Source organism: Flavobacterium ammoniigenes, assembly GCF_020886055.1.
Lineage (GTDB): Bacteria > Bacteroidota > Bacteroidia > Flavobacteriales > Flavobacteriaceae > Flavobacterium > Flavobacterium ammoniigenes.
Map to the genome: position 1 here is coordinate 1,441,784 of NZ_AP025184.1, position 57,671 is coordinate 1,499,454.

At 34.5% G+C, this 57,671-nt stretch carries 50 protein-coding genes and 1 tRNA gene (1 of these 51 cut by a window edge); 16 read left to right on the forward strand and 35 right to left on the reverse strand.

Going from position 1 to position 57,671, the window contains the following annotated elements:
- On the reverse strand, nucleotides 1-1,022 hold the 5' portion of the coding sequence (locus LPC21_RS06650; protein ID WP_229316381.1) for a KUP/HAK/KT family potassium transporter. Its footprint begins 940 nt before the window's first position; the window shows 1,022 of its 1,962 coding nt (coding positions 1-1,022); it begins with the start codon at nucleotides 1,020-1,022; the stop codon falls past the left edge of the window.
- A 208-nt stretch (nucleotides 1,023-1,230) separates the two neighbouring features.
- Between LPC21_RS06650 and LPC21_RS06655 the strand changes: the two genes are divergently transcribed.
- A complete protein-coding gene (locus LPC21_RS06655) occupies nucleotides 1,231-2,274 on the forward strand; it encodes a WD40/YVTN/BNR-like repeat-containing protein (RefSeq protein ID WP_229316382.1) in 1,044 nt (347 codons plus the stop codon).
- Nucleotides 2,275-2,321: 47 nt separating this feature from the next.
- On the opposite strand, the gene LPC21_RS06660 is transcribed toward LPC21_RS06655, so the two are convergent.
- The 5 genes from LPC21_RS06660 to LPC21_RS06680 all read right to left on the reverse strand — a co-directional run bounded on the left by LPC21_RS06660 (nucleotide 2,322) and on the right by LPC21_RS06680 (nucleotide 5,200).
- Nucleotides 2,322-2,777 carry a sensor of ECF-type sigma factor gene (locus LPC21_RS06660; RefSeq protein ID WP_229316383.1) on the reverse strand — a complete coding sequence of 152 codons (456 nt, stop codon included), beginning with the start codon at nucleotides 2,775-2,777 and terminating at the stop codon, nucleotides 2,322-2,324.
- Between the two features lie 22 nt (nucleotides 2,778-2,799).
- The gene (locus tag LPC21_RS06665) at nucleotides 2,800-3,213 is read right to left on the reverse strand and encodes a hypothetical protein (RefSeq protein WP_229316384.1); all 414 of its coding nucleotides are present in this window, start codon (nucleotides 3,211-3,213) and stop codon (nucleotides 2,800-2,802) included.
- Between the two features lie 33 nt (nucleotides 3,214-3,246).
- Nucleotides 3,247-3,789: an RNA polymerase sigma factor gene (locus LPC21_RS06670; RefSeq protein WP_229316385.1), complete on the reverse strand. Its 543-nt coding sequence runs from the start codon at nucleotides 3,787-3,789 to the stop codon at nucleotides 3,247-3,249.
- A gap of 54 nt (nucleotides 3,790-3,843) precedes the next feature.
- The gene (locus tag LPC21_RS06675; RefSeq protein WP_229316386.1) at nucleotides 3,844-4,938 is read right to left on the reverse strand and encodes an SRPBCC family protein; all 1,095 of its coding nucleotides are present in this window, start codon (nucleotides 4,936-4,938) and stop codon (nucleotides 3,844-3,846) included.
- A gap of 73 nt (nucleotides 4,939-5,011) precedes the next feature.
- Nucleotides 5,012-5,200, reverse strand: a complete 189-nt coding sequence (locus tag LPC21_RS06680) for a hypothetical protein (protein WP_229316387.1) — start codon at nucleotides 5,198-5,200, stop codon at nucleotides 5,012-5,014.
- A gap of 81 nt (nucleotides 5,201-5,281) precedes the next feature.
- Here LPC21_RS06680 and LPC21_RS06685 point away from each other — a divergent pair, with 81 nt between their 5' ends.
- On the forward strand, nucleotides 5,282-5,668 hold the full coding sequence (locus tag LPC21_RS06685) for a nucleoside triphosphate pyrophosphohydrolase family protein (RefSeq protein ID WP_229316388.1): 387 nt from the start codon (nucleotides 5,282-5,284) through the stop codon (nucleotides 5,666-5,668).
- Between the two features lie 71 nt (nucleotides 5,669-5,739).
- Here LPC21_RS06685 and LPC21_RS06690 read toward each other — a convergent pair whose 3' ends face one another.
- Complete coding sequence (locus LPC21_RS06690; protein WP_229316389.1) at nucleotides 5,740-6,807, reverse strand: branched-chain amino acid aminotransferase; 1,068 nt, start codon at nucleotides 6,805-6,807, stop codon at nucleotides 5,740-5,742.
- Between the two features lie 279 nt (nucleotides 6,808-7,086).
- On the opposite strand from LPC21_RS06690, the gene mnmC2 reads away from it, so the two are divergent.
- Together mnmC2 and LPC21_RS06700 are read left to right on the forward strand one after the other, a co-directional pair.
- A complete protein-coding gene (mnmC2, locus tag LPC21_RS06695; protein ID WP_229316390.1) occupies nucleotides 7,087-7,761 on the forward strand; it encodes a tRNA (5-methylaminomethyl-2-thiouridine)(34)-methyltransferase MnmC2 in 675 nt (224 codons plus the stop codon).
- A gap of 114 nt (nucleotides 7,762-7,875) precedes the next feature.
- Nucleotides 7,876-8,073, forward strand: coding sequence for a hypothetical protein (locus LPC21_RS06700; protein WP_229316391.1), 198 nt, complete (start codon nucleotides 7,876-7,878; stop codon nucleotides 8,071-8,073).
- 29 nt (nucleotides 8,074-8,102) lie between these two features.
- Here LPC21_RS06700 and LPC21_RS06705 read toward each other — a convergent pair whose 3' ends face one another.
- The 6 genes from LPC21_RS06705 to LPC21_RS06730 form a co-directional block, all read right to left on the reverse strand.
- Complete coding sequence (locus tag LPC21_RS06705; RefSeq protein ID WP_229316392.1) at nucleotides 8,103-9,044, reverse strand: LysR substrate-binding domain-containing protein; 942 nt, start codon at nucleotides 9,042-9,044, stop codon at nucleotides 8,103-8,105.
- Between the two features lie 110 nt (nucleotides 9,045-9,154).
- Nucleotides 9,155-10,120, reverse strand: a complete 966-nt coding sequence (locus tag LPC21_RS06710) for a sodium-dependent bicarbonate transport family permease (protein ID WP_229316393.1) — start codon at nucleotides 10,118-10,120, stop codon at nucleotides 9,155-9,157.
- 27 nt (nucleotides 10,121-10,147) lie between these two features.
- Entirely contained in the window at nucleotides 10,148-11,500 is a 1,353-nt protein-coding gene (locus LPC21_RS06715; RefSeq protein ID WP_229316394.1) for a dihydroorotase, read from the reverse strand.
- On the reverse strand, nucleotides 11,497-12,459 hold the full coding sequence (locus LPC21_RS06720; protein ID WP_229316395.1) for an L-threonylcarbamoyladenylate synthase: 963 nt from the start codon (nucleotides 12,457-12,459) through the stop codon (nucleotides 11,497-11,499). Before LPC21_RS06720 ends, LPC21_RS06715 begins: the two co-directional genes overlap by 4 nt.
- Nucleotides 12,460-12,467: 8 nt before the next feature.
- Complete coding sequence (locus tag LPC21_RS06725) at nucleotides 12,468-13,304, reverse strand: DUF6671 family protein (protein ID WP_229316396.1); 837 nt, start codon at nucleotides 13,302-13,304, stop codon at nucleotides 12,468-12,470.
- A 2-nt stretch (nucleotides 13,305-13,306) separates the two neighbouring features.
- The gene (locus LPC21_RS06730; protein ID WP_229316397.1) at nucleotides 13,307-13,582 is read right to left on the reverse strand and encodes a hypothetical protein; all 276 of its coding nucleotides are present in this window, start codon (nucleotides 13,580-13,582) and stop codon (nucleotides 13,307-13,309) included.
- Between the two features lie 285 nt (nucleotides 13,583-13,867).
- On the opposite strand from LPC21_RS06730, the gene LPC21_RS06735 reads away from it, so the two are divergent.
- Entirely contained in the window at nucleotides 13,868-14,791 is a 924-nt protein-coding gene (locus tag LPC21_RS06735) for a LysR family transcriptional regulator (protein WP_229316398.1), read from the forward strand.
- Here LPC21_RS06735 and LPC21_RS06740 read toward each other — a convergent pair.
- The 7 genes from LPC21_RS06740 to LPC21_RS06770 form a co-directional block, all read right to left on the reverse strand.
- A complete protein-coding gene (locus LPC21_RS06740; protein WP_229316399.1) occupies nucleotides 14,788-15,984 on the reverse strand; it encodes an LETM1-related biofilm-associated protein in 1,197 nt (398 codons plus the stop codon). The genes LPC21_RS06735 and LPC21_RS06740 overlap by 4 nt on opposite strands.
- Nucleotides 15,985-16,100: 116 nt before the next feature.
- Nucleotides 16,101-16,625 (reverse strand): superoxide dismutase family protein, encoded by a 525-nt coding sequence (locus LPC21_RS06745; RefSeq protein ID WP_229316400.1) that lies wholly within the window; start codon nucleotides 16,623-16,625, stop codon nucleotides 16,101-16,103.
- A gap of 142 nt (nucleotides 16,626-16,767) precedes the next feature.
- Nucleotides 16,768-18,558 carry an acyl-CoA dehydrogenase family protein gene (locus LPC21_RS06750; protein ID WP_229316401.1) on the reverse strand — a complete coding sequence of 597 codons (1,791 nt, stop codon included), beginning with the start codon at nucleotides 18,556-18,558 and terminating at the stop codon, nucleotides 16,768-16,770.
- A 48-nt stretch (nucleotides 18,559-18,606) separates the two neighbouring features.
- Complete coding sequence (locus LPC21_RS06755; protein WP_229316402.1) at nucleotides 18,607-19,788, reverse strand: acetyl-CoA C-acyltransferase; 1,182 nt, start codon at nucleotides 19,786-19,788, stop codon at nucleotides 18,607-18,609.
- Between the two features lie 52 nt (nucleotides 19,789-19,840).
- A complete protein-coding gene (locus LPC21_RS06760; protein ID WP_229316403.1) occupies nucleotides 19,841-22,231 on the reverse strand; it encodes a 3-hydroxyacyl-CoA dehydrogenase/enoyl-CoA hydratase family protein in 2,391 nt (796 codons plus the stop codon).
- Nucleotides 22,215-22,682, reverse strand: a complete 468-nt coding sequence (locus LPC21_RS06765; RefSeq protein ID WP_229316404.1) for a MarR family winged helix-turn-helix transcriptional regulator — start codon at nucleotides 22,680-22,682, stop codon at nucleotides 22,215-22,217. The genes LPC21_RS06760 and LPC21_RS06765 overlap by 17 nt, the downstream gene beginning before the upstream one ends.
- A 126-nt stretch (nucleotides 22,683-22,808) precedes the next feature.
- On the reverse strand, nucleotides 22,809-24,581 hold the full coding sequence (locus LPC21_RS06770) for an AMP-dependent synthetase/ligase (RefSeq protein WP_229316405.1): 1,773 nt from the start codon (nucleotides 24,579-24,581) through the stop codon (nucleotides 22,809-22,811).
- A 116-nt stretch (nucleotides 24,582-24,697) separates the two neighbouring features.
- On the opposite strand from LPC21_RS06770, the gene LPC21_RS06775 reads away from it, so the two are divergent.
- Nucleotides 24,698-26,620, forward strand: coding sequence for an LTA synthase family protein (locus LPC21_RS06775; RefSeq protein ID WP_229316406.1), 1,923 nt, complete (start codon nucleotides 24,698-24,700; stop codon nucleotides 26,618-26,620).
- 39 nt (nucleotides 26,621-26,659) lie between these two features.
- Here LPC21_RS06775 and purL read toward each other — a convergent pair whose 3' ends face one another.
- Together purL and LPC21_RS06785 are read right to left on the reverse strand one after the other, a co-directional pair.
- Nucleotides 26,660-30,313: a phosphoribosylformylglycinamidine synthase gene (purL, locus tag LPC21_RS06780; protein ID WP_229316407.1), complete on the reverse strand. Its 3,654-nt coding sequence runs from the start codon at nucleotides 30,311-30,313 to the stop codon at nucleotides 26,660-26,662.
- 84 nt (nucleotides 30,314-30,397) lie between these two features.
- Nucleotides 30,398-31,897, reverse strand: a complete 1,500-nt coding sequence (locus tag LPC21_RS06785; protein ID WP_229316408.1) for a right-handed parallel beta-helix repeat-containing protein — start codon at nucleotides 31,895-31,897, stop codon at nucleotides 30,398-30,400.
- A 147-nt stretch (nucleotides 31,898-32,044) separates the two neighbouring features.
- Between LPC21_RS06785 and LPC21_RS06790 the strand changes: the two genes are divergently transcribed.
- From LPC21_RS06790 to LPC21_RS06810, 5 genes are all read left to right on the forward strand, one after another.
- Complete coding sequence (locus tag LPC21_RS06790; protein ID WP_229316409.1) at nucleotides 32,045-32,476, forward strand: PaaI family thioesterase; 432 nt, start codon at nucleotides 32,045-32,047, stop codon at nucleotides 32,474-32,476.
- A 14-nt stretch (nucleotides 32,477-32,490) separates the two neighbouring features.
- Nucleotides 32,491-33,537 (forward strand): isochorismate synthase, encoded by a 1,047-nt coding sequence (locus LPC21_RS06795; protein ID WP_229316410.1) that lies wholly within the window; start codon nucleotides 32,491-32,493, stop codon nucleotides 33,535-33,537.
- A 22-nt stretch (nucleotides 33,538-33,559) separates the two neighbouring features.
- Nucleotides 33,560-34,276, forward strand: a complete 717-nt coding sequence (gene bshB1 / locus LPC21_RS06800) for a bacillithiol biosynthesis deacetylase BshB1 (protein ID WP_229316411.1) — start codon at nucleotides 33,560-33,562, stop codon at nucleotides 34,274-34,276.
- A gap of 75 nt (nucleotides 34,277-34,351) precedes the next feature.
- Nucleotides 34,352-34,425: transfer RNA gene (locus tag LPC21_RS06805), tRNA-His, on the forward strand.
- Between the two features lie 92 nt (nucleotides 34,426-34,517).
- On the forward strand, nucleotides 34,518-35,357 hold the full coding sequence (locus tag LPC21_RS06810; RefSeq protein WP_229316412.1) for a sulfurtransferase: 840 nt from the start codon (nucleotides 34,518-34,520) through the stop codon (nucleotides 35,355-35,357).
- Nucleotides 35,358-35,409: 52 nt separating this feature from the next.
- On the opposite strand, the gene LPC21_RS06815 is transcribed toward LPC21_RS06810, so the two are convergent.
- From LPC21_RS06815 to LPC21_RS06835, 5 genes are read right to left on the reverse strand one after another with little or no spacing between them, the layout of a single operon-like run.
- Nucleotides 35,410-36,429, reverse strand: coding sequence for a M28 family peptidase (locus LPC21_RS06815; protein WP_229316413.1), 1,020 nt, complete (start codon nucleotides 36,427-36,429; stop codon nucleotides 35,410-35,412).
- A 24-nt stretch (nucleotides 36,430-36,453) separates the two neighbouring features.
- On the reverse strand, nucleotides 36,454-37,227 hold the full coding sequence (locus tag LPC21_RS06820; protein WP_229316414.1) for a dienelactone hydrolase family protein: 774 nt from the start codon (nucleotides 37,225-37,227) through the stop codon (nucleotides 36,454-36,456).
- A gap of 47 nt (nucleotides 37,228-37,274) precedes the next feature.
- Entirely contained in the window at nucleotides 37,275-39,470 is a 2,196-nt protein-coding gene (locus LPC21_RS06825; RefSeq protein ID WP_229316415.1) for a penicillin acylase family protein, read from the reverse strand.
- The gene (locus tag LPC21_RS06830; protein WP_229316416.1) at nucleotides 39,470-40,342 is read right to left on the reverse strand and encodes a cyanophycinase; all 873 of its coding nucleotides are present in this window, start codon (nucleotides 40,340-40,342) and stop codon (nucleotides 39,470-39,472) included. Before LPC21_RS06830 ends, LPC21_RS06825 begins: the two co-directional genes overlap by 1 nt.
- A gap of 11 nt (nucleotides 40,343-40,353) precedes the next feature.
- Nucleotides 40,354-40,806: an Lrp/AsnC family transcriptional regulator gene (locus tag LPC21_RS06835; protein ID WP_229316417.1), complete on the reverse strand. Its 453-nt coding sequence runs from the start codon at nucleotides 40,804-40,806 to the stop codon at nucleotides 40,354-40,356.
- 235 nt (nucleotides 40,807-41,041) lie between these two features.
- On the opposite strand from LPC21_RS06835, the gene rocD reads away from it, so the two are divergent.
- On the forward strand, nucleotides 41,042-42,325 hold the full coding sequence (rocD, locus tag LPC21_RS06840; protein ID WP_229316418.1) for an ornithine--oxo-acid transaminase: 1,284 nt from the start codon (nucleotides 41,042-41,044) through the stop codon (nucleotides 42,323-42,325).
- 58 nt (nucleotides 42,326-42,383) lie between these two features.
- On the opposite strand, the gene LPC21_RS06845 is transcribed toward rocD, so the two are convergent.
- Together LPC21_RS06845 and LPC21_RS06850 are read right to left on the reverse strand one after the other, a co-directional pair.
- On the reverse strand, nucleotides 42,384-43,286 hold the full coding sequence (locus tag LPC21_RS06845) for a hypothetical protein (protein WP_229316419.1): 903 nt from the start codon (nucleotides 43,284-43,286) through the stop codon (nucleotides 42,384-42,386).
- Between the two features lie 114 nt (nucleotides 43,287-43,400).
- Nucleotides 43,401-44,177: an NIPSNAP family protein gene (locus tag LPC21_RS06850; RefSeq protein WP_229316420.1), complete on the reverse strand. Its 777-nt coding sequence runs from the start codon at nucleotides 44,175-44,177 to the stop codon at nucleotides 43,401-43,403.
- A gap of 380 nt (nucleotides 44,178-44,557) precedes the next feature.
- Here LPC21_RS06850 and dnaK point away from each other — a divergent pair, with 380 nt between their 5' ends.
- The gene (gene dnaK, locus LPC21_RS06855) at nucleotides 44,558-46,444 is read left to right on the forward strand and encodes a molecular chaperone DnaK (protein WP_229316421.1); all 1,887 of its coding nucleotides are present in this window, start codon (nucleotides 44,558-44,560) and stop codon (nucleotides 46,442-46,444) included.
- A gap of 91 nt (nucleotides 46,445-46,535) precedes the next feature.
- On the opposite strand, the gene LPC21_RS06860 is transcribed toward dnaK, so the two are convergent.
- Nucleotides 46,536-49,097 (reverse strand): zinc-dependent metalloprotease, encoded by a 2,562-nt coding sequence (locus tag LPC21_RS06860; protein WP_229316422.1) that lies wholly within the window; start codon nucleotides 49,095-49,097, stop codon nucleotides 46,536-46,538.
- A gap of 272 nt (nucleotides 49,098-49,369) precedes the next feature.
- Here LPC21_RS06860 and corA point away from each other — a divergent pair, with 272 nt between their 5' ends.
- The 3 genes from corA (at nucleotide 49,370) to LPC21_RS06875 (ending at nucleotide 54,070) form a co-directional block, all read left to right on the forward strand.
- Nucleotides 49,370-50,440 (forward strand): magnesium/cobalt transporter CorA, encoded by a 1,071-nt coding sequence (corA, locus tag LPC21_RS06865; protein WP_229316423.1) that lies wholly within the window; start codon nucleotides 49,370-49,372, stop codon nucleotides 50,438-50,440.
- Nucleotides 50,441-50,493: 53 nt separating this feature from the next.
- Nucleotides 50,494-52,593: a glycoside hydrolase family 97 protein gene (locus LPC21_RS06870; RefSeq protein ID WP_229316424.1), complete on the forward strand. Its 2,100-nt coding sequence runs from the start codon at nucleotides 50,494-50,496 to the stop codon at nucleotides 52,591-52,593.
- A gap of 100 nt (nucleotides 52,594-52,693) precedes the next feature.
- The gene (locus LPC21_RS06875) at nucleotides 52,694-54,070 is read left to right on the forward strand and encodes a M20/M25/M40 family metallo-hydrolase (protein ID WP_229316425.1); all 1,377 of its coding nucleotides are present in this window, start codon (nucleotides 52,694-52,696) and stop codon (nucleotides 54,068-54,070) included.
- A gap of 50 nt (nucleotides 54,071-54,120) precedes the next feature.
- Here LPC21_RS06875 and LPC21_RS06880 read toward each other — a convergent pair whose 3' ends face one another.
- The 5 genes from LPC21_RS06880 to LPC21_RS06900 all read right to left on the reverse strand — a co-directional run bounded on the left by LPC21_RS06880 (nucleotide 54,121) and on the right by LPC21_RS06900 (nucleotide 57,628).
- On the reverse strand, nucleotides 54,121-54,960 hold the full coding sequence (locus tag LPC21_RS06880) for a hypothetical protein (RefSeq protein ID WP_229316426.1): 840 nt from the start codon (nucleotides 54,958-54,960) through the stop codon (nucleotides 54,121-54,123).
- A 17-nt stretch (nucleotides 54,961-54,977) separates the two neighbouring features.
- Entirely contained in the window at nucleotides 54,978-55,796 is an 819-nt protein-coding gene (gene kdsA, locus LPC21_RS06885; RefSeq protein ID WP_229316427.1) for a 3-deoxy-8-phosphooctulonate synthase, read from the reverse strand.
- 136 nt (nucleotides 55,797-55,932) lie between these two features.
- Nucleotides 55,933-56,499 carry a YceI family protein gene (locus LPC21_RS06890; RefSeq protein ID WP_229316428.1) on the reverse strand — a complete coding sequence of 189 codons (567 nt, stop codon included), beginning with the start codon at nucleotides 56,497-56,499 and terminating at the stop codon, nucleotides 55,933-55,935.
- Between the two features lie 25 nt (nucleotides 56,500-56,524).
- Entirely contained in the window at nucleotides 56,525-57,157 is a 633-nt protein-coding gene (locus LPC21_RS06895) for an NAD(P)H-dependent oxidoreductase (RefSeq protein WP_229316429.1), read from the reverse strand.
- Between the two features lie 15 nt (nucleotides 57,158-57,172).
- Entirely contained in the window at nucleotides 57,173-57,628 is a 456-nt protein-coding gene (locus LPC21_RS06900) for a MarR family winged helix-turn-helix transcriptional regulator (protein WP_229316430.1), read from the reverse strand.
- Nucleotides 57,629-57,671 lie beyond the last annotated feature (43 nt).

Consider the following 57,671-nt stretch of genomic DNA (forward strand, 5'->3'; position numbering starts at 1 on the left):
GAAGAAATGTATAATTGTCCTTTCAATTCAGTTGGGTATTTTATTTTGGCTTTAGGCCAAAAGTTCAAACGCATCGCTTCATTAATTAATGTAAATGAACCGCTTATCAACGCTTGCGATGCAATTACGGCAGCCAAAGTTGCCACTACGATTCCAATTGGTTGAAACCAGTCAGCCATAATTAAATAGAAAGGGTTTCCGTTTTTTCCACCCAAATCAGCTAAAGTTTTTCCTTCGTGATGAATTAGGTATGCACCTTGCCCAAAGTAGTTGAGTAGTAATGCTATTTTTACGAAAATCCAACTGATTCGAATATTTTTTCGTCCACAATGACCCATGTCTGAATACAAGGCTTCAGCTCCAGTCGTACATAGAAACACAAAACCAAGAACAAAGAAACCATCAGGGTGAATTGAAAGTAATTTGTAGGCATAATAAGGGTTGATAGCCTGAAGTACTTCGGTATGTTTTGCTATTTGAATTCCCCCCAACACGGCTAACATAGTAAACCAAATTAACATCATAGGAGCAAAAAATTTTCCTACTAATTTGGTTCCAAATTGCTGAATTGTAAACAATATAAACAAAATTCCAATTACGATCGGAATGGTGTTAATTTCAGGATAAAAAGTTCTAACTCCTTCTACAGCAGAAGATACCGATATAGGCGGGGTTATGATGCCATCGGCTAATAAAGCACTACCACCAATAATGGCAGGTACAATAAGCCATCGTATTTTTGTTTTTTTAACCAAAGCATATAAAGCAAAAATTCCGCCTTCACCATGGTTATCAGCACTTAAAGTGATAAGTACGTATTTAATTGTAGTTTGTAGAGTTAATGTCCAAAAAACACAGGATATTCCTCCTAGAACAATATCGGCATTAATAATATGGTCTCCCAAAATGGCTTTCATTACGTACAAAGGAGAAGTTCCAATGTCACCATATATAATACCTAAAGAAACTAATAGACCGCCAAGAGTTAATTTACTATGCAGATCTTTGTGCGCTACGCTCATGATATTTGATTAAAAAGTGGGCAAATTTACTCTTTTTAAATATATTAGGATTAAAAATTGAAAAAAATCACATTGTAGATTGTTATTTAGTAATTCATTTTTTCTAGTAGTTTTCCTTCTAAAATTTTGATATCGAATTTTGGTTACGTTTTAACAGATCAATTGCATTTTAAAATAATTGTATTTTAGCATTCTAAATGAATATTTTATGAAAAAACTAGTGCTTATTGTAATCGGAATTCTGTTATTTTCTTGTAAATCCACAAATTCAGTTAATAGAGGGGATGCAGTAAAAATTGCTCTAGACACTTTATTACAAGATAAAATTAGTATTCGTGCTTTGGTATTGGATCATGATAAGGTTTGGTATGCAGCAGATCAGTCTAGATTTGGTTGTATCGATTTGAATTCAAATCAAAAAAAAGAAATTAAAATAATCTCTGAAAAAAATGTTGAGTTTAGAAGTATTGCTCAAACCAAAAAGTATGTTTTTATTCTAAACGTTGGTAATCCAGCTTTACTATACAAAATTTCAAAAATAGATTTGAGTTATGAATTAGTTTACCAAGAAAATCACGACAAAGTGTTTTACGATAGTATGCAATTTTGGAATGATAAGGAAGGGATAGCGATTGGTGACCCAATTGAAGGTAGTTTTTCGGTGATAACAACTAGAGATGGAGGAGCTTCTTGGCAAAAAACACCTTCGATTCAATGGCCTCAATTGGTAGAAGGTGAGGCTGCTTTTGCGGCGAGTAATACTAATATTGTTATCAAGGGCAATGCTACTTGGGTGGTATCTGGCGGAAAAAAAGCAAGAGTATTTTACTCAAGTGATAAAGGTAAAAGTTGGTCAGTAGTGGAGACGCCAATTGTTCAAGGAAAGCAAATGACAGGAATTTTTACAGCCGATTTTTATAATTCAAAAACAGGATTTATTTCCGGTGGGAATTATGAAGTATTGAATCAAAACTTTGATAACAAAGCAGTGACTTATGATGGTGGAAAATCCTGGAAATTAGTAGCACAGAATCAGGGTTTTGGATATGCATCTTGCATACAATATATTCCCAATAGTCATGGAAAAGGATTGATTAGTGTCGGTGCTTCAGGGATTAATTACTCTAATGATGGTGGTACTAGTTGGAAACAATGTAGTACAGATTCAGGTTTGTTTACCATCAGATTATTGAATAAAAATACAGCTATTGCAGCAGGAAAAAATAAAGTGATCCGTATCCGATTTAAATAATAAAGCCACTCCGGATGGGAATGGCTTTTGGGGGTATTAATTTGAATTTATTCTTTTCTTTGTCCTCTGTTTCGATACTGTAATAACAATTTTCTATTGAAGTCTTCTTCTGATTTTTTAAGTTTTATAATTTTTGAGGCTGGAAGAATTCCTTTTAAATTAAGTATGAATTTTTTACGAAGTAGATAAAATTCTTCTTCATTAGTTTCCATTTGATTTAAAAGGAAACCGGCTTCTTTCTCTGTTATTTTATCTTTTCCTTCACGGTATCGTTTTATAAACGATCTCATTTTTAAATGTTTTAATTCAAATTCCTTTTCTTCGAAGGAATTGTAAATGGGCCAAAATTTTTCTGCTTCAGAACTATTTAAATCTAATTCGTTAGTTAAAAATGCAACTTTCATGGATTTAATTTGTTCTCTTTTTTCTTTCATTTCGTTTTGTGCAAAAGTGCTCAACGAGCTAAAAAAAAGTAATGCAATAAATACGTTAAGAAGTTTCATAGTTGTATAAATTATTGAATTATTATTCGGATAAAAGTCTCTCTAAATCTGAATTGGAAGTTAAATGGTCTTCAATGATTTCATCATTTAAGGGTGTTGTAGTGCTCATTTTTTTTAAATCTTCCTTATCCAACTCACTAATAAGATCATATTGATTGATATTCGTTTGATAACTTAAATGGTTTTCTAAGGTTATTGTGTCTAATTCCTCCGAAGGTTGAACTAGTTGATTATAAACAGGGAGAAATAATCCAAAAACTAAAACAGCTGCAACTGCTATAAAGAGTTTCTTTTTTTGATTATAAAGAGGAATAACCTTTTTAGTGTCTGTGGGTAATTGACCCATTACCTTTTCAGAAAAATTATCAAAGTATTGTTCGGGAACTTTAAATCCGGAGGTAATTTTCGGGTCTTTTTCTAAATTAAATTTTTTCATAACTTGTTTTTGACTTCTTAGTGTTTAAAAGGTTTAATTGGAAGTAACATAAGCTTCTATTTTTTTTACCGCATGATGATAAGAAGCCTTTAGCGCTCCAACAGAAGTGTTCAAAATTGCAGCTATTTCTTCGTATTTTAATTCTTCAAAATATTTCATTTTAAAAACTAATTGTTGTTTAGTCGGTAAAAGTGCAATTGCTTTTTGTAATTTTAATTGAATTTCATCACCTTCAAAATAGACATCAGAAACAAGGTTGTCAATAGATTTTGTGTTTAATTCTTCAGTTGAAACCTTTAATTTTCTTGCTTTCTGTTTTATAAATGTAAGCGACTCATTGGTGGCTATTCGATACATCCAAGAGAAGAGTTTGCTTTCGCCTTTAAAATTTTTTAGATTTTGAAAAATTTTTATAAACGTATTTTGAAGTACATCATCAGTATCATCATGATTTAGTACAATATTTCTAATATGATGATACAAAGGTCTTTGATAGGTATGCAAGAGTTTTTGAAACGCTTCATTTTGCGTTTTAGGATCCAATAATTCTTGAATAAATTCTTTTTCTTCTTGCAAGATTTTTGTTTAACAGATTAGAATGTAAGCAATCCAAAAGGTTTAATTAAACGATTAAATTTCCGTTGGATTGGTTTCTGTTTCTGAATCTGAATTTTTTTTAGTTTCTGGAATTATTATAGGAGTTGTTTTTTTGGGTTTAATAGGAAAGTACAATTCGGTTTTCCATTTGGAAGGATTTTTTATTTCGGTTTTACTAATAGTAAATACTTCCAAATGGGAAAAAGGAGAGTCAGGTGTAATTACTTTTTGATTAATGTACGATTTGGATTTTTTAAGTGCTTCTTTGGTATGCGAATAATCGCCATAAAGCGAAGTTTTAATGGCAGTAAACGATATTAACTCGTCGGCTAAAATATCGCTACCCTCACTTGTAATTATGGCTTCTTTGATAGGAATGCACAGAGAGATTTTTGCTAAGTCATTTGTAGCATCATAAGTATGGTAAATAATGAAGGGTTTACCAGTACGTTCAATGTTGTTCTGTTCGCAAAAAGCAATTATTTTGGGAAAAACAATTCTTGAATTTTTTACCACCTTACTAATTTTACTAGTAAAACTTTGATAAAGATATGGGGTTCCCAATTTTTTAACTAATCCATTTACTTTGATTTTGTAGGTATTGATTTCATATACCAAACTATGATCTAAGTTTACCAAACTTTTTTCAAAAAGACTACCAATAATTTTTTTGGCACCACCATGCAATGCAGTGTAAATTTTGTAAGAAAAACTCATTTCCCCTTCAGATTTTAGGGTAACTTTCGTACCTCCTAGAGTGTCTTTGAATATCCAAGTGATTTTAAATTTGGAATCATCCCAATCCATTTTCTGATGAATACTATCGTTGTTTTTTACAGAAAAAGTTTGAATAGTGCCAGCAGCTTCTGAACCCTCCCATGAGAATTTGGCACCTTTTCCGATAGTATTTTTGTTGAATTTGCCTTTTAGGTTTGTTTCTTCTGAAATATGATTCATGAAATCTTGCCAGTTTTCAGCATCATTCACATAATTAAAAACATTAGATTTTGAACTGTGTATAATTTTACTTTTTTCAATTGAAAAATTGCCTTTTTGTGTTGCTATAAAAACAGAAAAAGATATTAAACTTAGTAAAAGTAAAAGGAAGATATATTTTAAGATTTTCATAGTGACAATAAATAGGTTGCTTACGTAAAGTTACGTTTTTTTTATCTCTTTTTTACGGCTATGAAATAAAATACTAGCGTTTGAAAAAAATCTTTATTGCAAAAAGTAATCCAATAAATAGTAAGAAACCAACTAATATTTTATAGTTTCCTTTGTAAAAAAGTTGGTGTAACTGTGCGTCTTTTTTATAAGCAAAAAACATTGCGATTACAAAAGCTATAAAAAAAAGGAGTCCGAAGATTAATTGTCCTGTACTAAACATCTGTTGATAATTTTTATAGCAAATTTAGACATTTATTCAAGAATAGTTGTTAATTTCCCAATCCATTTAACGAATCGTATTATGCAAAAACAAATTAAAGCGGTTAAGGAATTTCATACCGCATTCCGAATAGGACACAGCGAGTTTCCAATTGCTGATTTAGGAGAAACTAAAAAACAGCTTCGCTATAATTTAATGAAAGAAGAGAACGAAGAATATCTTGAAGCTGTTCTTAATAATGATTTAGTTGAAATTGCAGATGCTCTAGGGGATATGATGTACATTTTATGCGGTACTATTATTGAACATGGATTACAACATAAAATAGAGGAGGTATTTGACGAGATTCAACGATCTAATATGAGTAAATTAGGAGAAGATGGAAATCCGATCTATCGTGAAGACGGGAAAGTAATGAAAGGTCCAAATTATTTCAAACCTGATTTTTCAAAAATTTTAGGAGAATAAGTTGACTAGTACTAAATAAAAAAAAGCGATTTTCATTTGAGAATCGCTTTTTTGTTTGGGATTGATTTTGGTTAAACTTTAACAGTCCATCCAAAGGTGTCTTCGGCAAGTTTGTTTTGAATATTTGTCAATTTTAATTTTAAATCGGCTGCTACTGAATTCTCTAATTTAGGTAATTCATAGTAGTGGTCTTTATAAGAGAATCCCTTAATAGGGCTAATAACAGCAGCTGTACCTGCACCAAAAATTTCTTTTAGACTTCCATTATTAGCAGCTTCAACTAATTCATCTATTAATACAGATCGAACTTCAACTTGTATACCTTCACTTTTAGCTAAATCTATTAGTGTTTTTCTTGTAACTCCATCTAAAATACGTTCACTTGTTGGCGCTGTATATAAAGTATCATTAATTCTAAAGAAAACGTTCATAGTCCCCGCTTCTTCTAATTTCGTATGGGTTGCATCATCGGTCCAAATAATTTGTTGGAATCCTTCTTTGTTAGCTAAATTAGTTGGGTAAAATTGACCTGCATAATTTCCTGCAGCTTTTGCAGCTCCAATTCCTCCATTTGCAGCTCTACTGTAATGTTCTGCTACAATTACTTTTACTTCACCTGCATAGTAGGATTTAACAGGGGATAAGATGATCATGAATTTGTAATTATCTGAAGGATTTGCAATTACTCCAGTTCCAGTTCCAATCATGAAGGGTCTAATATACATGGAATTTCCATTACCTTTTTTAACCCAAGCCTGATCTATTTTTAGTAATTCTTTTAATCCGTCCATAAAAATAGCTTCTGGAACTTCTGGCATTGCCATTCTAACGGCTGATTTATTAAAACGCTTGTAGTTTTCATCTGGTCGAAATAACCAAATGGCATCTTGCTCGTCTTTATAGGCTTTCATTCCTTCAAAAATAGCTTGACCATAATGAAAAACTCGAGTAGAAGGATCTACCAAAAAAGGAGCGTAGGGTTTGACAGTAGGAGTTTGCCATTCGCCATCAATAAAATCACACTCAAATAAATGATCTGTAAAAACGGCTCCAAAACTTAAGTTCTCAAAATCTACTTCATTAATTTTTGAAGTAGTTGATGGTATTATTTCGATTTTTTTGGTTTGAGTTGCACTCATAATAAAGAATAATTTTTATTGTATAAATAATAAGCAATAGCTTCTATATTTTAATGATTACAAAATTAAATAAAAATCGGCAAAAAACTTATGAAAACACTATTAATTAAAGCAATTATCTGCGATTTATGTATATTTAAAAATAATCATTCAATTAGGGTTGATTTATAGGAATTATATAAAAAATTTAGTTTTTTTTCGAACGAAACGTTTTTGTTTTAACTAATTTTGAGCATAAAATCAAACGATTTGGTTTGAATTAATTTAAAGAAATAGACATTGGAAAGAGAAATTATCCAAACTCTAGACGGTTCAACTACAATTCATCTCAAAGAATGGGATGAATGTTATCATTCAAAACACGGCGCCATTCAAGAAGCGCAACATGTTTTTATTCAAAATGGACTTTCCTTATTTCCAAATCAAACTATTTCTATTTTGGAAATAGGTTTTGGTACGGGTTTGAATGCATTTATTACTTATTTAGAATCTCAAAAACTAATTCAAACTATTAATTATGTTGGAGTAGAAGCTTATCCAGTCCATCCGACGGAGGTTCTTGCAATGAATTATGTGGCAGAATTGAAAGCGATATCGGATGAAGCCATATTTATAAAAATGCATGAAAGCAGTTGGGGTGATAAAGTAGAATTAAATTCTGTATTTTCTTTAACCAAACGAAAGCAGTTTTTTGATAAAATTGATGACATCGAAGAATTTGATTTGATTTATTTTGATGCTTTTGGTTATCGAGTTCAGCCTGAACTGTGGAGTACGTCTATATTTAAAAAAATGTATGAGGCACTAAAACCAGGAGGAAAATTAGTTACTTATGCCGCTCGTGGCGTAGTTAAACGAAGTATGATTGAGGTTGGATTTACAGTAGAAAAGTTAGCTGGCCCACCTGGAAAAAGGGAAATGTTTCGCGCAAGTAAAGCATCGGTTACCAAATAAAATTTTAGATAAAATAATTTACTTAAAACTTCGTTAATTTAGTATTAGGGTTTTTAGAATTGAAGTAATTTTATACGACTTGAAATGAAATTTTAATCCAAAATAGAAATCGTTATGACAAAAGTAATGCTTGACTACACAAAATCTATTCTAGAAAGAGTTAGTTTTAATCCTGAACTTTTTAAAAGAGAATTGCAAAAAGCAATTAAAACTTTGCTACCCTACGAAATGGAGTATTTAAAAAAATGGTTATTGAGATTTACCTGTAAAAAACCAGAATTAAAGTCCTGTTTAGTGGTAATTAATACATAACAAAAAAGAAACCTTTCACGGTTCCTTTTTTATTTCTTTTGTAGTGGGCTAATAATTTCTACATTTTGAAAAACAATTGCTCCTTTAATTACTCCTGCAATAGTAGCTCGCAAAGCATCTATAATATGAATTTTCAATTCGCTTTTTGGATAAATCAAACTGACTTCTCGAGCAGGTTTAGGTTCTTTAAAATGGCGTAATTTATTTTTATCCGATTCTTTCAAATCCAAAGTGTGTAAAAACGGGAGTAATGTAGTTCCCAGACCTTCATTAGCTAATTTGATCAAGGTTTCGAAACTTCCACTTTCAATTTGAAAATGATTGATTTCGTTTCGGGTGTTATTTCTACACAAATTAAGGATACCATCTCTAAAACAGTGTCCGTCTTGTAACAAGAGTATTTCGTCTAAATTCAAATCAGCTACTTCAATTTCTTTTTTCTGAAAATGTTGATGACCTTCAGGAATATAGGCCATAAAGGGTTCGAAGTAAAGGACAATCTCTTTGATTTTTTCTTCATGCAATGGAGTAGCTGCAATAGCGGCATCCAAATGACCATTATTTAATTTTGTAATTATTTCAGCAGTGTTAAGCTCTTCAATAATCAACTTTACCTTTGGATATTTTTTAATAAAATTATTTAAAAACATTGGAAGTAATGTAGGCATAATTGTAGGGATTATTCCTAACCTAAATTCGCCACCTATAAATCCTTTTTGTTGCTCAACAATATCTTGGATTCGATCTGCCTCATTGACAATATTTTTAGCTTGCGTCACAATTTTTTGACCTATATCCGTCAGTTGAATCGGTTTTTTGGTACGGTCAAAAATTTGAATACTGAGTTCGTCTTCAATTTTTTGAATTTGCATACTCAAAGTAGGTTGAGTTACAAAACACTTGTCTGCTGCTAAAGTAAAATTTTTGTACTCAGCAACTGCAAGTACATATTTAAGTTGAGTAATTGTCATAAGTATAGTTTGTATTGATGCAAATATAAAAACAATAAGTTTAACTTATAGACTCTAACCAACATTTAAAGCATAAAAAAAGAAAATAAAGATTTCAACGATTTTGTTAATTATGTTGTGCAATTTATAATTGACAAATATATTGGCATACCTATAGTAATGTTTACTGGAAATGTTACTGCTAAAGCCATAGGTAAATAAAGCCCAGGATTGGCTTTTGGAACTGTTATTTTCATAGTAGCCGGAACTGCAATATAAGAAGCACTAGCAGCTAATACTGAAAATATAAATCGGTTTGAAATATCATCAGTTACTATAGAACTTATGATGGCAAATAAACATCCATTTACAATTGGGATTAAAACAGCAAAGACTAAAGGAAACCATCCACTATTGAAGAATGACTTTAATTTTTTACCACTCGTAATTCCCATATCCAATAAAAATATAGCTAGAAAACCTTTGAACAAATCATTTGTGAATGGTTTGATCCCTTGGGCCTGCTCTGCATTGGCAAGATATCCAATAACCAAACTTCCCAGGATTAGTAGCACACTACCATTGGTTAACGAATGTTTTACAATTGATTTTTTTTGGAATTTAGTATTATCTCCTTTATAGAATATTGAAATGAGCATTAAACCAATTATTATTGATGGAGATTCCATCATTGCCATAACTGCTACCATATGACCATGAAGTTGCAACTGATTGGCTTCCAAATAGGATACTGCTGTGACAAATGTTACCGCACTTACGGATCCATAGGCTGCAGCAATAGCTCCTGAATCAAAAAGGTTTAATTTTCTTTTCAGAATAAAAAAGGTGTATATAGGAATTACAGCAGATATTCCAATTCCAAATAGTAAAGACCATATTATTTCAGTTGAAAATGTTTCATGAGATAATTCTTGTCCTCCTTTAAATCCGATTGCAAATAAAAGATATAAAGAAATGAATTTTGATGAGTTTTCAGGGATTTCCAAATCACTTTTTAAATAAACTGCTAAGATTCCAAGGACAAAAAAGAGAAGCGCTGGATTTGTTAAGTTTTCAATGAGTAAGTTTACATTCATAATATTAATATCTAGTTAAGTGTTTGTTTATCTAATTTTTGAAAATTGTAATCTCATACCTTTTGGGGTATAATCAAATACTCCGTTACAATATACTATATTTCCGTTTACAATTGTTGTCATAATTTTGCTTTGAAAAACTTGCTCTTCAAAAGGTGACCAATTGCATTTGTATAAAATATTTTCTTTAGTTACTTTCCAAGGTTGGTTTAGATCAACCAAAACTAGATCAGCAAAATAACCTTCTCTAATATAGCCACGTTCTTTAAGTTTATAAATTTCGGCAACATTGTGAGCTGTTTTCTCAGCAATCATTTCTAACGACATTTTATTTTGATGATGCATTTCAAGTAAAGCAGGAAGAGCATGTTGTACCAAAGGACCACCAGATAAAGCTTTGAAATAATTACCCGTTTTTTCTTTAATTGAGTGGGGAGCATGATCAGTAGCGATGATATCTAATTTCCCGTTATGCAAAGCATCAAATAATCCTTTTTGATTGACTTCTGATTTTATTGCTGGATTCCATTTAATTTTAGCGCCTAATTTTTTGTAATCTTGGTCTGAAAACCACAAATGATGAACGCAGGCTTCAGCTGTTATTCGTTTTTTATTTAAAGCTGTTTTATTGTCAAATAATTCAGCTTCAGCGAGAGTGGAAATATGAAATAAATGCAATCTATTACCGTATTTTTTGGCAATGTTAATTAATTCTTTAGTGGTTGAGTAGCAGGCTTCTTCATTTCGAATTAAAGGATGGTATTCAAATGGAATGTTTTCATTGAATTCTTGTTTTAGTTTTTCAGTATTTCTTTTGATTATGGCATCATTTTCACTGTGCAATGCAATCAAGGTATTTGAATTGGCAAAAATTTTCTCAATATATTCTGGGTAATTGGCAATGATGCCATCCTCTTTAGAAAAGTACAATCCATCATCTGTAACACCACATACATTTTCAGTATCGGTATTTAATGTTTCCTGCCAGTTATCTTTGGTTAAACCCATAAAAAAAGAATAATTTGCCAAGGATTTTCCAGCTGCTAACGAATATTTTTGTTCTAGTAATTCATTAGTAAGTGTATTGGGTAACGTATTAGGCATATCCATGAACGAGGTTATACCTCCGGCTACAGCTGCTTTGGATTCGGTGAATAGGTCAGCCTTGTGTGTCAATCCAGGTTCTCTAAAATGAACTTGATCGTCAATAAATCCGGGAAGCAGGTATAAGCCTTCTGCATTGATTTCATTACAAACTAGTTCTTTATTTATCGTTATTGAATGATCAATTTTCTCGATTCTATTTTTGTTAATTAAGACATCTTTGGTAACAATTCTCCCTTCGTTAACAATCTGTGCATTTCGTATTATTAATCTCATAATTCAGCTACTGCTCTGTTTAATCTATCGTTTATAGATTTTCCTAGGTTTATATTGGGTAATTTTTCAATTAAGAGTATGTCTAGACTTAGAGCATCCAATTCATGTAAATAAGAATATAAATTCTTTGAAGCTTCCTTAAAATCTCCTGTTGGAGATAAAATGTACTGTACAATTGGCTTCGATGTTTTTACCTTATTTTGAAATAGAAGTACTCCAATTTTTTCAGATGAGATAGATTTTAATTTTTTTTCAATATCCTCAACAAGAAAAGATTTTGTTTTTGGCGCATAATGTTTAGTAAACATTCCAGGTGCACTTGGGGCAATAGAATCTTTATTGTGGACCTTTATTGGGCCTACAATTTTTTCAATTTCTTCGATCGGAATAGCACCAAATCTATAAAGCACTGGTTGTTCTCCTTCAAATCCGATAATGGTTGATTCAATTCCATTAGGACAATTCCCCCCATCTAAAATGACATCTATTTTATTTTGGAAGTAATCAAATACATGTTTTGCATTTGTCGGACTTATTGATCCAAACGGGTTGGCGCTTGGAGCTGCTAAAGGGAAATTTAAATGATGTAATAGCTCCAAAGTCAATGGATGATTTGGAACTCTCACCGCAACTGTAGTTTTTCCGGAGGTGACCCAATCAGAAATACAATCTTGTTTATTCAGAACAAGGGTAAGTGCACCTGGCCAAAATTGAGTTGCTAATTGAGTTGCTAAAGGAGGTATTTCTTTGGCGACTTCTTTCAGTTGTTCAGTTGACTTAAGATGAACGATTAGCGGATTATTATTGGGTCTGTTTTTGATTTCGAATATTTGCTTAACTGCAGTTTCGTCAAAAATATTGGCAGCCAAACCATAAACTGTTTCAGTGGGAATAGCTGCCACATTACCTTTGTTTAGTGTTTTGATTGCGTAAGAAATATCATTAGTTATTAATGTCATAATTTATTTTAAGGATTACAATAGTCGCAGTACATTGGATCTTCATACTGTTTAGTGTTGGGAAATAGTTTTGTCTCTTTGTGCAAACACTTTTTGCAGTGATAATTAACGCTTAAAACTGATTGTGTAGGGGAGTTGCATAAATTACATGGTAATCCTCGAGTCACTTCTTTAATTTCAAATCCAGGGGTTTTACAAAGGGGGCATTTGTTTTTTATTTTTTCAACTAATTGGTAAGTTGTTTGTTCTATAACCTTCATCCTAGTTGGATTATAACAGGCTCTCATATCAGTCTCAACAAACACTTTTCCAAATGAATTTAGGATTTCATTAAATTTTAATTTCAATTCTTCTTTATTGGTTATTCCTTTGTAACATTTTGAAAAATTAGTTTCATTTGATTTTAGAATTAGTCCGTGAGACGGGAATTGGGCGGTAGATGAAAACTCTATAAGTTCCTCTTCGGAGTTGATATAGGTTCCGTTAAAATTGGTTGAAGTACTTAATACATTGGCTACAATTTCCAAATTATTTTCCAAGTCCAATAGCATTAAGTGTTCTTCATTTGCAGGAATAAAAAATACCGAAGGGTGTGCACCAAAAGATCCCTCACTTGCAATCACTAAATCACATTGGTAATACTGTAAAGCGGATAAGCATTTTTTGCGAAGGGTTGTAATTACATCATTTTTTCTTTCCATTTCCCCACTAAATGTTCCTAATGAATCGGTATCAAATTCTTGATTTACAATACAGGTGACTCCAAATTCTTTTTCCAATACCGGAGCAATTATTTTTTCTTTTCCATGTTGAGTAGCAATCAGTAATTTCCTTCCTTCAAACATTATTAACGGACTGTTATTTTGATGATGCATTCAATTTCCAAAGTATGTTTTTCTGTCTCTGCTTGAATGATTACATCATTTATCAAAGTATTCATTTTATTTAATTCTTCAATCCTTTTTTTGGAATGATCAGTGTCCTTGTTGAAACGAATTTGACTGCTAAAATCTTCTAGACTATGAAAACTAATTTTGTTGTCAATAAGAGAGTTTAATAGAGTTTTGGCTTCATTTGGTTCAAAAATGCCCTCTATTAATTTATGTTGTGATACGTTTCCCATAGTTATAATTTTACATTAGTTATTTTTAATAAATAAGCTGAGAGGAATATTGATATTCCAAGAATAATTGTTGACAAAAATGAATATTCTGAGAGTATATTATATAGCATTGCCGAACACAATAAAATAATTATTGTTTTATAAACTGTATTATGTGATTTACAGTAAATTTGAATTCTCCTTCTCAATAGTAATTTTATATTTAGCATCTTTTTTTTGCAAAGTTCAAATTTATAAATCATATATTTTTATTTATATTTGTTATCATTTACATAAATATATTTTATGAATTATACATTTCATCAATTAAAAGTCTTTTTGAAAGTTTCTCAAACAAAAAGTATTACAAAGGCTGCAAATGAGCTTCATCTTACACAACCAGCGGTTTCTATACAATTAAAAAACTTTCAAGATCAATTTGATATTCCGCTTACAGAGGTCATTGGACGGCAATTGTATGTAACTGAATTTGGAAAAGAAATTGCAGCTACCGCAGAACAAATTTTAAATGAGGTTGAAAAAATCAATTTCAAAACTCTTGCATATAAAGGAATTTTATCTGGAGTTTTAAAATTATCGGTTGTATCTACAGGTAAATATGTAATGCCATATTTTTTGAGTGATTTTTTGAATTTAAACAATGGAATCGAGCTAGATATGGATGTTACTAATAAAACAAAAGTGATTAAAGCTTTGAGAAATAATGAAATAGATTTTGCATTAGTTTCTAGTCTGCCAAGTGAAATCAATGTAGAATCAGAAACATTAATGCAAAATAAATTGTTCCTGGTCAGTAATAAAGAGTATTTGATTGATTCAAAAATACCTAGTAATGTTTCTTTAATTGATGTGCCTTTAATCTATAGAGAAGAAGGTTCTGCTACAAGATTACATATGGAAAATTATTTTTCTAAAAAAGGATATATAATTAAAAGTAAATTGCAATTAACTTCTAATGAAGCAGTTAAACAGGCTGTTATATCAGGAATTGGCATGTCCATCATGCCGTTAATTGGTTTGAAAAACGAATTGGAAAAGGGTGATATTAAAATAATTCCTGCTAAAGGACTACCCATTGTGACTAATTGGAAATTGGTTTGGTTAAAAGGAAAGAAAATGAGTCCAGCTGCAGCCGCTTATTTAGAGTACATACAAAAACAAAAAATAATTATTAATGAAAATCAATTTTCATGGATTAATAATTATTAATCATTCAAGTTTTCATTGAAAGCCGAAGGGAGTAGGGTAGGAATGAACTTGATTAAAATGGGTAACAATAAACTACCGCCTGGTAATAGAAAAATTGCCAAGGAGGGAATTGATTTGCAAATATCTAAGAGTTGTTTTTTTATTTTTTTCTTTTCTTTTTCATCCAAGTCTCTACTAGTTGAATAGGCTAGTAGTACCATAAGTTCTTTACTTTGAACAATTTCTTTTACCAAACGAGTTCGGTTACGTGCTATAAGAGTTACGACACTCTGCGTTGTTTGATCGTAAAAATGTTTAACAGGATTGGAATAATTAAAATAAGGGATTTCCTTTTTATGTTTGGAAATAAAGAGATTGGTATCTTGAATACTTTGATTTACAAACGCGTCTGAAACTGTAAGAGCTTCGGCTAATTGGTATAAATAATACGATTCATTAGTTTCTAAAACACCATCGTTCCATAGCGCCATACCTGCCATATCAATTAGGTAATTCTTTTCTAATTCATGGGTAAAAAAATCTAATTCTAGTGTTTCTATGCTTAAATTAGAGTTTTTTGAAAATTTACTATAGCGTATTGATGCTTCAAAAAGTTTAATCAACAAATCGTCATATTGGGATTTATTGGTTTTCACCTTCAAGGCTAAAGTGACAATATTGACAATCGTCTCTTCTATTTTTTTAAGGTATTTTTCAGGAATTGTTCCATGAATTAAATATTGGCGAAAAGCCAAAACATCAATAAACAAAAGCGCATTAGTAACTAGATGAGAAAAGTTTTTACTAATAATATTTTCATTGGTTTGAACCCGCTCATCTATAAATTTCTCTAGGGTTAGCGAAGGACTGTTTTTGGGCAGTAGTTTTTTAAATAAGTTAAACTCTTCGGGATGCATTTCATTATAAAAAGAAACTGATTCTGTGATGAATTCTTTCCAGTTTAAGTCCTTTTTGGTTACTGTATAAACTTCTAGAAGACTATTGAATAAGGCAACTTTAGATACTTCTTCTTTGAACCATCCTTTGATAGGAATTGGTAATTTTGTATTAAGAGAAATAATATGCCCATAAACAAACCCCGTGTTTCTTAACGCTTCATAGAACGAGTCACTTTCAATGACCAATTTCTGTTCTGAAATTTTTTGTTCACTGAAAAATTTATCTATCCAACCAGGTACCGAAGGGTTTATCATTAACTTGAATTAAAGTTACAAAGCTAGTTTTTTTTCTTATTCTAAAGATGAAATTAAAATTAAAAAACCGTTTTGTAAATGCCTACAAAACGGTTTTAATTGAAATTGAATTAATGCTATTTAATAATGGCGGAACAGGCTAAACGAGCACCAGAATTCCCTGTAGGTTGCGTTACAAAATCATCGGCACCTTGATGTACTATCAAACCTTTTCCCAAAACATCTTTAGCAGGATCTCCACATCCAATGCACCATTCTTGAGTAGTTAAAGTGATTGTTCCATTTCCATTTTCGTCTGCTGTGAAGTTTCCAATATCGCCTTTATGGTATTCACCTTCTCCCCATTTACCGTGTTTTTTAAAGGTAGGGTTCCAATGGCCACCTGCTGAACTTCCATCAGCGGATGAACAATCTGATTTTTCATGGATATGAATGGCATGAACACCAGGTTTTAACCCGGATAATTTGGCTTCAAAAATAACCTTCCCATTTTTTTCAATAAAAGTGGCAGTTCCTGAAACAGTACTGTTACTTTTGGGTTCAAAATTCAAAGCTAATTTTTTTTCATTATTTGAATTAGCTGTTTTGCAGCCAATAATAACAGCTACAATAACAAGAATGGATACTACTATTTTTTTCATTTTTATGTTTTTTTATTAGGATAAAGTTACATCTATTAGTAGAAATATATTCAATATAATCTTAAAATATAAAAACCGCTCTGAAAAAAATCAGAACGGTTTTTAAAACAAATTAAATTCAAACTAAAAACTATCTTTCTGCTTAAAAGCAATATTTGTTTTCGGCAACTAATTTTGCCGTAATGATTTCTCTTAAACCAACTACATTAGGCATGTTGGTATATTTTGTAAATCGGCGTAATCCCATTAACATCATGCGTTGTTCATCGCCTTCAGCAAAAGAAACAATACCTTCTTTTCCTTTTTGAGTTACAATATCAACTGCTTGATACAAGTACAATTTTGCCATTGCAATTTGTTCTTGAACATTCGTTTCACCTTGTTTTTTGGCTAATTTCTCTGTACGTAATACTGTACTTTCCGCCATATAAATTTCAATCAACATATCTGCAGCAGCCATTAATAATTGTTGGTGTGCTTCTAAATCGGTTCCGAATTTCTGAATAGCACCACCCGCAACCATCAAAAAGGCTTTTTTCAATTTGCCAATCATTTCTTTTTCCTCCGAAAATAATTCGGAATAATCGGGTGAATCAAAAGAAGGAATACCCATTAATTCTTCTTGTACTTTCATGGCAGGACCTAATAAATCTACTTGGCCTTTCATGGCTTTTTTGATTAACATTCCAACAGAAAGCATTCTGTTAATTTCGTTTGTTCCTTCGTAAATACGCGCAATACGAGCATCTCTCCAGGCTGATTCCATTGGGGTATCTTCAGAAAATCCCATTCCACCATACACCTGAATTCCTTCATCGGCACAATGTTGAACATCTTCGGATACGGCTACTTTAAGAATGGAACATTCGATAGCAAATTCTTCCACACCTTTCAATTCCGCTTCTTGATGCGAAACTCCTTCTGCTTCACGAATTTTAATTCGGGTTTCAATATCTTGAGCAGCACGGTAGGTAGCACTTTCACCTGCATAGGTTGAGGTGGCCATTTCGGCTAATTTGGCACGAATAGCACCAAAACTTGCGATAGGCGTATTGAATTGTACTCTATCATTTGCGTAACTGATAGCGTTAGAGGTAACACGACGTTGTGCATCTAAACAAGCTGCAGCTAGTTTTATACGTCCAACATTTAAGGCATTCATGGCTATTTTAAAACCGTTACCTCTTTCTGACAACATATTTTCAACTGGAATTTTGGTCTCGTTAAAAAATACTTGACGCGTAGAGGAAGCTCTAATTCCTAGTTTATGTTCTTCTTCTCCGAAAGAGATTCCGTTGTCTTGAGTGTTTTCTAAGATGAATCCTGTAATGTTTTTGTCATCTTCAATTCGGGCAAAAACGATGAATAGCGAACAAAATCCAGCATTGGAAATCCACATTTTTTGTCCTGTAATTTTGTAATGCGTTCCGTCTTCAGACAAGACTGCTTTGGTTTTTCCAGAATTGGCATCACTTCCTGCACCAGGTTCTGTCAAACAATAAGCGCCAAACCATTCGCCAGAAGCTAATTTTGGCACGTATTTTTGTTTTTGTTCTTCAGTTCCATATAAAGTTATTGGCATGGTTCCAATTCCGGTGTGAGCTCCAAAAGCAGTTGAAAATGAACCTGTAGCTCCGGAAATATAATCGCAAACCAAACAGGTGTCTACAAATCCCATTCCCATCCCGCCATAGGCTTCTGGAACAGCAATGCTCAAGAAACCCATTTCACCGGCTTTACGCATGGTTTCTTCGGTTAAAGCGTAATCTTTCTTTTCAAAACGGTCTTTGTGTGGCCAAATTTCTTTATCAACGAATTCTTTTACAGAATCTCGCATCATGATTTGTTCTTCTGAAAAATCTTCGGGTGTGAAAATGTTCTCACATTTTGTTTCTTTTACTAAAAACTGTCCACCTCTGGTAATATCTTCCATTGTTTTATGTTTTTTATTGTTGATGATTTATAATCTTGATAGTTTATTTTATAATAGCTCGTAAATACCAGCTGAACCTTGACCTGTTCCTACACACATACTCACGATTCCATATTTGCTGCCACGACGTTTCATTTCGTCAAATAATTGCACCGATAATTTGGCTCCTGTACAACCCAGCGGATGGCCTAGTGCAATAGCACCTCCATTCACATTGACGATGTCAGGATTCAAATCCAATTCGCGAACAACAGCTAAAGATTGGGAAGCAAAGGCTTCATTTAATTCAATTAAATCTATGTCGTTTAATGTTAATCCGGCTTGTTTTAAGGCTTTCGGAATGGCTTTTACTGGACCGATTCCCATAATTCTAGGTTCTACACCAGCTGAGGCATAATTCACTAATCGTGCGATTGGTGTTACTCCTAATTCTTTAACCATTTCTTCGCTCATGATCAGGACGAAGGCGGCTCCGTCACTCATTTGCGAAGAGTTTCCAGCGGTTACACTACCATCTGCTGAAAAAACGGGTTTTAAATTACCTAGGGCAGCTATATTAGTATCTGCTCTTGGGCCTTCATCTTTAGTAACTGTATACGATTTGGTTTCTTTCTTTCCGTTTTCATTGATGAAAGTTTGTTCTACAGTTATTGGTACAATTTGGTTGTCAAATTTTCCTTCAGCTTGGGCTTTCAAAGCTTTTTGGTGGGAATGATAAGCAAATTTATCTTGATCTTCTCGAGAAATCGAGTATTGTTTTGCAACTGCTTCAGCCGTTAGACCCATTCCCCAATAGTAATCTTCATTTCCTGCTGCGGCAACGGCGTAATCCGGTGTTGGTTTGTAACCTCCCATCGGAATAAACGACATACTTTCAGCACCACCTGCAATTATACAATCGGCCATACCACTTTGAATTTTGGCAGTAGCCATTCCAATGGTTTCCAAACCTGAGGCACAATATCTATTGACGGTTACACCAGGAACATCGGTTACTTTTAATCCCATTAATGAAATTAATCGGCCTACATTTAAACCTTGTTCAGCTTCCGGCATGGCATTTCCTACCATCACATCATCGATTCGGGTTTTGTCGAAATCAGGCAATTCATTCATCATGAATTGAATGGTCTCTGCAGCCAATTCATCGGGTCTTTTGAATCGAAATACACCCTTTGGTGCTTTACCAACTGCCGTTCTGTATGCTTTTACTATATATGCTGTTTTCATCTTTTATATTTTTGGAACACAAATAATCAATCTGTGTTATTACATTAGATTATTAATTACGAAGCGGTTTTCCTTTAGTTAACATGAATTGGATTCTTTCCAATGTTTTTCTTTCGGTACATAAACTCAAGAAAGCTTCACGTTCAATATCTAAAAGATACTGCTCGCTAACTAAAGTTGGTTCAGATAAATCACCGCCCGCCATAACATAGGCTAATTTGTTGGCAATTTTACGATCGTGTTCAGAGATGTATTTTCCAGCTTGCATTTGGTCAATTCCCACTAAGAACATTCCAAGTGCTTGTTTTCCTAGAACTTTTACATCTTTTCTTTGAATTGGTTGAGTATAACCTTGTTCTGCCATTTGAAGCGCCACCTGTTTGGCAGTTGCAATTTGGCGGTCTTTATTGACTACAACTATGTCTTTCCCTTTTTGTAATACACCCATATCAAAAGCTTCATAGGCAGATGTCGCTACTTTTGCCATTCCAATGGTTAGGAAATATTCTTGTAATACGTTTAGTTCTACGTCGTTTTTGTGAAATAAATCGGAAGCACGTAAGGCCATTTCTTTAGATCCACCACCACCAGGAATCACACCTACACCAAATTCCACTAATCCAATATAGGTTTCAGCTGCAGCAACCACTCGGTCAGCGTGCATGGTCATTTCGCAACCACCTCCTAATGTCATTCCGTGAGGAGCAACAATTACAGGAGTTGCTGAGTAACGCACGCGCATCATCGTGTCTTGGAACATTTTGATCGCCATATTCAATTCGTCGTATTCTTGTTCGACTGCCATCATGAAAATCATTCCGATATTGGCACCCACAGTGAAATTAGCCGCTTGATTTCCAATGACCAGTCCATTGTATTCTTTTTCAGATAAATCAATAGCTTTATTGATGGCTTGCAGAACATCTCCGCCAATGGTATTCATTTTGGATTGGAATTCTAGGTTTAAAATTCCGTCACCTAAGTGCTGAATAATGGCTCCACTGTTGCTCCATACTTTTTTGCTTTCGCGAATGTTATTTAGAATGATAAAGGCATCTTGACCAGGGATTTTAGTTTGTGATTTTGAAGGTATAGCATAATAATATGTAGCGCCTTCTTTTACAGTGTAAAAACTAGAGTTGCCTGAAGCTATCATTTCGTTAACCCATGCAGCCGGTTCATAGCCTTCGGCTTTCATTAATTCGATTCCATTAGCAACACCAATGGCATCCCAAATTTCGAATGGACCATTTTCCCATCCAAAACCAGCTTTCATGGCATCGTCTATTTTATAAAAATCGTCTGATATTTCAGGAATTCGGTTTGAACAATAAGCAAACATAGCTGCGAAGTTTTTTCTGTAAAACTCACCTGCTTTGTCTTTTCCTTTTACTAACACTTTGAAACGATCAATAGGTTTATCGATGGTTTTTGTTAATTCTAAAGTAGCAAATGAAGCTCTTTTTGAAGCTCTATATTCTAATGTATTTAAATCTAAGGATAAGATTTCTTTTCCTTCTTTTTTATAAAAACCTTGCCCAGTTTTACTACCTAACCAATTATTTTCCATCATTTTGGAAATAAAATCAGGCAATTGGAACAATTCGTGTGCTTCGTCATTAGGGCAGTTTTGATACAATCCGTTGGCTACATGAACCAAAGTATCTAAACCAACTACATCGACAGTTCTGAAAGTAGCCGATTTTGGTCTACCAATTACAGGTCCGGTTAATTTATCTACTTCTTCAATAGTCAATCCCATTTCTTTCACTAAATGGAACAAGCTTTGGATACCAAAAATCCCAATACGGTTTCCAATGAAGGCAGGTGTATCTTTGGCAACAACCGAAGTTTTTCCTAAAAATTTAGAACCATATTCAGTTAAGAAATCCAACACTTCCGGATTGGTTTTTGGTCCAGGAATAATTTCGAATAATTTAAGGTAACGTGCTGGGTTAAAAAAGTGTGTCCCACAAAAATGAGCTTGAAAATCATCTGATCTTCCTTCGCTCATGAATTGGATTGGAATTCCAGAAGTATTTGAAGTAACTAAAGTTCCAGGTTTTCTGAATTTATCGATTTGTTCAAAAACTAATTTTTTGATATCCAAACGTTCTACAACTACTTCAATAATCCAATCGCAAGAAGCAATTTTGGACATATCATCTGTTGTATTTCCGGTTGAGATTCGATTAGCAAATTTGGCATGATAAATAGGAGAGGGTTTTGATTTTAAAGCATTGGCTAAATGGTCATTGACTATTCTATTTCGTACCAATTTGCTCTCTAATGTCAATCCTTTTTTCTCTTCTACCTCAGTCAATGCATTTGGTACGATGTCAAGAAGGAGTACTTCTAATCCAATGTTAGCCAAATGACAGGCAATTCCAGAACCCATTATTCCAGATCCTACAACTGCTACTTTTTTAATGATTCGTTTCATCGTTTATTAAATCTGTTTGATTAAATATATTTTTATCTTGTATTAACTCATTTATTGCATCAGACACTTCCATGAAATGTTTCAGTTTTTCTTGAGAAACATGTTGTTTAATTGTTTCATTAAATTTAAGCACCGTGTTTTTTGAAAGTTCTCGTTTTTCTTTGCCCAAATCGGTCAGGTAAATTAAGACACCACGACCATCAAATGGATTTCTTTTACGGATGATTAATCCTTTCTCTTCCATTGATTTTAGGGTGCGGGTTAGACTCGTTGCTTCCATTCCCATTTTAGGTCCTAAAGTCGTAGAAGGTGTTCCTTTATCTTTGTCAATGCTAAGTAAAACAAATCCTGTTGCCATAGTGGCACCATATTTAGCGGCCTCCTCATTGTACATTCTAGAAACTGCTTGCCAGGTTGCTCGGAGCACATAATCTATAGTTTTATCTTTCATATCATTCGGTCTAACGAATCAAATGTAAGAAATAAATACTATGCACGCATAATAAAAATAATTATTTTTCAAAAAAAAAACTCCCTAATGAATTACATTGGGAGTTTTAAATTTTGAAATCGAATTCTAGTTGTATATTTTATTGAATAAATCCTTGTATTTTTCCATGACTACTTTTCGTTTCAATTTAAGAGTTGGCGTTAAATGTCCTCCTTCAATACTCCATACATCAGGAGTCAATTCAAAACGTTTTATTTTTTCCCAATTTCCAAATTTCTCATTCAATTGATCGACTTCTTCTTGAATTCGTTCAATTACTTTAGTACTAGAAATAATTTCAGCATTGGTAGTTCCAATATTAATTTTATGAATTTTAGCCCATTCTTTTACAAAATCAAAACTAGGCTGAATGAAAGCAGCTGGCATTTTTTGGCCATCGCCAATCACCATAATTTGTTCTATAAAACGAGATTGTTTCATTGTATTTTCAATTAACTGCGGTGCAATGTATTTTCCACCAGAGGTTTTGAACATTTCTTTTTTACGATCTGTAATTTTAAGGAACCCATCGTTATCAAATTCACCGATATCACCGGTGTGGAAAAAATCATCCGTCATTACTTCTGAAGTAAGTTGTTCATCTTTGTAGTACCCCATCATTACATTGGGACCTTTGCAAAGAATTTCACCATCTTCGGCAATTTTGACTGTTAATCCATCAATAACTTTTCCTACTGTTCCTACTCTGAAACCGAAATTTCTCATATCGTTTACTGTAATAACCGGAGAAGTTTCGGTTAAACCATAACCCTCCATTACGGGAATTCCTGCTGCAGCAAAAACACGAGTTAGTCGAGTTTGTAATGCGGCACTACCAGAAACCATTAGGTCTAAATTACCCCCCAAACCTTCTTTCCATTTACTAAAAATTAGTTTTCTAGCCATTTTAAGTTGCAACTCATACCACCAACCATTTGCGCCATAAGGCTCAAAACGCAATCCTAAGTCGATCGCCCAAAAGAAAAGTTTCTTTTTGATACCAGTTAACTGCGTTCCTTTTGCAATAATACTATCATATACTTTTTCAAGTAATCTAGGTACAGCCGACATAACATTTGGTTTTACCTCTTTTATATTGTCACTAATTTTATCGATTGATTCCCCAAAGTAAATGGATACACCATAATATTGGTACAAATACAAAATCACTCGTTCGAAAATATGACAAACAGGAAGAAAACTTAAGGCACGACTTTTTCCTTTTTCAAATGGAATTCTAGGGGCACTATTAATTACGTTGGAAACAATATTGTTATGAGAAAGCATAACGCCTTTAGGTCTTCCAGTGGTTCCAGAAGTATAAATTATTGTTGCTAAATCTGAGGGAAGAACTCCATTTTTACGTTCTTCAACATCCTTTTGATTGGCTTCGTCTTTACCCAATTCCAATAATTCAGTCCAATGTTTACATCCTTCAATGGTATTGAAAGAATAGACTTCTTTTAAGGTTGGAACATTGGATTTAATGGCATTTACTTTTCGTAAAACGTCTTCGTCAGAAACAAAGCAATACGAAGATTCAGAATGATTCAGAATGTATTCATAATCCTCTTCTGAAATAGTAGGGTAAATAGGAACTGTTTGTGCGCCAGTTTGAAGCGCTCCAATATCCATGATGTTCCATTCTGTTCTATTATTAGAAGAAATGATGGCAATTTTATCATTTTTTTGAACTCCTATTTGTACTAAAGCTCTTGAAATAGCATTTGCTTTAGCGATATATTCTTGGGTAGATGTTTTGATCCATTTCCCATCTTGTTTGGTCACTAAAGCATCAGAAATAGTAAAGTTTTCTAGCTGATAGTAGGGGAAGTCAAAAAGTCGTGTAATTGAAATCATTTGGTAAAAATTTGATGCAAATTAATTAATTTAAACTGATTTGCAATATTTATTTATAATTTAAAATTCTTTGTTTGAATTAGCTAATTTTGTCCATTGAATTTTTTAAAACCAATATGAAACGATTTCCAAGATTTGAGGAGTATAAAGTAGTATTCTACAGGATTTTACTAGCGTATGTTTTTTATACTATTGCTCGTTTGTTATTCTTTTTTTACAATCGGAATTTAATTCAAATTGATGGAGTTACAGATATTGTTAGTATGTGTTACCATGGTTTGACCTTTGACACGGCGTCTATCTTGTATTTGAATTTGTTGTTTATTGTGTTTTCAATTCTTCCTTTGCGAATTAATCACAGTAAAAAGTACCAAGGATTCTTATTTTATTTGTACTTCATTCTGAATCTTTTGGGTTATGCTACTAATTATGTTGATTTTATATATTACCGTTTCAATTTTGGAAGATCCACTATTGCAGCCTTAGATTCTTTGAAACATGAAAGTAATAAATCTTTGTTGCTGATAAATTTCTTGTTTCATTATTGGCATGTATTCGTATTGTTTTTTGTAGTTTCTTATGCATGGATTTACCTGTACAAAAAAGTGTCTTTACAAAATGAATCGTCTCATAAAGGGATTACTTATTTTGGTACATCAGTGGTTAGTTTTTTAGTAATTGTTACTTTGATTATTGGAGGTATTCGAGGTGATTTTAAAAAGAGTACCCGACCAATTAATTTAATTGATGCCAGTCGTGATGTGAAAAATGTGTCCCAAGCCGATGTGGTTTTGAATACCCCTTTTGCTTTGATTCGAACATTGTTTAGCAACAATTTTAAGAAAATGCATTTTGTCGATGAAACGACAATAAATACCTTGGTTCAACCCATAAAGCAGTATAAAAACAACCCAAAATCAAAACCCAATGTGGTGATCTTTATTTTGGAAAGTAATGCCAAAGAATATTTTGGGTCGTTTAATAAAAATACAAAAATCCCCAATTACAAAGGATATACGCCTTTTGTAGATTCATTAGCGCAACACAGTTTGATTTTTACCAATGCCTATGCAAATGGATATAAATCGATTCATGCCATGTCATCTGTTTTGGCTGGAATCCCTTCTTTTAAAGACGCGTTTACGTCATCACCTTATCCTAAACAAAAAACGGAATCGTTAGTTTCTACTTTAAAAAGTGAAGGATATGCTACTTCATTTTTCCATGGTGCGCCTAATGGTTCTATGGGATTTTTAGGTTATGCTAACATCTTAGGCTTTGATCATTATTATGGCAAAAATGAATACAATAACGATGACGATTTTGATGGTGTGTGGGGTATTTGGGATGAGCCATTTTTTCAATATTTCAATACTACAATTAGCAAAGAAAAACAGCCGTTTATGGCTACCTTATTTTCAGTTACTTCTCATGAGCCTTATCAAGTTCCTGAAAAATACAAAGGGAAGTTTCCAAAAGGCGATGTTAATATCCATCAATGTATTGGGTATACCGATTTTGCGTTGCAACAGTTTTTCGCTTCAGCCAAGAAGCAACCCTGGTTTAAGAACACCATTTTTGTTTTTGTAGGCGATCATGGAAATACTATTTTTTATGATGAGTACAAGAAAGAAATGAATAAGAATGTGGTCGCGATGATGATCTACAAACCCAATTCCAATTTAAATGGTGAATCAACTACATACGCACAGCAAATTGATTTGTATCCAACTATCTTAGACCTGATTGGTTATGAAAAACCGTTTCGAAGCTGGGGTAGGAGTTTGGTAGGAGATAAGCAAATTCAACCCTTCGTAATTCGTTATTCTTCTAATCTCTACCAATTCATGAGCGGTAATTATAGCTGTACTTTTGATGGAAATAAAGTAATTGGTTTTTATGCCAAAAACGATAAAGATTTAAAGTATAATTTGATTGCCAAAAGGAATCCTGAAATGAATCAAATTGAGTTGAAATGCAAAGCCTATCTGCAAGATTATATGGCAAGGGTGATGGATAAAAAATTAGCAGAGCATTGATAATTGAGATAAAAAAAGCGACCATTTGGTCGCTTTTTTTTATTTGTTTTCAATCCATTTTCTAGCATTGACAAAGGCTTCTTCCCAAGGAGTAACTTCGTCATTTCTATCTTTTGGATAATTAGCCCAGTTCCATTGAAAAATAGAACGTTCAATATGCGGCATCATGACCAAGTGGCGACCTGAAGCATCACACAGCATAGCCGTATTGTAGTCTGAACCATTTGGATTGGCTGGATAACCTTCGTAACCGTATTTGGCAACAATATTATAGTTTTCTTCTCCCATTGGTAAATTGAATTTTCCTTCACCATGCGATACCCAAACTCCTAAAGTGCTACCAGCTAAACTAGAAAGCATAACGGACTTGTTTTCTTGAACTTTCACCGAAGTAAAAATACTTTCGTGTTTATTACTGTTGTTGTGGTGCATTTTTCCGTGTACTTCGTGCTCTGGATTGATTAATTCCAATTCCATCAGCAATTGACAACCGTTACAAATTCCTACAGACAAAGTATCTTCTCTTTTATAGAAATTAGTTAAAGCTGTTTTTGCTTTTTCATTGTATAAAAAGGCCCCGGCCCAACCTTTAGCTGACCCTAAAACATCGGAGTTAGAGAAACCACCAACGGCTCCAATAAACTGAATATCTTCTAAAGTTTCACGACCCGAAATCAAATCGGTCATGTGTACGTCTTTCACATCAAATCCAGCTAAATACATGGCATTGGCCATTTCACGTTCAGAGTTACTTCCTTTCTCACGAATAATAGCGGCTTTTGGACGTGGTTTGCTCGCATCTACAATTGGTTTTTTACCCGTAAAATGAGTTGGAAAACTAAATTGAAGTGCTTGATTTTTATAGTTGTCGAAACGCTCTTTTGCGGTTCCGTTCTTAGCTTGCTTTTGGTCTAACAAATACGAAGTTGTAAACCAAACATCGCGGTATTCTGCAATGTCTAATTTCCAATCGGCTATTTCTAAAGTAGCTGTATTGGTTGCGTTTCCAATTTTGAAAAACTCAATCTGATTGGCGTTTAATTTCGCTTCTACTGCAGCATCCGATTTGGCTTGAAGTACTATTCCAATATTTTCAGCAAAAAGAATCTTAACTAAGTCTTTCTCTGCGAAAGCACTAAAATCCAATTGTGCTCCTAAATTCACATCGGCAAAACAAAGTTCTAAAAGCGTAGTGATTAATCCACCGCTTCCAATATCGTGTCCTGCTGCAATTTGGTTGTCGCTAATTAATTCTTGAACTGTGTTGAATGCTTTTTTGAAGAAAGCCGCATCTTTTATAGTTGAAGTTTCAGAACCAATCGTATTTAATATTTGTGCAAATGAAGAACCACCTAATTGGAATTCATCTTGCGACAAATTGATATAATAAATAGAACCCGCGTCTTTTTGTAATACAGGTTCCACTACTTTTCTAATATCGGTACAATTTCCACCTGCAGAGATGATAACAGTTCCAGGCGCAATTACTTCGTCGTTAGGGTATTTTTGTTTCATCGAAAGCGAATCTTTTCCAGTTGGAATATTGATTCCTAATTCGATGGCAAATTCCGAACAACCTTCCACCGCAGCATACAAACGCGCATCTTCTCCTTCGTTTTTACAGGCCCACATCCAGTTGGCTGACAATGAAATTCCTTTTAATCCGTCTTTGATTGGTGCCCAAACAATATTGGATAAAGACTCTGCAATCGCGTTTCTACTTCCAGCAACGGGATCAATTAAAGCAGCAATGGGAGCATGTCCAATTGAAGTGGCAATTCCTTCTTTTCCATTATAATCCAAAGCCATGACACCGCAATTGTTCAAAGGCAATTGTAAGGGTCCAACACATTGTTGTTTGGCTACTTTTCCACCTACACAACGATCGACTTTATTCGTCAACCAGTCTTTACTAGCTACTGCTTCTAATTGCAATACTTCTTTTAAATAGGAAGTAAATTGCGTCGTATCGTATTGAACGTTTTTATAGTTATACGTAACCGTTTTGTCTGTCATGATGGTTTTTGGCGAACTTCCAAAGAAATCTTCCAAAGCATAATCCATAGGTTTTAATCCTGTAGATTTAGATTCGAAAGTAAAACGATGGTCGTTAGTCACATCTCCCACTTGGTACATTGGCGAACGCTCTCTATCGGCAATGCGTTGTAAGGTGTCAATGTCTTTTTTTCCAATAACTAATCCCATTCTCTCTTGGGATTCGTTACCAATAATTTCTTTTGCAGAAAGTGTTGGGTCTCCTACAGGTAATTGGTCCAAATCAATTAAACCTCCAGTTTCTTCTACTAATTCTGAAAGACAGTTCAAGTGTCCACCCGCACCGTGATCGTGAATCGAAACGATAGGGTTGGAGTCGCTTTCGACCAAACCACGAATGGCATTGGCAGCACGTTTTTGCATTTCTGGATTCGAACGTTGGATGGCGTTCAATTCAATTCCTGAACCAAAAGCGCCAGTATCTGCAGAGGAAACCGCAGCACCGCCCATTCCAATTCTATAATTTTCACCTCCAAGAATAACAATTTTATCACCTTCCTGTGGTTTGTGTTTGATCGCTTGATCTAATTTTCCATAACCAATTCCGCCCGCTTGCATGATCACTTTATCGTACCCAATTTTGCGGTTGTTTTCTTCGTGTTCAAAGGTTAAAACGGAACCAGTAATCAGCGGTTGTCCAAATTTATTTCCAAAATCAGAAGCTCCATTCGAGGCTTTGATTAAAATATCCATGGGAGTTTGGTACAACCATTTTCTTTCGGCAACCCCATTTTCCCAATTTCTATTGTTTTCCAATCGAGAATACGAAGTCATATATACCGCTGTTCCTGCCAAGGGCAACGAACCTTGACCACCGGCCAAACGGTCACGAATTTCTCCTCCCGAACCAGTAGCAGCTCCGTTGAATGGCTCTACAGTTGTTGGGAAATTATGTGTTTCGGCCTTTAATGAAAGTACCGAATCAAATTCTTTTTCTTCGTAAAAATCGGGTTTGTCAGCACTTTTTGGAGCAAACTGTGTTACTCTTGGTCCTTTTACAAACGCCACATTGTCTTTATAAGCGGATACAATATCGTTTGGATTTTCTTGAGATGTCTTCTTGATTAATTTGAATAAAGACGTTTCTTTTTCTTGACCATCAATCACGAAAGTACCATTGAAAATTTTATGACGACAGTGTTCTGAATTGGCTTGCGAAAAGGCAAAAATTTCAGAATCTGTTAATTTTCGGCCTAATTTGGCAGCTAAATTATCCAAGTATTCAACTTCTTCTGGGCTTAACGCCAAACCTTCTACTTTGTTATAAGCATCAATATTTTCAATTTCCAAAATTGGTTCTGGAGTAACATTGATGGTAAAAATATCTTGGTGTAATTCGGTGTATTTTTGCGAAAGCATCGGATCGAAATCGGTAAAATCTTCAGATGCTGGATAAAATTCTTCAATTCGAATGATTCCTGAAATCCCCATGTTTTGAGTAATCTCAACGGCATTGGTACTCCAAGGCGTAATCATAGTGGCGCGGGGACCAACAAAAAAATCCGCTAGTACGGATTTCTCAATTTTATGCGCGTCGGCAAAAAGCCAGTTTAGTTTTGAAATGTCTTCAGCCGAAATTTCGTTTTGCGTTTGAACGGCAAAAACAGTTTTACTTTGGTTTTCAAAGAAATGAATCATTGTATTGAGTTTGTTGTATTGCGATGCAAATTTAGTTTAAATAAATAGTTCGAGCAAGAATCAAAAGCAAAGACTTATGAAAAATTAGTTAACAAATGGTTTGCTTTGGTAGGCACCCAAATCTGGTGGTAAAGTTCGGGTTGTTCCTAAAATATCAAACGGAATGAGATAGCTAGCATTTCCTTTTGCGAAAGCTGCGGATGTCGCATCAATATTGAGTTTGTTTTTAGTACTACTTTGAAATTTTGGATCCTGATTCAAGAGTATGTTATTATAATGCGTGGGATCATTAGTAAACTGATATAATGGATTTGTTGCCGCGAATTTCGAATCCAATTTAATTAAACAATTATTGAATTGGTATTCAAATGCAGCTCCCGTTTTTTTGTTTAGTTCCAATTCGTTAGTGTACGAGCCGTAAATAATGCAATTGTTGAAAGTAGCTTTACTTAATGCATTTGTTTCTGGAACAGCCCCTAATTTGAAATTACTTAGGGCAACTGCCATTTGATTGGGAGAATTCCAATTGTTATTAAAAGTACAATGGGTAAAGGTGTAATTCCCACCGTAAGTACAAGCTAAAGCGGCTTCTCCGGCATTGTTAACTAACAGATTTTCCGCAACTATTTTTCCGTTTTGAGCTAAAATTCCATAGTGAGCCGAATTGTAGATTTGAGTGTTTTTGATGTTAATTGAGGTTCCATTGTTATTTTGGATCAACAAACCAATAGATGCATTTTTAATCGTTAAATGATCAATATTTACATTGGTTGACTCGCCAAGCCAAACGGTTTCCCATTGCCCGGGCACATTGGCGTAGTCAGCTTGAAGTCGGTCGCCTAGGAAAACAATTTCGTTTTCCAATTGGCTAGTTGATGAACTTCGTCCATTGATTTGCAGAGAAGCATTATTACCTACAACCAATCCCGAATTGGCGTGAAAATAAACTCTGGCTCCTGCATCAAAAACGGCGGTTTTTCCCAGAGGTACAGCAGCGTAACCATAAATCACATAAGCCTTTTGGTTGGTAAAATGCAATTCGTTATCGTCCAAATAAAAACCTTCTACTATTTTGTTTCCAAGGGGAATTGTTTCTTTTCCTCCGTTGGATAATCGTTTTGGAAAAAGAAAAACAGCCTCTTTGACTAAAGTTACTAGTTCCACTTTTTGAAGGTTGGCTCCGCTGCCAAATTGAATTTGGTCGGTGTACAGAAAATCGGTTGGATTGGCATCAGCCGCATTGGCAGTAGTTTCGATAAATATATAGAGACTGTCTTTGGCCAAAAGTGTCACGTCTTGGAATAGTTTGCCTTGATTACCCGACATACCGTCTACCGTCATTCGGTATTTCGAACTCAATCCTTTGCCTAATTGAATCGAAGGAATGGAAATGTCTTGGTTACTTTTGTTGTATACTTTGAGTTGGAAAGTGCTGGAACCGATAGTGCTAAAAACAGTATCAAAAAAAATGGTGTCTTGTGAAAAAACTAGATCTCCTTTGCTGGCAACAGTCTCAAAATCGGAACGGCAGGCGCAAACCGTGAATAGGATTCCGAGAATAAATAACAATCGATTCAGTTGCATGAAGTAAGTTTTTGGTAAAAATAACGAATAATTAGAAAATTATTGTGGAAAGAATTGGATTCTTGGCCTCAAACCCAACATCTTTAGCTCATTTTATTTTAGGACTTATTATTTATATCCTATTTTTACATCTTCAAAAACTAGAGTATGACATTCGACAAACAAAAGATACTAGACTATTGCAATAGTTTTGCAAACACCACTTTAATGGGCACTTTGAATATTGACTATGTAGATGCTGGGGAAGATTTCTTGGTAGCTACTATGCCTGTGAATCCTTCGGTACATCAACCTATGGGATTGTTGCACGGAGGAGCCACTGTAGCTTTGGCTGAAAGTGTAGGAAGCGCGGCATCAATGTTGTTTGTTAATTCTGATTTATTCGAAGTGCGTGGCATCGAGATTGCGGCCAATCATTTAAAATCGAAACGCAACGGAATCGTTACGGCTACCGCCAAAATTGTTCATAAAGGCAAAAGTATTCACCTTTGGGAAATTCGAATTGTGGATGAAAATGGAAGTTTAGTTTCCCTTTGTAAATTGACCAATATGGTATTACCAAAACGAAAAATCGAATAAATAGAAACATTCCCATGATTTCATTAGTCGATAAGATCGTTCTTCAGCACCAACAAAATTTACCTTTTGTGGTGTATTCCAAACCGAATTCGGATACTGTTTTGGGTTTGTTTCAGCAAAATGATACCTTGTATGAAGTAAACGATTTTTCTGAGAAAGGTTTTGTTTTTGCTTCGTTTGATGGAATTCAAAACTATTTCATTCCTGAAAAGGAATCGGAACAATGGAGTGAAGATTGGTTATCCAACCCGGAAGCATTTTCGAATAAGGAGATGGTTGCTGATAATGATTTAGTTGCACAAACTAATTTTCAGGATTTGGTAGGTAAGGGGATTCAAGCTATACAAAATAAAGAGTTCCAAAAAGTAGTAGTCGCACGAAAGGAAAGTGTTACTCTCGAACATTTCGATTTGGGTACTACTTTTAAAAAATTAGTAGCCCAATACCGTTTGGCTTTTGTGTATTGTTTCTATCATCCAAAAATCGGTACTTGGCTAGGCGCCAGTCCAGAGCAATTGCTAAAAGCAACTGCCAATTCGTTTGAAACAATGGCTTTGGCAGGAACGCAAAAAGATACAGGTGAAGCAACGGTGAGTTGGCCACAAAAAGAACAAGAAGAACAACAATTTGTAACTGACTATATAGTTTCCAAATTAAAGGACTCGGGTGCCCAAATTCAAGTTTCCGATGCTTACAGCGTCAAAGCGGGTAGTCTATGGCACATTAAAACGGATATTTCGGGTGACTTTGGGCCTGCCTTAGATTTGCAAAAAGCGATTCAGTTATTGCATCCTACTCCGGCGGTTTGTGGCGTGCCTAAATCGGTTTCAAAAGCTTTTATTGTAGCCAATGAAAATTACAATCGTAGTTTTTACACTGGTTTTTTAGGCGAATTGAATCGGGATTTTGTATCGGATTTGTTTGTAAATTTGCGCTGTATGCAAATTGAAAACAATCAAGCACATTTGTATATGGGTTGTGGAATTACCAAAGATAGCGATCCAGAAAAAGAATGGAAGGAAAGTGTGAATAAGTCCATGACGATGAAACGAATACTATAGAATTACAAAAAACAATATCAAGATGAAATTAGATATACTGGCTTTTGGCGCACATCCGGACGATGTTGAATTGGGTTGCGCAGGGACAATTTTAAAAGAAATTGCATTAGGCAAAAAAGTCGGAATTATTGATTTGACTCGTGGCGAATTAGGTACGCGTGGTTCGGCTGATTTGCGTGATCAAGAAGCCGATGCTTCTGCTCAAATCTTGGGTGTTTCAGTACGTGAGAACCTTCGTTTTAGAGATGGTTTTTTTGCCAATGACGAAGCGCACCAATTGGAAGTAATAAAAATGATTCGCAAATACCAACCTGAAATAGTTTTGTGTAATGCTATAGACGACCGTCATATTGATCATGCTAAAGGCAGTCAATTAGTTTCAGATGCCTGTTTTTTATCAGGTTTGATGAAAATAGCAACGCAATTGGACGGACAAGCGCAACAAGCTTGGCGCCCAAAACTAGTCTATCATTACATTCAATGGAAAGATATTAAACCCGATTTTGTTGTTGATATAACCGGTTTCACCGATAAAAAAACCGCTTCCATTTTAGCTTATAAATCTCAATTTTACGATCCAAATTCAAAGGAACCGGAATCACCAATAACCAGTAAAAACTTTTTAGAAAGTTTGAATTATCGTTCAAGAGATTTAGGACGATTGGTAGGAGTAGAGCATGCTGAAGGTTTTACTGTCGAAAGGTATTTGGCTGTCAATAGCTTAGGAGATTTGATTTAAAATTGCTTTATTTTTTTTTAAAATTTCTTTGCGAAAGCGAACATTTGTGCTATATTTGCACCCGTTATACAAATGGTGGTTGTAGCTCAGCTGGTTAGAGCATCGGTTTGTGGTGCCGAGGGTCGCCGGTTCGAACCCGGTCATCCACCCAAAAGGCAAAAGCCTCGAAGCAATTCGGGGCTTTTTTTGTACTTATAATCGAAAAATATTTGTTAGGTTTATCTTGATTAATTTTACCGACATGAATCCAATAATTACTCCCAATCAATTAATTGAAGCAGTACAGACCAATACAATCGTATTGGTTGACGCTACTAATAGTCCGACTGCTTTTCAGAATTACCAACAATCCCATTTAGAAGGGGCTTTGTTTGTAGATGTCAATACGCAATTGGCGGATATCAAAGAAGATGTTGCTGTAGGCGGACGTCATCCTTTACCATCTCCGGTAGAGTTTTCCAAAACAATGTCCGATTTAGGAATAATAACCGAAACTTGGGTAGTAGTGTATGACGATAAAAATGGCGCCAATGCAGCTGCGCGATTTTGGTGGATGTTGCGTTCCGTAGGACACGAAAATGTACAAGTGTTGAGTGGTGGCATACAAGCTGCAATTCAAGCGGGTTTTCCAGTTAGTTCTGCTGTCGAAATCCCGAACAAAGCTCCATTATATCCTATTCAAAATTGGCAATGGCCAACGATTGATTTAGAAGGAATGGATGTAATGATTCAACAAGATGCTTTTGTAGTAATTGATGTTCGCGAATCGCATCGCTTTAAAGGCGAAGCAGAACCAATTGATTTGGTTGCGGGACATATTCCAGGAGCGACCAATATTCCTTTTATGGCTAATTTAGACGACCATGGTTTTTTCTTGTCGTCAGAAGAGTTAAAAACCAAATACCAAAATACTCTCGGGTCAATTCCTGTCGAGAATAGAGTAGTACATTGTGGATCAGGAGTAACTGCTTGTCACACAATTTTAGCATTAGCGATAGCCGAATTACCATTACCCAAATTGTATGTGGGTTCTTGGAGCGAATGGTCTAGGAATTACAGAGAGATTGCAACAGATATATAAAAAAAAGCGCTTTGAGTTATCAAAGCGCTTTTCTTTTACTAAATACTTAAAATTATTTTTTAATCACATCCACAACAATTCGGTCTTTTCGGTTGGCTAATTCCCAAGCTATAACGAAAGCTAGTTGTGTTCTTTTTTCTAAAGCATCGTATTCGATTTTGTTAGGTTCGTCTGACTTTTTATGGTAATCAGCATGAACGCCATTAAAGAAAAATACAGATGGAATTCCAAATTTTGCAAAGTTGTAGTGATCAGAACGTTCGTAAAAATGATTAGGATCTTTAGGGTCGTTAAAACGGTAATCCAAATCAAGACCTACATATTTCTGATTCATTGTGGCGCTAATATGATCTAATTCAGAGGACAAACGATTGGCTCCAATAATGTATACGTAATTGTTGGTGTCGGCATGTAACGCATCGCGACGTCCAATCATATCGATATTCACATCGGCAACTGTATTGGCTAATGGAAACAATGGATTTTCAGAATAATAACGAGAGCCTAATAAACCATGCTCTTCACCAGTAACGTGTAAAAACAGAATAGAGCGCTTAGGCCCGTGTCCAGCTTTTTTTGCTGTTTGGAACGCTTGTGCAATTTCTAATAATGCCGAAGTTCCTGACCCATCGTCATCCGCACCATTAAATGCGTCACCATTTTCTATACCCACATGATCGTAATGCGCCGAGATGACAATTACTTCCTCTGGTTTTTCTGAACCTTCAATGAAAGCCCAAATATTTTCTGAATCTGGTAAATTATTATTGCGTTTTTTGTTCAAAAAAGAAGCGGGAACTACTTGGTAAAAATCAGATGCTCCTTTTGGGAATGATACTTGATTTTGTTGGTATTGACTAATTAAATATTTTCCTGCTTTTTTCTGGCCAGTCGAACCTGTTTCACGTCCTTCCATAGAATCGGCAGCAATGATATAAAGGTGTTTTTTTAAATCGTCTGCTGAAATCGTTTTCATGTATTGGGTTGGGTCAACGTTTTTAGTCGCAACCAAGGCCCCATTTTTACAAGAAGATCCTAAAGCGATTAAGGAAAGAAAAAGAATTTTTTTCATTGTAATTTAAAATTGGTTAGTTAATTATTTAAGTAATACTTCGTTTAAGAACAATTTCATATGCTCAAAAGAGCGAGTTGCTGCTTTTTCATTGTAAGCTGCTCCTTTTGAATTGTCGTTTCCGGCATCGATATCTGTAAATGAATGCACTGCATTGGCATAATACACCATTTCCCAATCGGCTTTAGTATCGCGCATTTCTTGTTGGAAACCAGCAATTTCATCTTTAGAAACAAAAGGATCATCGGCACCATGACAGGCCAATACTTTGGTAGTGATCGGATTGATAGGGAGTGTAGTATCTCTACCCAAACCTCCATGAAAAGAAACCACTCCTTTTACTTTCAAATTTTTTCTAGCTGCTTCCAATGCGCCTGTTCCGCCAAAGCAAAAACCAATTACCGCAATATTATCAGGATTGGCACCCGATTGGATCAATTGCGCTAAAGCCAATTCGATTCTTTTTTGATATAAGAGTGTATTTTTTTTATAAAATCCAGACATTTTACCTGCATCAGCGGTAGTTTGTGGATAATTTCCTTCTCCATAAATATCCGCTACAAAAGCATAGTAGCCCAATTTTGATAGTTTTTCAGCAGTAGCTTTGGCATGGGCATCGATTCCTTTCCAAGCTGGGAGTACCAAAATTCCTGGTTTTTGAGCAGTTGCTTTATTGGGTTTGATGGCTAAACCATTTAAAATTTGCGCTTCATCTTTGTACTGAACTGCTTGTAATTGTGCGAATACACCAGTCGTGAAAAGGAGTGCGCCTAATAGAAGGTATTGGAAGATTTTCATTGTTTTTATGTTTTCAACAAATATCGAATTAATATTTGAAATGATTGCTATTCTCCTGGATGGTATTTTCGTTCCGTATTTTTTTCAACATCTTCTTTATAAAAAAGTACCTCTTTGAATTGTGCTTTTTGATACATTTCAGCTTGGTCATTAAAATGTTTTGATTTTGGATTACCACTATTTCCTCCAGCAAGGAGTGATTTTGCTTTTACCTTATCACCAAACTCCACTGCGCAAACAAAACTGTTACCACTGTAACCGTAGCGTTTTTTAGTGTCTTTTTGATATGCACTTTTAAAAGCAGGCAAAGCACCCCACAATACCGATGTATAGCTAATTGGTAGACTTGGAGCAGCATCATCAAAACGATTATCTATTTCGCCAGAGAGTCTTTGAAAGCGATTGATTTCGCCCCATGGCATTTTCCAGGTTCCAAATTGGGTCGTTAATTCAGTAATCACTTCTTGTAATTGTGGAAGGACTTGTTCTGCTGTAAGATGCTGTATGAAATTACGACTGTTTTCTACCTGATCTAATTCGCCTTGATCGATATAGGTTTTTCGTAAAAGCGGGTCTATTTTGAACCCCCATTCATTTGCCAAAGTTAAAGCAATCGAATTTTCAGAACTTGTAAAATCCCATGCAGCTAAAACTTGTATAGCTTCTGAAAGGCTACTGTATTTCGTTTCTCCATTTTGTCTGCTTTTTTCAAATTGTTTGACCGTGGCAGGAATTAGCTCTTCAAAGAAAGGAAGTTGGTTGTTGTATCCGTCAGCAATGATTTTGTCTAAAGTATATTGACCTCCTTTTTGTAAAGTTCTAACCGCATTAATTCCTCTAAAGGTTTCTCCATCAGGTGCCATATATGGTGGGTAATTTTCTTCTTTTGGGCTCTCGTTTCCAGATACTGAAAAGGGAGTAGAGTTACAGTTTTGCAACCAGCCATTTTTTGGATTAAAGAGATGCACTGTTTCTTCTACAGGATGCAAGCCTTTCCATTCAGTTGCAGCAATACTGCCGTCTACTGGTTGTGCCCAATTGAGTTGTGGATCTCTTATGGGAACAAAATTGCCATGCCAATAAGCTATATTTCCTTTATTGTCAGCATAAACTGTATTGTTAGAAGTATTTGCTTTCCAATCCATGGCTCTTTGATACTCAGCAAAATTTTTCGATTTGGTACGTTCCCAACTTTGAATCAAACTATTCATCGAACGGTTATTGGATTTTAAACTAATCCATTTACATTCTCTTTGCGCCATAACGGGACCGTGATGCGTAAAATAAGTAGTGAAAATTTTAGGAACCAACTTTCCGTTCTCTAGATATTTTATAGTTATTTCTTTCTCTTTGACAGGAAGAAGTTTGTTTTCATATTCGTAAAATAAACCGTCTTTCTGACGAACAATTTTTTCGATATAGGTGTCGGCAACATCGACATTGCTAGAGGTGTGCATCCAGCCACAATTTTCGTTAAATCCTTGGTAAACAAAGAATTGCCCCCAAGTTACTGCGCCGTAAGCTTGTAAACCTTCTTCGCTACTAATTTGAATCTCGGGTCTGAAATAAAAAGTAGTATGCGGATTGATATACAAAATCGCATTTCCCGAAGCCGTTTTATTAGGTGCAATAGCAAAACCATTCGAACCGGTTTGCATGTCTTTTTCTTTGGCTACAAAAGCTATTTTATCGTCTGAATTGCCATAGAAATCTTTTAATTCTGTTGTGGTTAGATCGGCAGTACTAATGGCGCCAATACTTCCATCTGTCCACAGTAAAGGAAACCAAGGTTCAAAATGGGTTAAAAGTAGGGGTTTAACTTTTGGGTTTTTGTACAAATAATAATTGATTCCATCGGCATAGCTGTTGAGTAATTTTTTTAGCCAAGGTGCCGCTTTTTGATAATCAGATTTTGCTTCAGTGGCATCAATTAATAAGCGTGTTTCTAAATCATTATATAAAGTAGCCGAACCTTTAATTTCAGAAAGGCGTCCTAATTTTTCAATATAATTCATTTCAACGCGTTGGAAATCGTCTTCACATTGGGCATATAGCATTCCGAAAACAGCATCCGCATCTGTTTTACCATAGACATGAGCAATTCCCCATTGATCTCTAATTATAGTTACTCGTTTGGCTAGTTGTGTTAATCGAATACTTTCGGTGCGACTGACTTGTGCCAATCCTAAAAAGTTAGTTCCTATTAGAAGAACCAATACAATGGTATTATTTATACTTCTCATTAGTTTTGGATACTAAATTGTTGTCCTGCTACATACATTCTCATTTGCATGCTTTCTAAAGAAATCAATTTCTTTGACGGGTATTTTTGAATTCCGATTGGTTTTTTCATGACAACCACTTCACTTTCTCCGACTACTTTGACATTATTTCCATCTACAATAATGGCGGTGCTCTCATCAATTCCAATTCCAGTCAAATTCGGAAACTCTACCATGGCAGAAATCAAGCGGTTGAAACGGCTTCTTACCAAAAAATGCTGGTCAATTATAGCATTGGTAACCAATCCTAAACCTGGAGTGGTTTCTAAGTTATCGTAACGGATAGATTCAAATGTCCCTGAATATTCTTTTTCCAATTTCTGATTACCTGTAATCATATTTTCAGACATTACAGCCGCTCCAGCACTAGTTCCGGCAATAATGCTTCCGTTTTGAAATGCTTTATGTATGGATGAATAAACAGGTGTATTGATCACCACATTCATAAAACGTGTTTGGTCACCGCCACTTATAAAAATAAGTTTTGCTTTTTGTAAGGAGTCGTTGAGCTTTGGATTTTGAACGGTGTTTTTGTCAAAATTTAACATAACTATTTTATTTGGCACTAATTTTTGGAACTGATCTTTAAAATAAATATAAGCGCTATCGGGCTCTTCGCTCGACATTGGCAGTACTACGACATAGTCTGTTTTTTTAAATTGAGCAAGATCAACTACATGCTGCATTAATTGGTCAGAGCGGTTTCCACCGCCAATGATGAATAATTTTCCTTTTGGTTTTTGGGCATTCGTCAATGAAAAACAAAAAATAAGAATTAAACTAAATACAATTTGAATTGTTTTTTCTATTTGATTTTGATATGTAGGTTTCATTTTGGTGAGGATTAAAGTGAAATATTTCTTTTGAAAGCACATCCTAATTCTATGATTGAATCGGTTTTCGCAATTCCGGGGATGGAATCAATTTGTTCGTAGAGAATTTTACGCATGTGTTCGTGATTTTTAGCAATCATTTTGATATACAAAGTGTAAGAACCAGTAATGTAATAACATTCGGTAATTTCCGGAATCTTTTTAAGTGCTTCGATAACTCGATCTGAATCGTGGTCTTTGTTTAAAGTAATACCAGTAAAAGCCCCCCAGTCGTAGCCCACTTTTTTTTCGTTGATTATGGGGCGAATACCTGCTAAAATTCCTTGTTCGGTTAATTTGTTAATCCGTTGGTGCACCATTGTATTGGATATCTTCAAATTAGTGGCAATGGTGGAGTAGGCAATGCGACCATCTTTTTCCAATTCTTTGATGATTTGGATATCGAATTCATCTAATTTTTCCATTGATAGGCATATTAAAAGTTAAATTTACTTTTTTGTGGCCAATAAAAGTAAGTTATTTTTCATTTTGAATTTATGTTTTTATAATAAATTTAAATAAATTAACTTTTTAAAGTTTAATTAATTAAATAATTGACTTTTATTAAAATTAATTAAGTCAAAAAGTATTTTTAAGTGTTAATTATATATTGAATTGACTAAATTTGTTTTGTAATTTTTCAAAATAAATAAACTACTTATGAGTCACGATACTACTACATTATCTGCTACATCAGAAGCATTGATTGCCAAAGAAAATCAATACGGAGCACATAATTACCATCCGCTTCCAGTGGTTTTGGAAAAAGGAGAAGGTGTCTATGTTTGGGATGTAGATGGAAAACAATACTTTGATTTTTTATCGGCCTATTCAGCAGTCAACCAAGGCCATTGTCATCCAAAGATTGTTGGTGCAATGGTGAAACAAGCACAAAAATTAACATTGACTTCTAGGGCATTTTTTAATGACCAACTAGGTCCTTATGAAGAATATGTAACGAAGTATTTTGGTTTCGATAAAGTATTACCAATGAATACGGGTGCTGAGGCAGTAGAAACAGCCTTAAAATTGTGTAGAAAATGGGCTTATGAAGTAAAAGGAATTCCTGAAAATGAAGCGCAAATCATCGTTTGTGAGAACAATTTCCACGGAAGAACGACTACCATAATTTCGTTTTCAAATGACGAATCGGCACGCAAGAATTTTGGACCATTTACCAATGGATTTATTAAAATACCTTATGATGATGTTGATGCTTTGGCGAAAGCCTTGGCTTCCTCGAAAAATATTGCCGGTTTCTTGGTAGAACCAATTCAGGGTGAGGCAGGAGTATATGTACCAACTGAGGGCTATTTGGCGCAAGCCAAAGCATTGTGCGAAGCCAATAATGTGTTGTTTATTGCTGATGAGGTACAAACGGGAATTGCTCGCACAGGAAGATTATTAGCGACTTGTGGCAACTGCGAATGTAAAAAAGGATGCGAAAACAAACCGGAAGTTAAACCGGATATTTTGATTTTAGGTAAAGCACTTTCGGGAGGTGTTTTTCCAGTTTCGGCAGTATTGGCCAATAATGCCATTATGAATGTGATTCAGCCAGGACAACACGGTTCTACTTTTGGTGGAAATCCAATTGCAGCAGCCGTTGCAATTGCAGCTTTGGACGTAATCAAAGAGGAAAATCTGGCTCAAAATGCTGCTTATTTAGGGGAAGTTTTCCGTCATGGATTGAAAGAAATTCAATCTCGAAATCCCTTGATTCAATTGGTTAGAGGAAAAGGATTGCTAAATGCGATTGTGATTGACAGTGAAGAAGATTCAGATTTGGCTTGGGAAATTTGCTTAAAATTCAGAGACAATGGTTTGTTAGCCAAACCAACTCACGGTAATAAAATTAGATTGGCACCACCCTTAGTAATCACCGAAAGTCAAATTCATGAATGTCTCGGAATTATTGAACGTTCCTTGAATGAGTTTAGATAAAATAACAAACCCCAAAAGCGATTTCGTTTTTGGGGTTTCTTATTTTCAATAGTTTTGCTTATTGGATGACCTGAATGTTTCTCTCAAATTTATTGTGGATTACTATAATTAAAAGGCCAAATACCACAGCGGTAATTACCAATATATTATTCATTACACCTTCGACAGTAAATGAAAGTCGAATCAAAATGGTTGAAATGATGAATCCTGAATTCCGAATCACTTTGTGGAATTGGTCAGTGTAAAAAAACGATACGAGTAATAAAATTACATCTACTATTATCAGTAAAGAGAAAAATTGCTCGAAGAATATATTATTGATGTTTTTAAATACTTCGGCCGATTTTTCAAATGTAATTGCTATTTCGACCAACCAACTTACAAAAGAATATATAGCCAAAATAAATACAACTGGAACTAAAAGAGATGCTACATTTTTTTTAATTGCGGTATATTTTAATCTTCCTTTTTCAGTTTTTTCATCGGTTATATCAACATGATATTTTTTTTTGCTCTGGGAATAAAAGATATAAATCAAATAGAAAAGCAATAAAGAGCTAAGTAAATCATAAGTGAATTGCAAATCATATTTTATGGTAAACCAATCGGATGATATTTTTAAATTAGAAAGATCTTTAAAGAGACGTCGCATTATTATCAATAATATGATTTCATATTGCTTGTTTACATAACTAGTAACTGATCGGGGTAAATAGTATATTAATAAATACACTTCGTACACAATAAGGAAAGAGAAAGGAGTATATATAGCCGCTATTGGGCTTTTTAATAGATCTGAAGTGGCATCAATTGAAAGTATAGAAAAATTGATTAAGAAAATTAACCCTAGATGAATTACAAAACTAATAATCGCAATTTGCAAAAAAAAGCGTTCTACTTTAAGTTGTGTATTAGCTGTAAGTAATTGATGTAAATACGAATTAAATATAGATCTAAACATTACGGTTAGTTGTTAATTTCTAGCCAAAGTACTATAAATAATTGATTATAAATAATTTAACCTATTTTTCTGCTTGCCAATTAGAAAAAATATACAACTTTTTTTACTGTTGAATTAATAATCCGAATAGTCAGTTGGATATAAAAATAGAATATCCATGTGCGAAATGGTGTTTTTGTATTTTTCCATTTTAAGTAAGGCTTTCCATTCCGGCGAATCGACAAAAGCTTTCCAATGTGCATCTCTACTTTCTTGGTTGGCAAAGGTGGTTAAGTACATCAAGTTGGGCATTTTTCCACCTGAAACCACTTCGCCATAAAAGACCGGATTGAACTCCAAACGATCAAATATTTTACTTTCTTCTCCACCAATGAACATATCCACTTTGGTGTTATAAATCGCTTCGGTTGCCGATTCATAACTACGCAATTCATACACACGTCCAGAACGCGGGCTGTCTAATTTGGGTAAGGTTAACATAGGATGATTGGAAAAAGCAGTCAAAAGAACCGATTCAATTCGTTCATAGGGTGCTTGATTGTATTTGGCATTGATGTAATCAGTACCAGCTTTAAGATAGACTGGATCTTTGGCTAACTTTTGATCCAATTGTAGAAATTTTTTAGCATTTTTAAACGGGATTACAACAATCAATTTAGTAATGGAATCTGCTGAAAATGTTTTGGGTTTTAAAACCCCAACCGATTTAATTCCTAATTTTTTTAATGCAGGCAAATAGGCGTCTTTTAAATAGTTTTCTGTGACAGTTAATTGCGCTTCTGATTTAAGATTGTAGGTTTTAATTTGGTACAATTCTTTATTTTGTGCTGTGCTAGTAGCGTAGATGGCAATTAGGGCAAAACAATAAAGTAAGGTTTTTATGGTTTTCATAGTGAGTTTTATTTTGTACTAAAGTAAGGTTTGTTTTAGAATAACCGTATGTATTGCAAGATTTATTCTTGTTCCAATGGGTTTAATAGTAAGTTGCCTTTTTCAAAATTGTCTCCAGAAAGAATAAAATAAAGATGTTTTGTTGAAAATATGCGCAACGATTTTTTGAATAATTTTACCTTTTACTTTAAAGTTTTGTACTATTATTTTCAGGTAAAGCATGAAATAAATACATTTAAAAATGTCATCTTGTCAGCCATTTATACGTCAATAACCTTAAAAACTGACAATTTAATTGCTGTCAGTGCCTTGGCACAAAGATTGACTTGTCGACAGCGAGTGATTAAAATGAATATCAAATTAAATTAAATATAATCAAAATGGGTAAAATCATCGGAATTGATTTAGGTACAACCAACTCTTGTGTTTCTGTAATGGAAGGTAACGAGGCAGTGGTAATCCCTAATGCGGAAGGAAAAAGAACAACTCCTTCTATTATCGCTTTTGTTGAAGGCGGAGAAATTAAAGTAGGAGATCCTGCAAAAAGACAAGCGGTAACAAATCCTACCAAAACTATTGCTTCTATCAAACGTTTTATGGGACAATCTTTTTCTGAAACTACTTCAGAAGCAAAAAGAGTTCCGTATTCAATTGTAAAAGGAGACAACAACACACCACGTGTGGATATTGACGGTCGTTTATACACTGCTCAAGAATTGTCAGCAATGACACTTCAAAAAATGAAGAAAACAGCTGAAGACTATTTAGGTCAAACAGTTACTGAAGCAGTTATCACTGTTCCAGCTTACTTTAATGATGCACAACGTCAAGCTACAAAAGAAGCAGGTGAAATTGCTGGTTTGAAAGTTATGCGTATTATCAACGAACCAACTGCTGCAGCTTTAGCTTACGGTTTGGATAAAAAAGGACAAGATCAAAAAATTGCAGTATACGATTTAGGTGGAGGTACTTTTGACATTTCTATCTTGGAATTAGGAGACGGTGTTTTTGAAGTATTGTCTACTAATGGAGATACTCACTTAGGTGGAGATGACTTTGACCAAACAATCATTGACTGGTTGGCAGATGAATTCAAAGCAGAAGAAGGTATTGACTTGCGTTTAGACCCAATGTCATTACAACGTATCAAAGAAGCAGCAGAGAAAGCTAAAATTGAGTTGTCATCTTCAGCTGAAACTGAAATCAACTTACCATACGTTACAGCTACAGCTTCAGGACCAAAACACTTAGTTAAAAAATTAACTAGAGCTCAATTCGAAAAATTATCTGATACTTTGGTAAAACGTTCTATGGAGCCAGTTGCTAAAGCATTAAAAGATGCAGGTTTATCTACTTCTGATATTGACGAAGTAATCTTAGTAGGAGGTTCTACTCGTATGCCAAGAATTGCTGACGAAGTAGAAAAATTCTTCGGTAAAAAAGCGTCTAAAGGGGTAAACCCAGATGAGGTAGTTGCTATTGGAGCTGCTATTCAAGGTGGAGTTTTATCTGGAGATGTAAAAGATGTATTGTTACTTGACGTAACACCTCTTTCTTTAGGTATCGAAACTATGGGTGGTGTAATGACTACATTAATTGAGTCAAACACAACGATTCCAACTAAAAAATCACAAGTATTCTCTACTGCTGCTGATTCTCAACCATCGGTTGAAATCCATGTATTGCAAGGAGCTAGAGCTATGGCTGCTGATAATAAAACTATTGGTCGTTTCCATTTAGATGGAATTCCACCAGCACCAAGAGGCGTTCCTCAAATTGAAGTAACTTTTGATATTGATGCTAATGGTATCATCAAAGTATCAGCTACTGACAAAGGAACTGGAAAATCTCATGATATTCGTATCGAAGCTTCTTCTGGATTAACAGCTGAAGAAATCGAAAAAATGAAAAAAGATGCTGAAGCAAATGCTGAATCTGATAAAGCAGCAAGAGAAAAAGCAGAAAAATTGAACGAAGCAGACGGAATGATCTTCCAAACTGAAAGTCAATTGAAAGAATTAGGTGATAAATTATCTGATGACAACAAAGTGGCCATCGAGTATGCTTTAACTGAATTGAGAATGGCACATCAATCTCAAGACATTCCAGCTATTCAAACAGCTTTGGACAACATCAATGCAGCTTGGAAAAAAGCTACTGAAGCGATGTATGCTCAAGGAGAACAAGGTCAAGCAGAGGCACAACCTCAAGGGGATGCGCAATCAGGTGACAATGTTGAAGACGTTGACTTCGAAGAAGTGAAATAATTTTTATTTCATTTATATAAACAAAAAACCGAGCTAGAAATAGCTCGGTTTTTTTATGGAATAGGATCCGACTTTTGCAAGCCGGATTTTTTTATTTCGGATCTAAAGCTTTGTCAATACGTGCTACTAAATCCAATAAATGTAGTTTACTTAATCGGTCAGTTGCACGGGCGGCAGCCGCTTTTACATTAGATTTTAAACTTACTAATTGACCTCTAGCGATAGATGGTAAATCAGTTTGGTTTAAGTTAACTGTTCTCGTGTTAAAACCATAAGTTACACCAACTGGAACTGATCGAACGGTCGCATTTCCAGGGTTTAATAATCCAGTTACTTTATCCACAAATACTTTTTGAAGATTTCTTCTGTAAATATCGATTGGTTTATTCGTTTTTAATTCAGCAAAAATTCCGTTACGTACATCAGTCATTAATTCATCTACAGTATAGTTGTTTTTGTTGATAGATGAACCTTCAAACAAACGTACCATTCGGTCACCAGCTAATAAATTACTTAATGTTGATTCTTGCATCGCTTTAATCGCTTCCACACCGTTGTCTGGGTTGATTTTTGCTAACACATTTTGATCCATTAACCATTTAGGCGTAGCAAACAATTGTGTGTTTAAGAAGCTAACAGCTTCCTTTTGAATACTTCTTGGCACCACTTCAAATTGGTTACCACCCATATCGTAAGTTTTTGGAGTATCATAAATACCACCAACATTTTTCGTTACATGACCTAAATAACGTCTGAATTGACCTGTAAGTGCAGAGTATAATTCATCTAACTCAGCATAACTTTCTCCTTTTTCAGCACTCCATTTTAATAAATTAGGTAGAATGCGTTTCAGGTTTTTGATTCCGTAAGCTGAGGCTTTCATAGCATTGTCACCAATATCTTCTGTTTGATATCTTGGGTCATATGGACTAGATTCAGTACCAAACCAAAGGCGACGATTTTTGTAAGCTTCTTTAGTCATTTCATTCAAGATAGCTTTCTCTTCTTTATCAGTTTTGGCATCTTCAAAATAAGAGTACCCCCATTTAATAGCCCATTTGTCATAATCTCCAATTTTTGGGAACAAATGTTTTACTCCATCTTCTGGTTGAGCAACATAATTGAAACGTGCATAATCCATGATCGAGGAAGTGTGCCCATTTTTCTCTTGGAAGGCAGCATCTCTTAATTTTTCTACAGGAGTAGCAGAACTTGCTCCCATATTATGACGCAATCCTAAAGTATGTCCTACTTCGTGAGAGGATACAAAACGAATTAATTCGCCCATTAAATTATCATCAAATTGTTTTTTTCTAGCTTCTGGATCAACCGCTGCAGTTTGAATTAAATACCAGTTGCGCAACAAACTCATGATGTTGTGGTACCAACCAATATGACTTTCTAAGATTTCTCCAGTTCTAGGATCGTGAACATTAGGTCCGTAAGCATTTTGAATTTCAGCAGCAAAATAACGCAATACAGAAAAACGAGCATCTTCCAAACTCATTGTTGGGTCGTTTTCTGGCCAATATTCGCCACGAATAGCATTTTTCCAACCGGCATTTTCAAAGGCTACTTGCCAATCGTCAATACCTTGTTTGATGTATTTTTTCCATTTATCTGGCGTAGCAGGGTCAATATAATATACAATCGGTTTTGCTGGTTCAATCAATTCACCTCTTTTTTGTTTAGCCGCATCTTCTTTTGATTTTGGTTCCAAACGCCATCTTACCGCAAAAACTTCGGTATCCGATTTGTGTGATTCTTCTTCGAAAACACCATATTGGTTGGCAAAATAGCCTACACGTGCGTCAAATGTTCTTTTACGCATTGGGTTTTTTGGCAAAGCAATCATGGAAGTATTTAATTCTACTGTTAAAAAACCTGAGTCTAAACCAGCAGGTAAATTAGTACCAATTCTTGGTGTTGGATTCAAAGAAATCAAAGCTGGAACTGTAGAATAGGTTTTTACCGTTCTAATTTCAGTATTGATTGGGAAACTGCTTATTTTTTGAATAAACGATTTTTCTTTTTGGAATGCCTGAATACTTAAGGTTTGTTTTTTTACAGGGTCCAAAGAAAACGTTTGTACATCTCCATCAAAAGTTGGTGTCATGTCAATCACATAACCCGATTCTTTTCCATCTTTATCTTTTTTGATCGCTAAAATATCATAGTTTCCTATAATTGGATTTGCAGAGGAATTTTTTACCGCTTGTGCTAATGGTTTATCTCCGTCTGGTGACATAATAACGTAACTGATAGAACGTAATAACAAGGTGTTGTTCAATCCTTTTTCAAATTGAATCACTTGTCTGTTCACTTCTTCACCACCAAAAATTCCACCACCCGCAGGAGTTTTAGAAAATCGAGTAATGGTCATGATTTCAGTATCCAATAAATTAGCTGGAATTTCAAAAAGGTATTTCGCATCCATTTTATGAATATCGATTAACCCTTTTTGAGTAACGGCCGTGGTATCAATTACTTTATTGTACGGTTTAGGCCCTTTTTTAGCCTCAGGTTTTGGTGTTTCTGAAGCTGTAATTGCAGGTTTAACTGCATCTTTCTTTTTCTTTGTTTGACTGATTGCTCCTTGGCTAAAACAGACAAGTAGACTTACTACAATTAAACTCGATTTAAGTTGTACCATTGAATTCCTCTTTTTAAATTAATATTTAGTTATTGGTAGCATAAGGTGTTAATTATTCGTAAACATACTACGAATATTCAAATTTATTGCTTTATTTTTAAAATAACCATATGAATTTTCGGTTTTGTTTGAATACTGATATTAATTACTAAAACAATTAATATTGTATAAATATGATGAAACTCATAGGTGCAGAGGTAAATTCTACCTATTTTTGTGAGGGTTTGACTAATATATTAGAGTAGGTTAAATGTCATTAATGGATTTTGTTTATGAGAAAAATTAAATACAAAAAAGGTCGAAAAGTACAGCCCTTACATTTAGAATATACGGGTATCCATAAAAATAGTGAATCTGAAATGCAATTGTTTGTCTATGATGATTTGACATTAACAGAGTTCGAAAAAATAAATGTAGCCGACTTTGATACAAATATTACCATTCAAAAAACCAATTGGCTCAATCTTCATGGGCTAAATGATACCGAGTTAATCAATGCTCTAGGGGATTATTTTGCGATTGACAGTTTTATGTTGTCTGATATTTTAAATACGACCAAACGAACGAAATTAGAAGAGCAACAAGAAGTGTTGTTTTTTAATATTAAATCTCTTTTACCCAAAGAAAATACAGATACGATTCAAACGGAGCAAATTAGTTTTTTAATTAAAGAAGGTGTTTTGATTTCGTTTCAAGAAAAGCGAAGTGATTTCTTTACGCACATTCGTGAGCGAATTCGAACTCATTCTGGGATTGTGAGAACCAAAAAAGCCGATTATTTATTGTATATTTTATTAGATGCCGTAATGGAAAACTTCTACATTACTTTGGAACATGAAGAGGACAAAGTAGAAGAGTTGATTAATTTATCTAAGAATAGCGATAATCCCATTATCTTGGAGCGTATTGAAAAACATAGAGACAATTTTAATTTATTAAAACGCTCTATCATTCCACTTCGAGATTCGCTTTACGATATTAAAAGTATTAAAGACGATAACGTATTCAACCTAATTGAAAATGATAATTTTAGTTTTTTTGCAAGGTTATATCAAAAAAGCTTGGAACTTTTGGAACAAATTGAATCGGATATGGGCGCATTAGATAGTGCTTCTAATTTCTTTTTCTCGGCACAAACGCATAAGATGAATGAGATTATGAAAACCTTGACTATTGTGTCGGCTATTTTCATTCCTTTAACTTTTATTGTTGGAGTATACGGAATGAATTTCGAATTCATGCCCGAGTTACACTATCCGTATGGCTATTATACCGTTATTGGGGTAATGGTGCTAATAGGAATTGCCATGTTGTTGTATTTCAAAAAAAGAAGGTGGTTTTAATCCCTTTATCTAACTAATAATTCAAGTATATTCGCATTCTTAAATTTATAAAAATGAAACAGTTATTTTCTTTATTGTTCGTATTTGCTTTTGGATTTACTCAAGCACAAACCGTGAGTTCTCCTTCTGGTAAAATCGCTCTTTCTTTTCAATTAACCTCTTCAGGCCAACCTACTTATTCGGTAAATTATAAAACGAAGTCAGTTGTTGTATCGAGTGATTTAGGAATTAAATTAAAAGATAAGCCTGCATTGAATGCAAACTTTGAGATTCAAACATCAAAAAACAACACCTTCAATGAAACTTGGAAGCCGGTATTAGGGGAACAAACTACCATTGTCAATCACTACAACGAATTGGTTGTTAGTTTAGTTCAAAAAAACACCAATGTAAAATTGAATTTGGTCTTTAGAGCTTTTGACGAAGGAGTGGCATTTCGCTACGATTTCCCTAAACAAAACGAACTGAATTATTTTGTTATTTCGGATGAAGAAACCCAATTCAATTTGACAGAAAACAATAAAGTATTTTGGTTACCGGGTGATTTTGACAGTAATGAATACGAATACAACGAAACTAAATTTTCGGATATAGACAATTCAAAAATCAACATGAATAACGGAATCGGAGTAAAATCCATTCCAGGAAAATATACGGTTCAAACCCCCTTAATGATGAAGTCCCCATCGGGCTTGTATGTCAATATTTTTGAAGCTGCAGTTGTGAACTATCCAGTGATGCATTTGAAAGCGGATGTATCTAGTTACAAATTAAAATCTGAACTAGTTCCCAATGCAATTGGTGACAAAGCCTATTTACAAACGCCTTGTGTATCGCCATGGAGAACCATTATGATTAGTGATGATGCTAGAGATATCGTGGCTTCTAAAATGATTTTAAACTTGAACGAACCTTCTAAATTGGAAGATACTTCTTGGATCAAACCAATGAAATATGTAGGTATTTGGTGGGAAATGCATGTAGGTAATTCGACATGGGATTATGCAGGTTCTCAAAATGCTACTACTGATTTTGGAACAAAACTAGCCTCATCAGGGCGCCATGGAGCAACAACTGCCAATACGAAACGCTATATTGATTTTGCTGCTAAACATGGTTTTGATGGCGTATTGGTGGAAGGATGGAATGAAGGATGGGAAGATTGGTCAGGCAATTGGAAAGAAGAAGTTTTTGACTTTGTAACACCCTATCCTGATTTTGACATTGCCGCAATTTCGGCTTACGCCAAAGCTAAGAATGTAAAGATGATTATGCACCACGAAACCTCAGGTTCGGTGGCAAATTATGAAAGACGTTTGGATCGTGCTTTTGAAAATATGGTGAAATACAATTATCCAGCTGTTAAAACGGGTTATGTGGGAAAAATTATTCCGCGTGGTGAAATGCACGATGGACAAACGATGGTAAATCATTTTGCGCATGTGGTAAAACGAGCAGCAGATTATAAATTAATGGTTAATTCTCACGAATCATCCCATCCAACAGGCCTAGGAAGAACCTATCCTAATTATGTAGCCGCTGAGGCAGCACGTGGAAACGAATTCAATGCTTGGAGTATTGGAAATCCGCCGATGCACGAAACGATTTTACCGTTTACTCGTCAATTGGGTGGTCCAATGGATTATACGCCTGGGATTTTCGAAATTAAAATGAGTCATTATGATAAGAAGAAAAAAGAGCAAGTGCAGACTACTTTGGCAAAACAGTTGGCCTTATATGTAACGATGTATTCTCCTATTCAAATGGCGGCCGACTTGCCAGAGAATTATGAAAAATATTCAGATGCATTTCAGTTTATTAAAGATGTTGCGATCGATTGGGATGAGAGTAGGTATTTACAAGCTGAACCAGGGGATTATTTGACAATTGCCAGAAAAGCAAAAGGAAAACAATCTTGGTTTTTAGGTGCAATAACTGATGAGAACCCTAGAAATACTGAAATTAAATTGGACTTTTTATCCAAAGGAAAAAAATATAAAGCTATTATTTATGAAGATGCTAAAGATGCCGATTGGAAAATGAATCCAAAAGCGTATTCAATTCGAACTGTGATAGTAACTAATTCTTCAAAAATCAAATTGAATTTAGCCCCAGGGGGTGGAACGGCAATTAGTTTTGAACCCATCAATTAAGTATTCAAACCTGCTTTTTATAAGCAGGTTTTTTTATACCATTAATTCTCATTTATTTAAAAAGAATTCCGAAATTGCCCTTTCAATAAATTTACCACTTATGAAAAAATCACTAGTAGCAGGAGTACTTTTCTTTAATGGATTAGCCATGCTAGCACAATCTAATGACGAACAAGTTATCAAAGATATTTATAAATCAGGTTTAACCAATGCCAAATGTTATGGTTGGTTAGAACATTTATCTAATAAAATTGGATCTAGATTATCTGGTTCTGACAATGCTGAGAAAGCGGTGCAGTATACCAAAACTCAATTAGAAACTTTAGGATTAGATAAGGTATATCTCCAAGAAGTGATGGTGCCCAAATGGGTTCGCGGTGAAAAAGAGATCGCCTATATTTTGGATAATAAAACAAAAATAACAGTACCAATAGCCGCATTAGGAGGTTCGGTAGCCACTTCTAAAAATGGTTTAACTGCCGAAGTTATCGAAGTTCAAGGTATTGAAGACTTAAAAAAATGGGGAGATAAAATCAAAGGAAAAATTGTTTTTTATAACCGTCCAATGGACCCCACTTTTATTGAAACCTTCAAATCCTACGGTGGTTGTGTGGATCAACGCTATGCTGGCGCTAAAGAAGCAGCAAAATTTGGGGCCGTAGGAACAATTGTTCGTTCGATGAATTTGCGGTTGGACGATTTCCCACATACGGGTGCGCAAAGTTATGGTGATTTATCTCCGGCGGAATACATTCCGACTGCAGCAATTAGTACCAATGGCGCCGAATTGTTAAGCCAAAAATTAAAAGCCAATCCAGCTTTAAAATTCTACTTCAAACAATCTTGTGTACAAATGCCAGACGTACTTTCGTATAATGTAATTGGAGAAATTAAAGGAAGTGAACATCCAGAGAATATTATGGTTGTTGGTGGGCATTTGGATTCCTGGGATTTAGCTGATGGCTCCCATGATGATGGAGCAGGAGTAGTGCAGAGTATGGAAACGGTTCGAATTTTCAAACAGATTGGGTACAAACCTAAAAATACTATTCGAGTGGTGTTGTTTATGAATGAAGAAAATGGAGGAAGAGGGGGGAAAAAATACGCTGAGTTAGCACAAACCAATCATGAGAACCACATCTTCGCTTTAGAAAGTGATTCGGGTGGGTTTAGCCCAAGAGGTTTTTCTATTGAAGCTGACGATGCTAATTTTCAAAAAGTACTTTCATGGAAAAACCTATTTGAACCGTATTTGATTCATAGTTTTGTAAAAGGCGGTGCGGGTGCCGATATTAATCCGCTAAGTTCAGGTAAAATTGTGAAAGCAGGATTGAAACCAGATTCACAACGCTACTTTGATTACCATCATGCTTTGAACGATACATTTGATGCAATCAATAAAAGAGAATTGGAATTAGGTGCAGCAACAATGACTTCTTTACTGTATTTAATGGATCAAAATGGAATTATAAAGTAAAAAAAAAAGGCTTCGAAAGAAGCCTTTTTTATTCTATAGGTTAGTAGGATTTAAATTCTAAAAATTCCTCCAACAGCTATGATTTTTTGAAAGAAAAAGAATTCTTGAGACGCTGAATCGGTATCGCTAAAAGTAGTTTGAATATCAGGCATATTGATATAACCTCCTTTTACTTCTGTTTGAATATAAAAATGCTTGAAAAAAGTGACGTTTAAACCTGCTTTTACAGAAGCGCCATAGCCAGCAACATGAAAATCATCGTGTCTTTCTTTGTTGAATACTTTAGCATTAGTTTTTGGGAATAAAAATCCAGCACCAATGCCTTCGGTTAGATTCACTTGAATTTTGTCGGTATCCTTAATGTTGAATATCTTGGAAATATCATCATGTCTTGAAACTTCGGTATTCACATAGTTCAATCCATCGGTATGTTCAAAAGTTAAAAATGATTCGGTTAAACGGACTAAATGATCTCCAAATCCTTCTGCATAGGAGTATCTGTTAGGATAATTTCCAGTATATCTCACAATTATATCTTGGTTCATTACATATTTCATATGATCTACCCCGATAGCAACACTGTAATGATCATTAACGAAGTAACCCATTCTAAAATTGGTTTGTGGTATGGTCATTCGACCCGGGTTGATGTAATCGACATGCCATCCTTTGGGTTTGTCATGAGCAGTTACATCGTAAATAGTGAAATTATAATCAGTTCCTTTAAAAGTAATATCTGATTTAGAATAGGAATCGCGGTTACCTCCCCAAGAAACAAAGAATTTTCCTTTGTTATGGGAGGTGTATTTATCTTGTGATTTTATGGTTTCCTGAGAAAATACAGAAACTGTAACGAAAAGTAAAGCGCTAGATAAAAGAAATTTTTTCAACGATTTGTAGTGTTAAATTAAAACTGATTTACCGTTTTTCGGATGGCAACTAATTTGGTCATTAAGTCTTCAAAATAATCCAAATGCAGCATATTAGCACCATCACTTTTAGCATTAGCTGGATCAAAATGGGTTTCAATGAAAATTCCGTCTACACCAACTGCAATACCTGCTTTGGCAACGGTTTCAATCATATCAGGTCTTCCGCCAGTCACACCTGCAGTTTGGTTGGGTTGTTGTAAGGAATGCGTAACATCTAATACAGTTGTTGCATACTGTTGCATCGTTGGAATTCCTCTATAATCAACAATCATATCTTGGTAACCAAACATGGTACCTCTATCCGTAACCATAACATTTTGGTTGTTGCAATCCAATACTTTTTGAACAGCATGTTTCATACTTTCTGGACTCATGAATTGTCCTTTTTTCAAGTTGACGGTTCTACCGGTATTGGCTGCAGCCACTACTAAATCAGTTTGGCGAACTAAAAACGCAGGAATTTGTAGAATGTCGACATATTGTGCTGCTTTATCAGCATCCTCATTTGTATGAATATCCGTAACTGTTGGTACGCCAAAAGTTTCTGAAACTTTACGAAGTATTTGTAATGCTTTTTCATCACCAATACCTGAGAAACTATCAATTCTAGAACGATTCGCCTTTTTAAAAGATCCTTTAAAAACAAAAGGAATTTCTAATTTGTCAGTAATACCAACTAATTTTTCAGCAATACGTAATGCCATTTCTTCTCCCTCAATTGCACAAGGACCTGCCAATAAAAAGAAGTTACCACTTTCAGTATGTTTGATTTGTGGGATATGTTGTAGGTTCATAATAATCAATTTATTTAAAGTACAAAGGTAGTTAGGAATTAGGAATTAGGAATTCGATTTTCCAACTATTTTCGTTTTGGGATATAAAAAAAGCTCTACTGTTAGGTAGAGCTTTTTGTGATTTCAAGTTGAAATATTAGAATTTCAAGTTTACATCTAATTCAAATTCGTCAGCAATAGCTTTATCTCCGATAGAAGTAAAGAAAGTTCCAGAACCGTATTTGATATCGTATTTCGTTCTGTCAACCATGAATTTAGTTGAAGCAGCGTTAGCAGTTGTAGCTAAGTCAAAAGTTACAGGGCTTGTAATTCCTTTGATAGTTAAGTCTGCAGTTACAGTAAATACGTTAGCTGATTTTACAGCAACCTTTTTGAAAACTAATTTAGCAGTTGGAAATTTGTCAGTTCCAAAGAAATCATCAGCTTTTAAATGACCGTTTAATTTTCCTAACCATTCTCCTGTTAAATCAGTAGCAGTTAAAGAAGTCATGTCTACTGTAAAGTTTCCACCAGCAACTTTTTTCCCTTTGAAAACTAAAGCACCATCTTTAAAGTTAACCGTTCCATTGTGTTGTCCAGTTACTTTTTTCCCTAACCAGTTGATTGAACTTTTTGCAGCGTCAATTTTTTTAGTTTGAGCTGATACTGATACTGTAGCAAATGCTACTACTAATGCTAATGCAATTGATTTTAAATTTTTCATTTGTTTTAAATTTTGATTGTTAATATTAAAGTGTGATAAATAATTTGTCGTTTGATTTTCTAACTTTTTTGTAATGCTGTGTAGCGTCTTCTTCATGTCTGTAGCCAATAGGCGCTAATAAACTTGCATTCAAACCTAGTTTATCTAAACCTAAGATTTCATTTACTTGAGCAGGAATAAAACCTTCCATAGGCGTAACGTCTATTTTAAGTTCAGCGGCAGCATTTAATAAATTTCCCAAAGCTAAATAGGTTTGTTTTGAAGTCCAAATGTTTCTTACTTCTTCTGGCAACCCCGTGATGTTTCCTTTCATATAGTCCACATATCCTTGAATGGCTTCTAATGGTAATTCTCTCGTTTTGCAAATTGTTGATGCAAATTGATCAATTCCAGCTTCACCGAAATTCAATTCGTTAGCAAAAACCAATAAGTGTGAGGCATCTGCTACTTGTGCTTGTCCATAAGAAGCGGCAACTAATTTTGCTCTTAATTCTGGGTTTTCTACAATGAAAACTTTATACGGTTGCAAACCATAAGAAGAAGTACTCAAGCGAATTGCTTCTTTCAAAAAAGCTAAATCAGCTGCTGAGATTTTTTTTGTAGCATCAAATTTCTTGGTAGCGTATCTCCAATTCTGGTTTTCTAAAAATGTACTCATAGTATTAATTATTGTTTATTGATTTCTAAATTTTTCTAATAATTCATTTAATTGTAGTTGTTCTTCCTCTGATAATTTTTGAGAATAGGACTCTTCGTGTAATTTAACTTTAGGTTCTAATTCATTTAAAAGAGCCAAACCTTTTAGGGTGATGGTAACCTCTATTTTTCTTCGATTGTCAGGACATACTTCGCGTGTTACCAATTCTTTTAGCAACAATTTATCTACTAATCGGGTAGTGTTGCTGGTTTTGGCTAACATTCGCTCTTGAATGACAAACATATTGGTTGGATTTCCTTTTTGTCCTCTTAAAATACGAAGTACATTAAATTGTTCAGATGAAATATCAAAGGGCTTCAATATTTCGTTAAAACTTTCTGCAATTATGTTTTGAGTATACATAATATTCATGATAATTTTTTTAGAATTATCCATGGGTACAGTAGATTTTAAAATGTCTTCAATCTTCATATTTGTTGCTACGTAATTTGTAGGTACAAATATACTGTAATTT

Bases quoted from the DNA above. Each gene is read 5' to 3' on its own strand.
- LPC21_RS06870 (WP_229316424.1), top strand. From the start codon at position 50,494: ATGAAACAGTTATTTTCTTTATTGTTCGTATTTGCTTTTGGATTTACT.
- LPC21_RS06770 (WP_229316405.1), bottom strand. From the start codon at position 24,581: ATGATTTCAATTACACGACTTTTTGACTTCCCCTACTATCAGCTAGAA.
- LPC21_RS06785 (WP_229316408.1), bottom strand. From the start codon at position 31,897: ATGCAACTGAATCGATTGTTATTTATTCTCGGAATCCTATTCACGGTT.
- LPC21_RS06820 (WP_229316414.1), bottom strand. From the start codon at position 37,227: ATGAAAATCTTCCAATACCTTCTATTAGGCGCACTCCTTTTCACGACT.
- LPC21_RS06710 (WP_229316393.1), bottom strand. From the start codon at position 10,120: ATGAATGTAAACTTACTCATTGAAAACTTAACAAATCCAGCGCTTCTC.
- LPC21_RS06690 (WP_229316389.1), bottom strand. From the start codon at position 6,807: ATGAGTGCAACTCAAACCAAAAAAATCGAAATAATACCATCAACTACT.
- LPC21_RS06860 (WP_229316422.1), bottom strand. From the start codon at position 49,097: ATGGTACAACTTAAATCGAGTTTAATTGTAGTAAGTCTACTTGTCTGT.
- LPC21_RS06720 (WP_229316395.1), bottom strand. From the start codon at position 12,459: ATGACATTAATAACTAATGATATTTCTTACGCAATCAAAACACTAAAC.
- LPC21_RS06765 (WP_229316404.1), bottom strand. From the start codon at position 22,682: ATGAAAGATAAAACTATAGATTATGTGCTCCGAGCAACCTGGCAAGCA.
- kdsA (WP_229316427.1), bottom strand. From the start codon at position 55,796: ATGAACCTACAACATATCCCACAAATCAAACATACTGAAAGTGGTAAC.
- LPC21_RS06835 (WP_229316417.1), bottom strand. From the start codon at position 40,806: ATGGAAAAATTAGATGAATTCGATATCCAAATCATCAAAGAATTGGAA.
- LPC21_RS06735 (WP_229316398.1), top strand. From the start codon at position 13,868: ATGAATTATACATTTCATCAATTAAAAGTCTTTTTGAAAGTTTCTCAA.
- LPC21_RS06740 (WP_229316399.1), bottom strand. From the start codon at position 15,984: ATGATAAACCCTTCGGTACCTGGTTGGATAGATAAATTTTTCAGTGAA.
- LPC21_RS06825 (WP_229316415.1), bottom strand. From the start codon at position 39,470: ATGAGAAGTATAAATAATACCATTGTATTGGTTCTTCTAATAGGAACT.
- LPC21_RS06895 (WP_229316429.1), bottom strand. From the start codon at position 57,157: ATGAGTACATTTTTAGAAAACCAGAATTGGAGATACGCTACCAAGAAA.
- LPC21_RS06655 (WP_229316382.1), top strand. From the start codon at position 1,231: ATGAAAAAACTAGTGCTTATTGTAATCGGAATTCTGTTATTTTCTTGT.
- LPC21_RS06660 (WP_229316383.1), bottom strand. From the start codon at position 2,777: ATGAAACTTCTTAACGTATTTATTGCATTACTTTTTTTTAGCTCGTTG.
- LPC21_RS06665 (WP_229316384.1), bottom strand. From the start codon at position 3,213: ATGAAAAAATTTAATTTAGAAAAAGACCCGAAAATTACCTCCGGATTT.
- rocD (WP_229316418.1), top strand. From the start codon at position 41,042: ATGAGTCACGATACTACTACATTATCTGCTACATCAGAAGCATTGATT.
- LPC21_RS06685 (WP_229316388.1), top strand. From the start codon at position 5,282: ATGCAAAAACAAATTAAAGCGGTTAAGGAATTTCATACCGCATTCCGA.
- LPC21_RS06705 (WP_229316392.1), bottom strand. From the start codon at position 9,044: ATGACAATTACTCAACTTAAATATGTACTTGCAGTTGCTGAGTACAAA.
- LPC21_RS06755 (WP_229316402.1), bottom strand. From the start codon at position 19,788: ATGAAAACAGCATATATAGTAAAAGCATACAGAACGGCAGTTGGTAAA.
- LPC21_RS06725 (WP_229316396.1), bottom strand. From the start codon at position 13,304: ATGTTTGAAGGAAGGAAATTACTGATTGCTACTCAACATGGAAAAGAA.
- LPC21_RS06875 (WP_229316425.1), top strand. From the start codon at position 52,694: ATGAAAAAATCACTAGTAGCAGGAGTACTTTTCTTTAATGGATTAGCC.
- LPC21_RS06850 (WP_229316420.1), bottom strand. From the start codon at position 44,177: ATGAAAACCATAAAAACCTTACTTTATTGTTTTGCCCTAATTGCCATC.
- LPC21_RS06900 (WP_229316430.1), bottom strand. From the start codon at position 57,628: ATGAAGATTGAAGACATTTTAAAATCTACTGTACCCATGGATAATTCT.
- LPC21_RS06775 (WP_229316406.1), top strand. From the start codon at position 24,698: ATGAAACGATTTCCAAGATTTGAGGAGTATAAAGTAGTATTCTACAGG.
- dnaK (WP_229316421.1), top strand. From the start codon at position 44,558: ATGGGTAAAATCATCGGAATTGATTTAGGTACAACCAACTCTTGTGTT.
- LPC21_RS06680 (WP_229316387.1), bottom strand. From the start codon at position 5,200: ATGTTTAGTACAGGACAATTAATCTTCGGACTCCTTTTTTTTATAGCT.
- LPC21_RS06890 (WP_229316428.1), bottom strand. From the start codon at position 56,499: ATGAAAAATTTAAAATCAATTGCATTAGCATTAGTAGTAGCATTTGCT.
- LPC21_RS06715 (WP_229316394.1), bottom strand. From the start codon at position 11,500: ATGAGATTAATAATACGAAATGCACAGATTGTTAACGAAGGGAGAATT.
- LPC21_RS06830 (WP_229316416.1), bottom strand. From the start codon at position 40,342: ATGAAACCTACATATCAAAATCAAATAGAAAAAACAATTCAAATTGTA.
- LPC21_RS06675 (WP_229316386.1), bottom strand. From the start codon at position 4,938: ATGAAAATCTTAAAATATATCTTCCTTTTACTTTTACTAAGTTTAATA.
- bshB1 (WP_229316411.1), top strand. From the start codon at position 33,560: ATGAAATTAGATATACTGGCTTTTGGCGCACATCCGGACGATGTTGAA.
- LPC21_RS06810 (WP_229316412.1), top strand. From the start codon at position 34,518: ATGAATCCAATAATTACTCCCAATCAATTAATTGAAGCAGTACAGACC.
- LPC21_RS06815 (WP_229316413.1), bottom strand. From the start codon at position 36,429: ATGAAAAAAATTCTTTTTCTTTCCTTAATCGCTTTAGGATCTTCTTGT.
- LPC21_RS06760 (WP_229316403.1), bottom strand. From the start codon at position 22,231: ATGAAACGAATCATTAAAAAAGTAGCAGTTGTAGGATCTGGAATAATG.
- LPC21_RS06790 (WP_229316409.1), top strand. From the start codon at position 32,045: ATGACATTCGACAAACAAAAGATACTAGACTATTGCAATAGTTTTGCA.
- purL (WP_229316407.1), bottom strand. From the start codon at position 30,313: ATGATTCATTTCTTTGAAAACCAAAGTAAAACTGTTTTTGCCGTTCAA.
- LPC21_RS06700 (WP_229316391.1), top strand. From the start codon at position 7,876: ATGACAAAAGTAATGCTTGACTACACAAAATCTATTCTAGAAAGAGTT.
- LPC21_RS06745 (WP_229316400.1), bottom strand. From the start codon at position 16,625: ATGAAAAAAATAGTAGTATCCATTCTTGTTATTGTAGCTGTTATTATT.
- LPC21_RS06730 (WP_229316397.1), bottom strand. From the start codon at position 13,582: ATGGGAAACGTATCACAACATAAATTAATAGAGGGCATTTTTGAACCA.
- LPC21_RS06795 (WP_229316410.1), top strand. From the start codon at position 32,491: ATGATTTCATTAGTCGATAAGATCGTTCTTCAGCACCAACAAAATTTA.
- LPC21_RS06750 (WP_229316401.1), bottom strand. From the start codon at position 18,558: ATGGAAGATATTACCAGAGGTGGACAGTTTTTAGTAAAAGAAACAAAA.
- corA (WP_229316423.1), top strand. From the start codon at position 49,370: ATGAGAAAAATTAAATACAAAAAAGGTCGAAAAGTACAGCCCTTACAT.
- LPC21_RS06845 (WP_229316419.1), bottom strand. From the start codon at position 43,286: ATGTTTAGATCTATATTTAATTCGTATTTACATCAATTACTTACAGCT.